General features: G+C 61.6%; 45 protein-coding genes and 1 pseudogene (1 of these 46 only partly in view). 9 read left to right on the top strand and 37 right to left on the bottom strand.

Annotated features, from left to right (window positions below):
* Positions 1-120 precede the first annotated feature (120 nt).
* The 10 genes and pseudogenes from ACLKMW_RS19680 to ACLKMW_RS19635 form a co-directional block, all read right to left on the bottom strand.
* Positions 121-907 (bottom strand): annotated as a pseudogene (locus ACLKMW_RS19680) (IS630 family transposase); the annotation flags it as partial.
* 197 nt (positions 908-1,104) lie between these two features.
* The gene (pqqE, locus tag ACLKMW_RS19675; protein ID WP_415726205.1) at positions 1,105-2,241 is read right to left on the bottom strand and encodes a pyrroloquinoline quinone biosynthesis protein PqqE; all 1,137 of its coding nucleotides are present in this window, start codon (positions 2,239-2,241) and stop codon (positions 1,105-1,107) included.
* Complete coding sequence (gene pqqD, locus ACLKMW_RS19670; RefSeq protein WP_415726204.1) at positions 2,238-2,534, bottom strand: pyrroloquinoline quinone biosynthesis peptide chaperone PqqD; 297 nt, start codon at positions 2,532-2,534, stop codon at positions 2,238-2,240. The genes pqqE and pqqD overlap by 4 nt, the downstream gene beginning before the upstream one ends.
* Positions 2,531-3,289, bottom strand: a complete 759-nt coding sequence (gene pqqC, locus ACLKMW_RS19665) for a pyrroloquinoline-quinone synthase PqqC (RefSeq protein WP_415726203.1) — start codon at positions 3,287-3,289, stop codon at positions 2,531-2,533. Before pqqC ends, pqqD begins: the two co-directional genes overlap by 4 nt.
* Positions 3,286-4,221: a pyrroloquinoline quinone biosynthesis protein PqqB gene (pqqB, locus tag ACLKMW_RS19660; RefSeq protein ID WP_415726202.1), complete on the bottom strand. Its 936-nt coding sequence runs from the start codon at positions 4,219-4,221 to the stop codon at positions 3,286-3,288. The genes pqqC and pqqB overlap by 4 nt, the downstream gene beginning before the upstream one ends.
* 232 nt (positions 4,222-4,453) lie before the next feature.
* Complete coding sequence (locus ACLKMW_RS19655; RefSeq protein WP_415726201.1) at positions 4,454-4,621, bottom strand: hypothetical protein; 168 nt, start codon at positions 4,619-4,621, stop codon at positions 4,454-4,456.
* Positions 4,622-4,731: 110 nt separating this feature from the next.
* Entirely contained in the window at positions 4,732-5,286 is a 555-nt protein-coding gene (locus tag ACLKMW_RS19650) for a PQQ-dependent catabolism-associated CXXCW motif protein (RefSeq protein ID WP_415726200.1), read from the bottom strand.
* Positions 5,287-5,337: 51 nt separating this feature from the next.
* A complete protein-coding gene (locus ACLKMW_RS19645) occupies positions 5,338-6,207 on the bottom strand; it encodes a substrate-binding domain-containing protein (RefSeq protein WP_415726199.1) in 870 nt (289 codons plus the stop codon).
* Positions 6,204-6,722 (bottom strand): c-type cytochrome, methanol metabolism-related, encoded by a 519-nt coding sequence (locus ACLKMW_RS19640; protein WP_415726198.1) that lies wholly within the window; start codon positions 6,720-6,722, stop codon positions 6,204-6,206. The genes ACLKMW_RS19645 and ACLKMW_RS19640 overlap by 4 nt, the downstream gene beginning before the upstream one ends.
* A gap of 174 nt (positions 6,723-6,896) precedes the next feature.
* Complete coding sequence (locus ACLKMW_RS19635; RefSeq protein ID WP_415726213.1) at positions 6,897-8,672, bottom strand: methanol/ethanol family PQQ-dependent dehydrogenase; 1,776 nt, start codon at positions 8,670-8,672, stop codon at positions 6,897-6,899.
* A gap of 808 nt (positions 8,673-9,480) precedes the next feature.
* On the opposite strand from ACLKMW_RS19635, the gene ACLKMW_RS19630 reads away from it, so the two are divergent.
* Positions 9,481-9,825 carry a hypothetical protein gene (locus ACLKMW_RS19630; RefSeq protein ID WP_415726197.1) on the top strand — a complete coding sequence of 115 codons (345 nt, stop codon included), beginning with the start codon at positions 9,481-9,483 and terminating at the stop codon, positions 9,823-9,825.
* 80 nt (positions 9,826-9,905) lie between these two features.
* Here the strand turns inward: ACLKMW_RS19630 and ACLKMW_RS19625 are convergent, their stop codons facing one another.
* The 5 genes from ACLKMW_RS19625 to ACLKMW_RS19605 form a co-directional block, all read right to left on the bottom strand.
* Positions 9,906-10,766, bottom strand: a complete 861-nt coding sequence (locus tag ACLKMW_RS19625; protein WP_415726196.1) for a quinoprotein dehydrogenase-associated SoxYZ-like carrier — start codon at positions 10,764-10,766, stop codon at positions 9,906-9,908.
* Positions 10,767-10,967: 201 nt separating this feature from the next.
* A complete protein-coding gene (locus tag ACLKMW_RS19620) occupies positions 10,968-11,942 on the bottom strand; it encodes a quinoprotein relay system zinc metallohydrolase 2 (RefSeq protein ID WP_415726195.1) in 975 nt (324 codons plus the stop codon).
* Positions 11,939-12,688, bottom strand: a complete 750-nt coding sequence (locus ACLKMW_RS19615; RefSeq protein ID WP_415726212.1) for an ABC transporter ATP-binding protein — start codon at positions 12,686-12,688, stop codon at positions 11,939-11,941. The genes ACLKMW_RS19620 and ACLKMW_RS19615 overlap by 4 nt, the downstream gene beginning before the upstream one ends.
* Positions 12,657-13,487 (bottom strand): ABC transporter permease, encoded by an 831-nt coding sequence (locus ACLKMW_RS19610; RefSeq protein WP_415726194.1) that lies wholly within the window; start codon positions 13,485-13,487, stop codon positions 12,657-12,659. Before ACLKMW_RS19610 ends, ACLKMW_RS19615 begins: the two co-directional genes overlap by 32 nt.
* Complete coding sequence (locus ACLKMW_RS19605; RefSeq protein WP_415726193.1) at positions 13,484-14,476, bottom strand: ABC transporter substrate-binding protein; 993 nt, start codon at positions 14,474-14,476, stop codon at positions 13,484-13,486. The genes ACLKMW_RS19610 and ACLKMW_RS19605 overlap by 4 nt, the downstream gene beginning before the upstream one ends.
* A 612-nt stretch (positions 14,477-15,088) precedes the next feature.
* Here ACLKMW_RS19605 and ACLKMW_RS19600 point away from each other — a divergent pair.
* A complete protein-coding gene (locus ACLKMW_RS19600; RefSeq protein ID WP_415726191.1) occupies positions 15,089-15,469 on the top strand; it encodes a c-type cytochrome in 381 nt (126 codons plus the stop codon).
* 77 nt (positions 15,470-15,546) lie between these two features.
* On the opposite strand, the gene gph is transcribed toward ACLKMW_RS19600, so the two are convergent.
* The 8 genes from gph to ACLKMW_RS19560 all read right to left on the bottom strand — a co-directional run bounded on the left by gph (position 15,547) and on the right by ACLKMW_RS19560 (position 22,721).
* A complete protein-coding gene (gene gph / locus ACLKMW_RS19595) occupies positions 15,547-16,248 on the bottom strand; it encodes a phosphoglycolate phosphatase (RefSeq protein ID WP_415726189.1) in 702 nt (233 codons plus the stop codon).
* Positions 16,245-16,802, bottom strand: a complete 558-nt coding sequence (locus ACLKMW_RS19590; protein WP_415726188.1) for a thioredoxin family protein — start codon at positions 16,800-16,802, stop codon at positions 16,245-16,247. Before ACLKMW_RS19590 ends, gph begins: the two co-directional genes overlap by 4 nt.
* Before the next feature lie 28 nt (positions 16,803-16,830).
* The gene (rpe, locus tag ACLKMW_RS19585) at positions 16,831-17,517 is read right to left on the bottom strand and encodes a ribulose-phosphate 3-epimerase (RefSeq protein ID WP_415726187.1); all 687 of its coding nucleotides are present in this window, start codon (positions 17,515-17,517) and stop codon (positions 16,831-16,833) included.
* Positions 17,514-18,437: a CbbX protein gene (cbbX, locus tag ACLKMW_RS19580; protein WP_415726186.1), complete on the bottom strand. Its 924-nt coding sequence runs from the start codon at positions 18,435-18,437 to the stop codon at positions 17,514-17,516. The genes rpe and cbbX overlap by 4 nt, the downstream gene beginning before the upstream one ends.
* 173 nt (positions 18,438-18,610) lie before the next feature.
* Positions 18,611-19,024, bottom strand: a complete 414-nt coding sequence (locus tag ACLKMW_RS19575; RefSeq protein WP_415726185.1) for a ribulose bisphosphate carboxylase small subunit — start codon at positions 19,022-19,024, stop codon at positions 18,611-18,613.
* A gap of 182 nt (positions 19,025-19,206) precedes the next feature.
* Positions 19,207-20,667: a form I ribulose bisphosphate carboxylase large subunit gene (locus tag ACLKMW_RS19570; RefSeq protein WP_415726184.1), complete on the bottom strand. Its 1,461-nt coding sequence runs from the start codon at positions 20,665-20,667 to the stop codon at positions 19,207-19,209.
* Positions 20,668-20,785: 118 nt separating this feature from the next.
* Positions 20,786-21,658 (bottom strand): phosphoribulokinase, encoded by an 873-nt coding sequence (locus ACLKMW_RS19565; RefSeq protein ID WP_415726183.1) that lies wholly within the window; start codon positions 21,656-21,658, stop codon positions 20,786-20,788.
* Between the two features lie 13 nt (positions 21,659-21,671).
* On the bottom strand, positions 21,672-22,721 hold the full coding sequence (locus ACLKMW_RS19560) for a class 1 fructose-bisphosphatase (RefSeq protein ID WP_415726182.1): 1,050 nt from the start codon (positions 22,719-22,721) through the stop codon (positions 21,672-21,674).
* A gap of 129 nt (positions 22,722-22,850) precedes the next feature.
* Between ACLKMW_RS19560 and ACLKMW_RS19555 the strand changes: the two genes are divergently transcribed.
* Positions 22,851-23,798 (top strand): LysR family transcriptional regulator, encoded by a 948-nt coding sequence (locus tag ACLKMW_RS19555; RefSeq protein WP_415726181.1) that lies wholly within the window; start codon positions 22,851-22,853, stop codon positions 23,796-23,798.
* Between the two features lie 4 nt (positions 23,799-23,802).
* Here ACLKMW_RS19555 and ACLKMW_RS19550 read toward each other — a convergent pair whose 3' ends face one another.
* The 6 genes from ACLKMW_RS19550 to ACLKMW_RS19525 are packed head-to-tail and all read right to left on the bottom strand — an operon-like array spanning position 23,803 to position 28,916.
* Complete coding sequence (locus tag ACLKMW_RS19550) at positions 23,803-24,450, bottom strand: hypothetical protein (protein ID WP_415726180.1); 648 nt, start codon at positions 24,448-24,450, stop codon at positions 23,803-23,805.
* Positions 24,447-25,319 carry an ABC transporter permease gene (locus tag ACLKMW_RS19545; protein ID WP_415726179.1) on the bottom strand — a complete coding sequence of 291 codons (873 nt, stop codon included), beginning with the start codon at positions 25,317-25,319 and terminating at the stop codon, positions 24,447-24,449. Before ACLKMW_RS19545 ends, ACLKMW_RS19550 begins: the two co-directional genes overlap by 4 nt.
* Positions 25,316-26,095: an ABC transporter ATP-binding protein gene (locus ACLKMW_RS19540; RefSeq protein ID WP_415726211.1), complete on the bottom strand. Its 780-nt coding sequence runs from the start codon at positions 26,093-26,095 to the stop codon at positions 25,316-25,318. The genes ACLKMW_RS19545 and ACLKMW_RS19540 overlap by 4 nt, the downstream gene beginning before the upstream one ends.
* Positions 26,096-26,143: 48 nt before the next feature.
* Positions 26,144-26,608 (bottom strand): cupredoxin domain-containing protein, encoded by a 465-nt coding sequence (locus ACLKMW_RS19535; protein ID WP_415726178.1) that lies wholly within the window; start codon positions 26,606-26,608, stop codon positions 26,144-26,146.
* Positions 26,609-26,650: 42 nt separating this feature from the next.
* Complete coding sequence (locus ACLKMW_RS19530) at positions 26,651-27,640, bottom strand: YVTN family beta-propeller repeat protein (protein WP_415726177.1); 990 nt, start codon at positions 27,638-27,640, stop codon at positions 26,651-26,653.
* A 40-nt stretch (positions 27,641-27,680) separates the two neighbouring features.
* Entirely contained in the window at positions 27,681-28,916 is a 1,236-nt protein-coding gene (locus tag ACLKMW_RS19525; RefSeq protein WP_415726176.1) for an ABC transporter substrate-binding protein, read from the bottom strand.
* A gap of 332 nt (positions 28,917-29,248) precedes the next feature.
* On the opposite strand from ACLKMW_RS19525, the gene ACLKMW_RS19520 reads away from it, so the two are divergent.
* Genes ACLKMW_RS19520 through ACLKMW_RS19500 form a run of 5 tightly spaced genes read left to right on the top strand, consistent with a single transcriptional unit; the run spans position 29,249 to position 33,602 of the window.
* Complete coding sequence (locus ACLKMW_RS19520) at positions 29,249-30,433, top strand: (5-formylfuran-3-yl)methyl phosphate synthase (RefSeq protein ID WP_415726175.1); 1,185 nt, start codon at positions 29,249-29,251, stop codon at positions 30,431-30,433.
* On the top strand, positions 30,430-31,068 hold the full coding sequence (locus ACLKMW_RS19515; protein ID WP_415726174.1) for an amino acid kinase family protein: 639 nt from the start codon (positions 30,430-30,432) through the stop codon (positions 31,066-31,068). The genes ACLKMW_RS19520 and ACLKMW_RS19515 overlap by 4 nt, the downstream gene beginning before the upstream one ends.
* A gap of 2 nt (positions 31,069-31,070) precedes the next feature.
* On the top strand, positions 31,071-31,622 hold the full coding sequence (locus ACLKMW_RS19510; RefSeq protein WP_415726173.1) for a flavoprotein: 552 nt from the start codon (positions 31,071-31,073) through the stop codon (positions 31,620-31,622).
* Complete coding sequence (locus ACLKMW_RS19505) at positions 31,615-33,012, top strand: DUF6513 domain-containing protein (RefSeq protein ID WP_415726172.1); 1,398 nt, start codon at positions 31,615-31,617, stop codon at positions 33,010-33,012. Before ACLKMW_RS19510 ends, ACLKMW_RS19505 begins: the two co-directional genes overlap by 8 nt.
* Positions 33,012-33,602: a DUF447 domain-containing protein gene (locus ACLKMW_RS19500; RefSeq protein ID WP_415726171.1), complete on the top strand. Its 591-nt coding sequence runs from the start codon at positions 33,012-33,014 to the stop codon at positions 33,600-33,602. Before ACLKMW_RS19505 ends, ACLKMW_RS19500 begins: the two co-directional genes overlap by 1 nt.
* 27 nt (positions 33,603-33,629) lie before the next feature.
* Here ACLKMW_RS19500 and ACLKMW_RS19495 read toward each other — a convergent pair whose 3' ends face one another.
* Positions 33,630-34,670: a hydantoinase/oxoprolinase family protein gene (locus ACLKMW_RS19495; protein ID WP_415726170.1), complete on the bottom strand. Its 1,041-nt coding sequence runs from the start codon at positions 34,668-34,670 to the stop codon at positions 33,630-33,632.
* A gap of 45 nt (positions 34,671-34,715) precedes the next feature.
* On the opposite strand from ACLKMW_RS19495, the gene ACLKMW_RS19490 reads away from it, so the two are divergent.
* Positions 34,716-35,414 carry a HisA/HisF-related TIM barrel protein gene (locus tag ACLKMW_RS19490; protein WP_415726169.1) on the top strand — a complete coding sequence of 233 codons (699 nt, stop codon included), beginning with the start codon at positions 34,716-34,718 and terminating at the stop codon, positions 35,412-35,414.
* A 193-nt stretch (positions 35,415-35,607) separates the two neighbouring features.
* On the opposite strand, the gene fae is transcribed toward ACLKMW_RS19490, so the two are convergent.
* From fae to ACLKMW_RS19455, 7 genes are all read right to left on the bottom strand, one after another.
* On the bottom strand, positions 35,608-36,114 hold the full coding sequence (gene fae / locus ACLKMW_RS19485) for a formaldehyde-activating enzyme (protein WP_415726168.1): 507 nt from the start codon (positions 36,112-36,114) through the stop codon (positions 35,608-35,610).
* A gap of 172 nt (positions 36,115-36,286) precedes the next feature.
* Positions 36,287-37,129, bottom strand: a complete 843-nt coding sequence (locus ACLKMW_RS19480) for a triphosphoribosyl-dephospho-CoA synthase (RefSeq protein ID WP_415726167.1) — start codon at positions 37,127-37,129, stop codon at positions 36,287-36,289.
* A gap of 4 nt (positions 37,130-37,133) precedes the next feature.
* Positions 37,134-38,090, bottom strand: coding sequence for an ATP-grasp domain-containing protein (locus ACLKMW_RS19475; RefSeq protein ID WP_415726166.1), 957 nt, complete (start codon positions 38,088-38,090; stop codon positions 37,134-37,136).
* Positions 38,091-38,180: 90 nt separating this feature from the next.
* Positions 38,181-39,137, bottom strand: a complete 957-nt coding sequence (mch, locus tag ACLKMW_RS19470; RefSeq protein WP_415726165.1) for a methenyltetrahydromethanopterin cyclohydrolase — start codon at positions 39,135-39,137, stop codon at positions 38,181-38,183.
* Positions 39,134-40,264, bottom strand: a complete 1,131-nt coding sequence (locus ACLKMW_RS19465) for an ATP-grasp domain-containing protein (RefSeq protein WP_415726164.1) — start codon at positions 40,262-40,264, stop codon at positions 39,134-39,136. The genes mch and ACLKMW_RS19465 overlap by 4 nt, the downstream gene beginning before the upstream one ends.
* Positions 40,242-41,138: an NAD(P)-dependent methylenetetrahydromethanopterin dehydrogenase gene (locus ACLKMW_RS19460; RefSeq protein WP_415726163.1), complete on the bottom strand. Its 897-nt coding sequence runs from the start codon at positions 41,136-41,138 to the stop codon at positions 40,242-40,244. Before ACLKMW_RS19460 ends, ACLKMW_RS19465 begins: the two co-directional genes overlap by 23 nt.
* A gap of 39 nt (positions 41,139-41,177) precedes the next feature.
* Positions 41,178-41,318, bottom strand: partial view of a beta-ribofuranosylaminobenzene 5'-phosphate synthase family protein gene (locus ACLKMW_RS19455; protein ID WP_415726162.1) — the 3' end only. The gene runs 828 nt beyond the window's last position; only the last 141 of its 969 coding nucleotides appear in the window; the start codon falls outside the window, past its right edge — the gene reads right to left on this strand; it ends in the stop codon at positions 41,178-41,180.

Below are 41,318 nucleotides of genomic sequence, written 5' to 3'. Positions count from 1 at the left end.
CGGATATTCATCAGGGCGCGCAACGACCTCGTTGCACATTCAGACGCCGTATACATGGCCGCAACCGACCGGTTCACCAAACCCGATCCGACACCTTGACCCGCAGGAGCCATCCATACACGGATTGAGATCGGGCGAGTAGGGCGGCAGGTACCAGAGCCTGGCGCCGGCGGCGCGGATCATCTGCCGGATGGCGGCCGATTTGTGCGAGCCGAGATTGTCCATCACGACGATGTCGCCGGGTTCCAGCACCGGCACGAGCTGCTGCTCGACATAGGCGCGGAAGCATGGGCCGTTGATCGGTCCGTCGAAGACGCAAGGCGCCGTCAGCCGGTCGTGGCGCAAAGCGCCGAGAAATGTCAGCGTGCGCCAATGGCCATGCGGGGCAAAGCCGCGCAGGCGCTTGCCTCGCGGCCCCCAGCCGTAGAGCGGCGCCATGTTGGTCTTGATCCAGGTCTCGTCGATGAACACCAGGCGTCTCGGATCGAGGCTGGACTGAAAGGAGCGCCAGCGTTGCCGTCGGCGGACAATGTCGGCGCGCGCCTGCTCAAGGGCGAACAGCGTTTTTTTTGAACCGCAGCCCCTCGCGCCGCAGGAACCGCCACACCGTATCGTGCGACACTTTCACCCCACGCGCCGCCAGCTCTTCCTTCAGCCGATGCAGCGACAGATGCGGCGTCTGGTTGATCCGTTCGGCGATGAACGCACGGTGCGGCCCCAATATGTGCTTGCGGTGGCCGCCCATCTTTCCGGGCGCAACAGATCCGCTCGAACGGTAACGCTGCGACCACTTCACCGCCGACGACACGGCAACACCGAAACGAGCCGCTACCGACCGGCAGCTCTCGCCAGCCTCAATCGCGCCAACAACACGCTCACGAAGATCATTCGAAAGAGGTCGCGTCATAGATGCTGGCCTCCTATCCAGCCAGCATCTTGAATCACAAAACAGCCAAAACCGGAATCCCCTCCGATTCAGTCAAGGCCTGAACCGCTCTAGAGCGCCGTGCGTCCAATCGGACGCACAAAGGACGCTCTAACACTTTGATTGAGCATCGGATGTTCCGAAAACCGGATTCCACTTTTCGGTCCGATGCTCTGAGATTACGGTACCGGCTCGGACACGGTTGTGATGCGGCGATAGACGAAGTCCGAGGCTTTCGCATCGGCATCTTCATCGGATCGGGCTGCCGCCAGCGCGTCTTCGATCAGCATGCCCATACGGGCGTGGATCGGCGATTTCACGCAGGCCGGATCGGTTGCAGCCGGATCGCCGGCAATCGCCATGGCCTGGCAGCGGCAGCCGCCCCAGTCGATTTCGCGGCGCTCGCAACTGCGGCAGGGTTCCTGCATCCAGTCTGTGCCGCGAAACGCGTTGAAGGCCGGCGAGTCGGTCCAGATTTCGGCCAGCGTTCTCTCCCCGAAGCGTTCGAATGTCAGCGAACGGATCGTATGCGCGGCATGGCAGGGCAGGACCGTGCCATCGGGCGCGACCATGAAGGCATCGCGCGCCCAGCCGCCCATGCAGGGCTTGGGATAGGTGGCGAAATAGTCCGGCGTGACGAAATCGATATTCATGACGCCGCGCAGCCGCTCGCGCGCCGCCTCGACGATTTCGATCTGCCGCTCGACGGATGCGCGATCCGGCATAAGCGCATCGCGATTGACCAACGCCCAGCCGGAATACTGGACATTGGCGATCTCCAGCCGCTCGGCGCCCAGCTCCAATGCAAGCTCAATGAATTCGGGCACCTCTTCCATATTGTGGCGGTGGATCGGCGCGTTGATGGTGAGTGGCAGGCCAGCGGCCTTGACGCGCCGCGCCGTATCGAGCTTCTTTTCGTGGCCGCCGCGATAGTGGCCGATACGGTCGGTGGTGGCGGCTCGTGCGCCCTGAATGCTTAGCTGCACATGGTCGAGACCGGCTTCGGCCAGCGCCCTTATGCGGCCCTCGGCGATGCCGACGCCGGCGGTGATCAGATTGGTATAGACACCACGCGAGGAGAGCCCGGCCACGAGTTCCTCGAGGTCGCGGCGCAGCGTCGGTTCGCCGCCCGAGAGGTGTACCTGGAGAACGCCGAGATCTGCTGCCTGGTGGAACAGATCGAGCCAGGTCTGCGTGTCGAGTTCACGGTTCGCCTTCAGAAGCTCGACCGGGTTGGAACAGTAGGGACATTGCAGCGGGCAGCGATGCGTCAGTTCGGCCAGCATGCCGATCGGAGGGAGCAGAACTTCGCTCATGATCTCACCAGCAGCTTGTCGGTCCACTCCTGCAGGAAGGTGACCACATCGGGCTCGATGTCTTCTTCCGGAGCGCCGTATTCCGCCGCGAGGGCAGTCACCATCGTGGCCACCGTCGTCTCGCCGTCGCAGCGTCGCAGTATGTCGAGGCTTACCTCGTTCGGCCAGAACACCTTTTCGGGCGACAGGACTGCCCACGCCTGGCGCACCGGATCGAACTGGATGCGGACATGGCGCGGCAAAGCCGGCGTGGACCGGCGCGTGATCGTTGTTCTCTGCCGAAGCGTGTTCATGAGCCTTCATCCGGTCGGAAGGCGCCGGGCGGGATATGGTCCGGCTCGCCATAGGCGTGCATCAGCGCGTCGAGCATAGCCCACAACACATTGCATTTGAACACCAGCGCATTGATAACGCTTTGCTGGCGCTCGGGCGTGTCGGCGTGTTCCAACACATAGGCGAGCGCGAAGTCGGCGTCGCGCGAGGCCTGTTGCGGGCGGGCCGCGAAATAAACCAGCGTGTCTTTGGTGACATAGTCATATTTGGCGAGCATCGCCGGCACGCGCTCGCTGATGATGACCGGCGAAAACAACTCGGTAAGCGAAGAGGCCACCGCCTCCAGCAGCGTGCGGTTGGTGCAGAAGGACAGATAAGCGCCGACGGCGAAGCGGGTTGCCGGCAGTGCCAGCCGCTCGCTGGTCACATCCTCCGCGGCAAGGCCGAGCCCCGTCGCCAGTTTCAGCCATTTGGCGATGCCGCCGCTCCAGCCGTCTTCGCCATCGTGGTCTTCGATACGCTTGCGCCAGGCGGCGCGGAAGGCCGGGTCTTCGGCGCGCGCCAGGATCATCGCGTCCTTGCGCGGAATGACCGCCTGGTAGCAGTAGCGGTTGAGCGCCCAGGCCTGCATCTGGCTTTTCGTCAGCGCGCCTTCGGTCATCTGGTGATGAAAGGGATGACGGTTGTGGTAGCGCTCGGCGCCGACCTGCCGCAGCACCGCCTCCAACTGGCTAGCGGTCAGGCCGTTCTTGGCGGCGTCATGAAAGCCACTCACAGCTCGATCTCCATCCCGTCATGGCCGACTTCCCAGCCGGCTTCCCTGACTGCTGCGTGTTCGGCCGAATTTTCGTCAAGAACCGGATTGGTGTTGTTGATGTGGACGAAGATTCGACGGCCGATATCCAGATCCGCCAGGCCGGCGATCGAGCCGTCCTCGCCCGACATGGCAAGATGGCCCATGCGCCCCCCTGTTTTCGCGCCAACGCCAGCCGTGATCATCTCGTCGTCGGTATAGACGGTTCCGTCGAACAGGACGCATGAAGCGCCGGAAAGACGCGCTCGCAAGCGGTCATCGATGCGCGCGCAGGCGGGAACATAAAACAGCGCGCGACCGGACCGGCCAGGCAAGCGCACCGCAATGGTGTCCCCTTCCTCGGAGCCGTAATTTGCATCGGGCAGGTTCGGATTTTCCAGAAAGAGCGCGACTTTCCCCGGCACGGCGAAAACCTCCATGCGCACGCCGGTGTCATTTCCATCCGCATCGCGGATGGCGAATTCACTGTTCTCCTGAAGGATGCGGCGTGGAACGATGGCCGGATCGAGAACCGAGAAGATGGAATTGGCATCGAGCGCCGCCAATACCTGTCTTGTCGCATAGATGGCGAAGGGCTGGCGCTCGCGCAGGCTGAGCAAGCCGGCGATATGATCGACATCGGCATTGGTCAGCACGACCGCGCGGATCGGCGTGGACCGCAAGGGGGCATCAGCCTGCGGTTGCAATTGTGGGTTTTCGGCAATCTGCTGGCGGATATCGGGTGAGGCGTTGATCAGCACCCAGCGCTCGCCATCGGCGGAAACCGCCAGGCTGGACTGCGTGCGGGCCTTGACGCCCGCCGCACCGGCTCTGGCGGCTCGGCTCAGCCGATAATTGCAGTTCCATTGCGGGAAGCCACCCCCGGCCGCCGATCCGACGATCTTCACGCGCATAGGACATCCATCTGAATTCATCGACATGCGCGGCTGAACGCGCCTGCCTTAAGCTGCGCTTGGAGGTGAGAGTAGCGCCTTTCGCCAAAGAGGGACTCGCTGCGGTCCACAACAGCCCTCTGCGCAGCACCGCCGTCCGATCAGGATCGGTGCTGCCTTGCAATGCCTCAGACGGTCACGCCCCCGCCGAACAGGTGCGTGTCTCCTTCACAGAGACACGCACCCTCGCGGCTTACTTCTTGGGAGTGATTTCAGCAGGCAGATAGCGTGAAATCTCCATGCCTGCCGCAACCTGGCACATGGTAGGTTTCGTCCAGCTTTTCTTCATTCTTTCCTCCTTTGCATCGGCCCCTGAGAAGCCGATTCCGGTTGCGGCCATTGCAGCGGCACCGTTGCGCAATGGCCCTGTCCATCGAGTCACGTACAAGTTACGCAAATGGACAAATGAGAGATCAGGTTCTGAAACTGGAGTTAAACAAATATAGTGTCTTGAATATGGAAATCGAGCCTTCAGGGCTCCACCAGCGGCCTCCTTTCCTCCAGCGGCAACCCGGCTTGCTCCCAGCCATCGACGCCAAGGGGATACCAGATCACCGATTCATATCCCCATTCGATGGCCCGCTTGGCGGCGTTCCATGACATCCAGCAATCGGTCATGCAGTAGAACAGGATAGGCGTCGCCTTACCGGAGGTGTTCGCGGCAAGCGCCTCACGGAAATATGCCGCCTGTTCGGGGGTCAGCGCGCCGTAACCGACATTGGCGAGCCAGATGCTCCCGGGAATGTCCTTTCTGACCTTGTCATGCCAAATCGTGCCGGCCGGCAGGCCCGCCGGCTTCGGTGTGTTCGGCATGACGTCGATGAACACCGCCTCCTTGTTGCGCCACAGGGTTTCAGCCTCCTGTGTGGTCACCACGCGCGCGCCCTTCAGCGTGTCGGGAACCGGAGCCCTGTACTCGTCCATGCGGTAGTCGGCGGGCTCGTTCACGCCCCCGGCCAAGACGGGAGAGTGCAGTGAACCAAGAAGGCCCGCCAGGAGCAGCACGATTATTTCCTTTCCCTTCATTGCCTTCGGCTTTCGCCAAATCCGCTAAGGCAGCCTGCTGCGCACACGGTTCTATTGCGTGATCGGTCTGTCCTGTTCGTCGAGCAGCGGCACGTTGTACTCAAGCAGGAGCTTGTTGATCTCGTCCTGGTTTTCCCTGATGAACTTGTTGAGCGTGCGCTTCCATTCCTGATCGGACGGACGCACCCCCATGGTGATGCGGTAGGACATTCGCGACCCGACCTTCTCCTTCACCAGCGGAACGATCGCCAGGTCGGCCTTGGCCTCTTTCACATAGTAGCCGGCCATCGGTCCCCACAGGACGGCCGCATCGATGAGGCCGCTTTGCATGTCCTTGATCATCAGTTCGGCCATCGATGGCGCAATCCGCGTGTCGACAGACAGCGGGTAGATCTTCGCATTACGCATGAGCTTGGCGGCCGCCATGTTCGCCGAGGGCGGGGTGCCGCCAACGACGCCGATCTTCTTGTCGGCCAGCTTCGGATCCTCGATCGTGTCGACTCCGTCGAGGTCGCCGCCCTTGGGATAGACCAAGACATAGGTCGAGCGGTAATAGGCGTTGGTGTTCTGCACCAGTTCGTCGCCCTGGGCATAGCCCATGATGATGTCGCAGCGATTGGCCCGCAGCGTGTTGCGCACGAAGCCCATCACCATCGGAAACCATGTGTAGGAAACCGATTTGCGGCCGAGCTTGGCCGCGACAAGTTCGGCCAGCTTGTTCTCGAAGCCTTGGCCGTTCTTGTCGGTGAAAGGCATGTTCGACGGATCGGCGCAAACGCGCAGCACCTCCGGATCGACGAGTTCGCCCGCGGCACCCAGGCCGGCGCCCTGTGCGAAGGCCGTGCCGGGCAGGGCGGCGGCCATCGCAATGGCCGCGATGGCCGGTTTGAAGCCGATGAGGTTGCGTCGGGCCATCGTCATCCACCCATGCAGGAAGCTTCGTGTTCCTTGGCGCCTTCGGGCTTGTCAGCCTTTTTGGGCGGGCGGCCACGCGGCAGGTCGCCCACCGCGCGTGCGCGCAAATAGACGTAGAGGTCATCCATGTAGCAATAGACGTTCTTGTTGTCGCCAAAGGCCGGCATGACGCTTTCCTTGCCGCCGCCGACATTCTTGCGGCCCTCCGCGACGATGGAAATGAAGGTTCCGTAGTCCATCGTCTTCAATGAGGTGGCCAGTGCCGGGGCATAGCTGGAGCCGACGCCGTCAGGCCCATGACAAACATGGCAATCCGAATGATAGCGGCGGTAGCCGCTGAATGTGTACCAGTCCACCTCGCCGTTCTCGAACTTGAAGGTCGGGTTGCCGTCGGCATCGAAATATTTCCCGCCCTCCTCGGAGGCGACCGCGGCAGCGGCCTTGTCGTCGGCCTGAGCAGGGCCAAGGCCGCCGGTGAGGAGAAGCAGAGCGAGAGCTGGAAATGCGATGCGGACTGACATTCAAAACCTCGTGTTTGTCACAGCATGTCGCAACGCCCGTAGTCTGAACGCTGCAGGGGGAGCATGTAGATATTCGGTGCGAACGCGAGCGCCCGGAAGCGAGTTCCGATGTTCCGGGCTCTCGTTTTCGACGCCTGCCTGCCTGGCAGGCGTTAGCCGGTCACTTCCGAAGCGTCAGTCCGGAAGACCGAAGACGGTCAGCTGGCCGCCGAGCGTCGTATAGTCGGCAAGCGCGGCATAACCGCCAACCGCGCCAAGGCCGGCCGTTCCAACGCTGGTCGCTTCGTCGGTCGGCGCGTTCTCACCGGAGACAGCAGTTTGCCAAGCCGCCGCGTTCTCAGGCGACAGAAGGCCGCCGGCGAGGCCGATGCCAGCCCAGCCGCCAACACCGGAGAGAACGGCGATGTACTGCTTGCCGCCATGCTCATAGGTGGTGATGTTGCCGATGATGCCCGACGGGGTCTTGAACTTGTAAAGCTCCTTGCCGTCGGTATCGACCGCCTTGATGTAGCCTTCCAGCGTGCCGTAGAAGACAACGTCGCCGTCGGTGGCAAGCGCGCCCGACCAGACCGAGAACTGCTCGGGGACAGACCAGACGATCTCACCCTTTGCCGCATCCCAGGCGATGAAGTTGCCCATGCCGCCATGGCTGTTCGGGGTCGGATACATGGAAACCGTCGCGCCGACATAGGGCTGTCCGGCGGTGTAGCTTACCCGATAAGGCTCATAGTCCATGCAGACATGGTTGGTCGGCACGTAGAACAGGCCGGTCTTCGGCGAATAGGCCGCCGGTTGCTGGTCCTTGGTGCCAAGTGCCGCCGGGCATACGCCGGTGGTGTTGGTGTCTTCACCGTTCTGCTGGGTCGAATATTTCGCCACGACCTGCGGGCGGCCATATTGGTCGCTGTTCTTGTCCATGACGACTTCGGTGGCCCAGTTCACCGTCGGATCGTACTTCTTGGCGACGAGAAGCTCGCCCGTGCCGCGATCCAGCGTGTAGGCGAAGCCGTTGCGGTCGAAGTGCACCAGAACGTCGTGCTTGGCGCCGTTGACCTCCATGTCGTCGACGAGAATGTTCTCGTTGATGCCGTCATAGTCCCACTCGTCGTGCGGCGTCATCTGGTAGAGCCATTTGGCCATGCCGGTGTCGGCATCGCGGGCCATGAGGGTCATCGACCAGCGATTGTCGCCGGGGCGCTGTACCGGGTTCCAGGTCGATGGATTGCCGGTTCCGTAATAGATCAGGTTCAGCTCCGGATCATAGGAGTACCAGCCCCAGGTCGTTCCGCCACCGGTCTTCCACTGCTCGCCTTCCCAGGTGTTCATGCCGGAATCCTTGCCGACAGGCTTGCCGAGATGCGTGGTTTTTTCCGGGTCGATGAGCGTCTCGGCGTCCGGCCCGGTGGAATAGGCCTTCCACGCCAGCGAGCCATCCTTCAGATTGTAGGCGGCGATCCAGCCGCGAACACCGAATTCGGCGCCTGATACGCCGATGATGACCTTATCCTTGACGACCATCGGCGCGGACGTGCCGGATTCGCCCTTGCTGCCGTCAATCTGGTCGCCGTTCTTGACCGACCAGGCGACTTTACCGGTCTTGGCATCGAGCGCCACGACCGTCGTGTCGGCCTGGTTCAGGATGATCTTGCCGTCGCCATAGGCGACACCGCGATTGACCGTATCGCAGCACATGATGGGGATAACGTTCGGGTCCTGCTTGGGCTCGTACTTCCACAGAATCTTGCCGTCATTGTTGAGGTCGAGCGCATAGACGATGTTCGGGAACGGCGTGTGCACATACATGACGTCGCCGATGATCAACGGTCCGCCTTCGTGCCCACGCAGCACGCCGGTTGAGAAAGTCCATTTGACCTGCAGGTCCTTCACATTCTCCTTGGTGATCTGGTTCAGCTTGGAAAAACGGGTATTCGCATAGTCGCCTGTCGGCATTGCCCAGTTCTTGGCATCGGCGGCCAGTTTGGCCAGGTCTTCATTTGCCAGTGCACCAGACGACGCGCCGCACGCCAGAAACGCCGCAGTCGTCAGAATGTAGGTAGCCTTGTTTAGTACACGCATCAAAGTCCTCCCGAGGTTCACAATGGCGAATCACTCACCTCGCCCACGAGGGCTTGCCCAAGCGATTCATGCGGGGGAAGTATTTCCGGCAGCGTGTCACGACCTAAGCCAGATGAGCGGAGGGCACCATTACCGCCCATCCCACTTGGCCTACGAAAGACTGTCGCCGCTCCCTAGTGACGGTGACGCCCTTTGAAGCCGGAAACAAGGAAAGGCTATGTCAGAAAGTTGACCATGGCAAGCACAAACGGGTAGGTTTATGCTGCAATGCGGTAGATATTATACTGCAACGCAATAATAATTGAATGTTCTTCTGATAAAAGATTCATTCTAGAATAACTATTATCAAAATTGGCCTTGATGGGCATGCATAGAAGTATGAATAATATTTATATGAGTGACGTTTTCGAAGCAGTTCTTCAACGCGCCTTGTTGTAGTCTGCGAAGGCGCTGCTTGGAGGCGATCGGGTGCCTCGCAAGCCGATATCGCTCGATAACATCTGCGCAAGCTGAATAGATCCGAATCCGCCGGACGGAAAATTCGGGAGCGAGCCGGGGTTGTCCGGTTTTCGCCAGCCTCTGCTCGGTCTTGAGGGCCATCCTCCTTTGGTCTTATATTGCCTGCTCATCCTCACGCGCATCATCTGCAACGCCTCATCCGAGCCTTGGGAGGAAGATCACCATGATTTCGCGATTGCGGATTCTGCTTGCGGCGAGCCTGGTTTTTGCCGGCGCCTGGCCGTCATATGCCGCCAACGACTATCCGACTGCAGCCCTTGCCGACTATGTCTTCGGCTGCATGAAATCCAACGGCGAAACCAACGAGATGCTCGAACGGTGCTCCTGCTCCATAGACGTGATCTCGTCGATCGTGCCGTATGAGGATTATGTGGCCGCTGAAACGTTCAAGCGAATGTCGCTTACCACCGGTGAGGCAGCCGGCCTGTTCCGCGAAAGCGCGCCGGCGAAGGCGAAAAGCACCGAATTGAAGCGGGCGCAGGCGGAAGCCGACATGCGCTGCTTCTGAGTTGCGTTGCTCTGCGACCGCCGGTTCCGTCGACCGCCGGGCATAAAGCCCGGCTGTCCAAGCTTGCATGAAGCCCTAAGTTAGAGGCCGGCCGCTTCCAGCGGCCACTTGTCGCCGAACACCTGGCCCTTGGTGTCTGTCGCCTCGACGCGGATTTCGCCTTTTCCATCCGACTTGTAGTCGAACCGGAAGTTTGGATCCTCCGAAATGGAGATTCCGCCTTCCATGCTGAAGATCGGCCGGTCACCTTGCGAAACGGTCAGTTGATGGATGAAGTGCGGCGGAATGAAATAGTGCGTCAGCGGGTCTTTCTGCAGACCGGAATTGTTGGGGTGACGGATCATCACCTGCAATTCCTGTGACGCACCATCGGCGGATTCCGCCTGGCTGAACTGACGCAGCTTCATCTGGCCCATGGTCTTCCTGGCTTCGGCCGCGTTCTTGACGGCCGGCGCGGAACATCCGCCGGATGCCTTGACGAAGGTTTCCGCCATATGGAGCTTGCCGTCCGGGGTCTCGGCGATCACCCGTATGAACGAATAGTCGTCAACGCGCAGCCGGGTTGCCAGATGCGTCACGCCGGCGTCGTTTCCGAACTTGAATGTCGCGGCGACGGGCGAGGGGTTCACGTCGACGATCAGGGTCAGCGCCTTCAAGCCTTCGGGCGCCTTCTTCGGATCGACGAAGATATCGACCGGAACGAGTGCTGCGTCTTGCGCACGCTTCGGTGCGTCGAGACGCACGATGCCGGTGTCGGTCTGGATGGCCTTGTCGCCGAACACGTCGGTCTTCAGCCCGTCCCAGATATTGCTCGACCGTATGTTGGCGCTCTCGGCGTGGGCTGTTCCGGGCAAACCCCCGCTCAATCCGGCTACTGCCAGTATAAGGGCTGCAATGCCTGAAACGATCGTCCGCCGGCGGCCATGTCGGAAATCTCGCATTTCATGCCTCCACGATACCCATTGCGCATTCGCCATCAACGGTTCCCCCGCACAAGCGAACACGCGCAATCAAAGCTTCAGCATATCGTCCGGACAGTCGTGACATGCTGGCCGTGGTGCCCAGCGCGCTGGAACAATAAGCCAGGATCGGCCGATTGGCAACGAACTGCCCTTACTCGTCACCACGACCGAAAGTGCAACTCATTCCCATTCGAGCTCGGCATAGGCGGCAGTGGCGTTGCGTTCATTGTATTCGTCGAACAACGACCAGTCATCGCGGGCACCCGATCCGGCGGTCTTGACCGCCTCCGCCAGGGGCTGGCCCTTGGAGATTGCCTTGCGAATATCGGCCGCCAGCGCCTCGAAATAGCGCGTCTGCGCTTCCAATGCGGCGGGCCAAGGGGCAGAGGCAGGGCCGTGACCGGGAACGACGCGGGCTGCCTCGATGGTCCGAAGCTCGGGGGTCTGGCGAAGCCATCCGAGAAGTGAGCCGTCAAGCGTCGGCAGATGTCCCATGAAGACCAGATCGCCGGCGAACAACGTGCGGCTCGCGGTGTCGAACACCGTCAGATCATTGTCCGTGTGAGCCGCTTCCCAGGCGCGCAGCTCGATGCGACGCCCGCCGAGGTCGAGTTCCAGCCGCTTGTCGACCGTTAGGGACGGAGGAACGATCTCGATGTCCCTCATCAGGGCCTCGCCAAGCTGTTCGCGATAGCTTTTCAGATAGAATGCGCCTCGCGCTTCGAGCGCACGCGGCAAGTTGTGGTGGCCCACCACCACGGCGCCGATGTCGCGGAACGCCGCGTTGCCGAACAGATGATCTGGGTGCATGTGGGTGTTGACAACATAACGCACCGGCTTGTCGGTGATCTTGCGGATCGCGGCGATGAACGACTTTGCCTCGGCGATGCTGCCGCCGCTGTCGATCACCGCCGCCGCTTCATTGCCGACGATCAGACCGAGATTGCAGATGGCGCCCTGGTTTTCTTCGGACACCAGTTCATAGGCACCGGAAAACGAATAGACGCCGTCGGCGATCTGCTCGAGCGTGAATTCACGCTCCTTGCCGGCAGCATTCGAACTGCTTCCAAGGCATGGAGCGATTGCCGCGCCGGCGCCGAACAAGGCCATGACCTTGAGGAGATTTCTGCGCAGCGGGTCGGGCGCCATGGTCATTGCCTTGCCAAAATTCCCGGAAATTTCTGTTCGAAGGACCGAGCCAGATCGTTCATGACCTGTATGTTTCGGTATTGACGCGGCAGACGGACGTCAAAAATGCCAACGACATGCCCCGGCCGCTGCGACAGGACGATGATGCGGTCCGAAAGCAGCAGCGCCTCGCGCACATTGTGGGTCACCATCAAGGCGGTCGTCGGCCGGGCGGACCAGACGTTTAGCAGCAGATTGCGCAGGCCCGCAGCCGTCTGCTCGTCCAGCGAGACGAAGGGCTCGTCGAGAAACAGCACGGTCGGCTCAGTGGCGAAGGCGCGCGCCAGCGCCACCCGGCGGGCAAGCCCCAGAGAGAGTTCGGAAGGGTAGAGCGAACGCATTCCGGAGAGTCCGAGCCGGTCGAAGAGCCCGTCCAGATCGGCGCCTCGAAGGCTCTTGGGCAGGGCCAGCCGGACATTCTGCTCCACCGTTCGCCATGGCAGCAGGGTCGGCTCCTGGAAGACGGCAGCGACGCGGCCATTGCGGTCCGCCGGCAGATGAAAAGAGCCCGAGAAATCGGTATCGAGGCCAAGCAGGATGCGCAGCGTCGTAGTCTTGCCGCAGCCGGAGGGGCCAAGCAGACAGGCGAATTCGCCCTCTCTTACCTCGAAGGACAAATCCTCGAGGGCTTTCACCGAAACGCCCTGCGCCGAACGGAAAATCTTCTCGGCGATGTCCACCTTAAGCGGGGCGGCCGCGCCAACGGGTTGCATATCGTTCAAAGGGCTGCACCAGAAGCATTTCGACGAGAAGCATGACGGCCACGAAAGCCAGCGTATAGGCGAGGATCGCCCCAACCTCGAACAGTTGGAAATGAAGGTAGATCTGGAAGCCGACGCCATTGGAGCGACCAAGCAGTTCGACGACGAGGACGATCTTCCAGATGAGCGAGATGCCGGAGCGCGAGGCGGCGGCCAGATAGGGCTGGAGTTGCGGCAGCAAGATGTGCCGGATGCGGTCGAGCGGACTGAAGCGATACACCGTCGCCATTTCAGCATAACGCGGGTCGAGCGCGCGGGCACCTTCCCGCATGGTGACGATCACATTGGGAATCTTGTTGACCGCCACCGCGCCGATTGCGGCGACCTCATTGAGGCCGAACCAGATATAGGCAAGCACGATGATGACAAGCGCCGGTATGTTGAGGAACAGGACCACCCAGGCGTTGAAGAACTGGTCGGCGCGGCGATGCATGCCGAGGAACACACCGATTACCGTGCCTATGCTCATGGCGAGCGCGAACGAAATGGCCACTCGGCCGAGCGTTACGCCGAGATGATAGGGCAGCTCGCCATTCGCCGTCTCGTTGACAAGCACGCGCCAGACCTCGGCAGGTGGCGGGAACGCGCGGCTTGGCCAGATCGTTGCCGTGAGATTCCACAGGACGAGCAGCACCAGCAGCGAGATTGCTACCGTCAGCGGAGGCGCAAGCGTCGGGAGAAGCCGTCTTGGACCCCGCGTCGTCGCGGCTGACCAGCCCTGTGCTTCGTTCGGCGCGCCTTGCCCGTTCATTGGGTCAGTTTCGGCCAGAATGTTCCGGGCGCCATTTCGCGCGCCTCGCCGACCAGCTTCTCGCCGCCGAGATCGGCGAGCACGCGATAGAGCTTTGCCGCGTCGGCTTCGTCCTCGGCGGGTCGTCGTGTCGGAATGCCTTCGCGATAGCGGGTACGCAGCGTCTCCAGTTCTCGGCCTTCGGCGCGCATCAGCGGCGCCAGCCGCTGCCATTCCGCATCCGATGTCGCCAGCAGTTGCTTGGCGGCGGCGGACGCCTTGACAAAGCCCATCGCGGCCACCGGGTTCTCATCTGCCCATTTGTCGTGAAAGACATAGCCCAGCGCCGACACCGGCCCGCTGGCCCCCAGAGCCTTGGCCGCCTCCTCGGCGCTGACCAGACGGCGAAAACCGTTTGCCTCGAGCCGTGCGCAGAAATGCCAGAAATTCAGAACCGCATCGAGTTCGCCCTGCATCGCCTTTTCCGAAAGCAGGGGCGGCGCCCCGAATACGACTTCGCTGCTCGACGGCAGATCCATGCCGTGGTCGCGTGCGGCCAGGCCCTGGATGAGCAGCCAGCTCTTGTCGAGCGACCCGCCGGCGACGCCGATCTTCTTGCCCTGCAAGTCGCCGATGGTTTTGATCGAGGAGTCTTCCTTGACCATGATCGCGCCGACGGCCGACGAATAGGGAACAAGCGTGAGATCGTCGCCCAGCGAGCGCTGGCGCGATACCCACAGCCAGTCGGAGACGATCACGTCGATTTCACCGGCAAGCAGTGCGACATTGGTGGCGTCTTCTCCGGCGAAATAGACGATTTCCGCTTCGATGCCGTTTGCAGCATCGAAGCGGTGATGCTTGAGCGTATCCAGCTCCCAACTCACCGTGCCGAATTTCAGCACGCCGATACGCACCTTGTCGGCGGCAAGCACCTTTGTGGGCTGCATGCCGAGGGTCGTGGTAGCGGCGAGCATGGTGAGCCGCAAAAGATCGCGCCTGGAGGCTAGCACATCGGATACTCCCAATGACGATTGGAGCGGCTGTCGATCAGATTGCCCGCCCGTGGTCCGGAAAGTTGCACTTCCAACGAACAACCTTGTGCTTTGGGTGCTGCTCGGTCCATTTCGCAATTTCAGGAGGGGCCAGGAGCATGCACTGGAACAGGGAGCCATGGCTCTCGAAATAGAGGTGCTCGACACGGCACTGACTAGGGTTGGCGGTCAGGCATACCGTCAGGACCAAGTCGACCATGTTCATTTCAGCGCCTCTCGCCGTTCCGGCGTTCGTCCGCGAACGACCGCTCCGAGCCACGGAACGATTTATCGCTCAAACTTCCCGAGGTGCCATCGGGAAAGGGCCAAGGCTACGCGTTCGCTCCAGAGGCGTCAACAAAGGATACCGGGGCCGCCGACGAGGGCAGCGAGGGCCAAAAGGTCGCGCTTTCTGGACATTCGTACGATTGACTTCCAGCCAACTCTATTTAGCTTTTGCAGGCGCACATGCCGTTATTTGCCAGAAAAGACAACAAACCCTGTCGCCGACATGAAAAAGCGCATGTTGTCGGAAATAACAACGGCCTTCGCAATTGCCCAGGGCACCCTGGAGATTCATGAGGAAACGCCATGCGTTCAATAGCACTTTTCGTAGCCATTTCTGCAGCCGGCCTGTTGGCCACGCAAGCCCAGGCGCAGGACGCCGCAGCCGGCGAAAAGGTATTCAACAGATGCAAGGCCTGCCACGTCGCCGACACGGATCAGAACAAGGTCGGTCCTTCGCTCAAGGGCGTGATCGGCAAGACGGCGGGTACGCATGAGGGTTTCAAATACTCTCCGGCCATGGTCAAGGCCGGCGAAGGGGGCCTGGTCTGGAACGATGAGACGCTGGCAGAATTTCTCCGCGCGCCGAAGACCATGGTCAAGGGCACCAAGATGGCGTTCGCCGGCCTGAAAAAGGACGACGAAATCGCCAATGTCATCGCCTATCTGAAGCAATTCTCCGAATAAGCCAAACAGGCCCTATAGGAAGCAACGGCCCGAAGATCGTCACGGATCTTCGGGCTGTTGCTTGTTCCGGCCATGCGCTACGCCGCTTTTCGCAGTTCGTTCAGAGCCGCGGGCAAATCTTTCAAGCTGTCGCAAATCAAATCGGCGCCGAGTTCCTCGACCGGGGCCTTGGTATAGCCGCCGCGTATGAGAACCACGGGTATGCCGGCTGCCCGCGCTGCCTCGACGTCGGTGATGCTGTCGCCGACCATCAGGGCCTGACTTGGCTCCACGCCCAACTGGTCGAGCGCCAGAAACAGCGCGTCGGGCGCAGGCTTCATGTGCGTGACCGCATCGCCGCCGACGATTGCGCCGAGCCGATCCGTCAGGCCGAAGTGAAGCAGGATTTCACGCGTCGCCACTTGCGGTTTGTTGGTAACGACGCCGAGCTTGACGCCATTGATGTGCAGATGCGCGATCGCCTCCTGGGCGCCGGGCAGGAGGCTGGTGAGACGGGTCAGTTGGCGACTGTAGATCTGCACCATCTCGCGGTTCGCTTCGTCGAGTTCAGCTTCCGTAAGTGGACTTGCCTGCGCGGCAAAGGCGCGCTGGACCAGCTTCCTGACACCATTGCCTATCATCGACCGGACCTCAGGCAACGAGAGCTCCGGCAGGCCCCGGCTTTCCAGCAGTTCGTTGACGGAGGCGGCAAGATCGGGAACCGAATCTATCAGGGTTCCGTCAAGGTCGAACAATATCGCTCGAGGAAAAGGCAGGGGATTGCGGGTTTCGGCGCTCATGCACTCTCCTTCCATTTGATGGAACAGCCAATCGAGGCGATCTGGTCGGTCGGGCCATTTCCAGTGCGGGCCACGTGCTTCATGGCTTCGTAGAGGTCGCGGCGCAGGCCAGGTGCGTCCGTCTCCTTGCGTGAAGCATCGAGCCTGCCGCGATATTGAAGAGTCAGTTCGCCGTTGAAGCCGAAGAAATCCGGCGTGCAGGCCGCGCCATAGGCGCGTGCTACCGACTGGTCCTCATCGTAGAGATAGGGAAAGGGGAATTGATGCTTGGTGGCAAACAGTTCCATGTTCTCGAAGGAGTCTTCCGGATAGGCCTCGGCATCGTTGGAACTGATCGCCACGAAGCCCACTCCTTGCGCCTTGAGGTCGGCCGCATCGCGAACGATGCGCTGGACGACCGATTTCACATAAGGGCAATGATTGCAGATGAAGGCGACGACGAGCCCATTCGGCCCGGCGAGGTCGAACAGGGAATGATTTTTCCCATCGATGCCGGGCAGGGTGGCGTCCACTGCCGGCCATCCGAAATCGCAGACTGGGGGTATTGCGGCCATGGTCAGAATTCCATGAAGAAGATATCGGTCAGGCGGCTTTCGAAACTGCGCCGTCGGCGGCTTGGCGAATGGCGGCGATGTTGCTGCGGTACGCCGCCTCGGTTCCACCCTTGAAAACCGCCGAACCGGCCACCAGCACGTTGGCACCGGCGGCGGTAACCAGCGGTGCGGTTTCGGGGGTTACGCCACCGTCGATCTCGATGTCGATCGGGCGGTCGCCGATCAGCGCCTTGACCCGCTTCACCTTCTCGATGACGGACGGAATGAAGGCCTGGCCGCCAAAGCCAGGATTGACTGTCATCAGCAGGACGAGGTCGAGCCGGTCGAGTACATATTCGATGACATTTTCGGGCGTCGAGGGGTTGAGCGAGACGCCGGCCTTCTTGCCGAGATTGCGGATCGCCTGCAGCGAGCGGTCGAGATGTGGACCAGCCTCGGCGTGAACCGTGATGATGTCGCATCCGGCATCGGCAAAGGCCGCCAGATAGGGATCGGCCGGCGCAATCATCAAATGGCAGTCGAACACCTTGTCGGTGCGGTCGCGGATCGCCTTGATGACCGGCGGGCCAAAAGTGATGTTCGGCACGAAATGGCCATCCATGACGTCGAGGTGAATCCAGTCGGCCCCCGCCCGCACGATCGTCTCGACCTCCTCGCCGAGCCGCGAGAAATCCGATGATAGCACGGAAGGGGCGATGATGGTTTTGTGCCTCATTTGGCGGCTCCTTGCGGGGGCTTGGATTGCATCGAGAATACGCGACTTGCCGTAATGTCCGCAGCCGAGATTGTCGACAGCGCATGGGCGTCGAGCGGCCCCTCAGCGGTTTCGAACAGCCGATTGGCCTGGCGCAGCCTGGCGCGATCCAGCGCGTTGCGGATCGAGCGTGCATTGGCGAAATGCGGCTGAGCCCGCCGGCGCGCGATATAGTCGGTGAGGGCGGTCACCGCGCTCGCGTCAAGCTTGTAGTTCTGCTGGTCGAGCATTCTGGTCGCGATCTGAAGGAGTTCGTCGTCTGCGTAGTCGGGGAAGTCTATATGATGGGCGATGCGCGAACGAAAGCCCGGATTGCTTTCGAAGAAGCGGTCCATGCGCTGCGTATAGCCGGCGAGGATGACGACGAGGTCGTCGCGCTGGTTTTCCATGACCTGAAGCAGGATCTCGATTGCCTCCTGGCCGTAGTCTCGCTCGTTCTCCGGCCGATAGAGATAGTAGGCCTCGTCGATGAACAGCACGCCGCCCATCGCCCGTTTCAGGATCTCCTTCGTCTTCGGGGCAGTGTGTCCGATATATTGCCCGACAAGATCGTCGCGGGTGACCGAGACGAGATGACCCTTGCGGATGTAGCCCAGCCGATGCAGCAGATCGGCCATGCGCATCGCCACCGTTGTCTTGCCGGTGCCCGGGTTGCCGGTGAAGCTCATATGGAGCGTCGGCGTTTCATGGGCGAGCCCCATGCTCTTGCGGGCGCGCTCGACAAGCAGCAGCGCCGCGGTCTCGCGGATGCGCTTCTTGACAGGGGCAAGTCCGACCAGGTCGCGGTCGAGTTCGGCAAGAACATCCTTGACCCCGGAGCTTTCAAACTCCTTGCGCAGATCGATGGCCGTGGGGATTTCGGCTTCTGCTGTTAAGGACATTGGAATACCTGTTCAGTGCATTTGTATTCGGAGCATCCTCTCATCCGGCCGCCTTCTCACCGGTGGGAAAAGAGGGGACCGTGGTGCCGTTTCTCCTCTCCCCAGCGGGGAGAGGGTGGCTTGCGAAGCAGACCGGGCGAGGGGGTGATTTACTGTCCCGCTGGACCTCACGCCTATCTGCTTCCCACCGGCCGATCGGCCGAGTAGGGCTTCGTCGTATAGCGTATCATACGCCCGGCCCCATCCTGGCGCTCGAGCCGGAAGCCGGGCTCGTCGGCGGGCCGGTTGACGATGAAGGACAGCTTCACCGACTCCCAGCCATGCGAGGAATCGAAGGCGACCACGCGAATGTAACGGTCGCCATAAGCTTTCCGGCACTCGTTCAACTCCAGCATGAGGGCCGCCGCATCCGGATTGTCGAACATCGGATGGCCCCACATGTCCCAATAAGTGTTGCGCGGGTGCGGGTCGTCGGTGAATTCGAGGCTTACCGCCCAGCCATTGTCGATGCAGTACTGTACCTGCGCCCTGATCTGGTCGTCGGTGAGGTCGGGCAGGAAGGAGAAGGCTCCTTGAGTGATGCGCATTGTGAAAATCCTCTGATCTCGGGGAAAAATGCCCCCTCATCCGGCCCTTCGGGCCACCTTCTCCCCGTCGGGGAGAAGAGGTGGGCGCCGACGTCTCTGATCTCCTCTCCCTGGCGGGGAGAGGGTGGCCGAGCGAAGCGGAGGTCGGGTGAGGGGGAGTGTCATCTGATGACCTACAGCCGTTATTCCGCAGCCGTCGCAACCGGAACGAAGTCGGGCGAGTCGGTCGAGGCGTAGTTGAAGGTGACGTCCTTCCAGGTTTCGAGGGCCTGCTTCAGCGGCAGACAGAACTTGGCGGCGTTTTCGAGGATTTCGGGACCTTCATTGAGATAGTCGCGGCCCTCGTTGCGGGCCAGAACCATCGCTTCAAGTGCCACGCGATTTGCGGTGGCGCCGGCCGCTATCCCCATCGGATGGCCGATGGTGCCGCCGCCGAACTGCAGCACGACATCCTCGCCGAGAAGGTGAAGAAGCTGGTGCATCTGGCCGGCATGGATGCCGCCCGAGGCGACCGGCATCAGCTTGTTGAGCGAGGCCCAATGCTGGTCGAAGAAAATGCCGTTCTCAAGCTGGGTGGGATTAAAATCCTCCCGGCAGATGTCGTAATACCCTTTCGTTGTAGCCGGATCGCCTTCCAGCTTGCCGACAACGGTGCCGGCATGGATGTGATCGACCCCGGCAAGCCGCATCCATTTGGCGATGACACGAAACGAGACGCCGTGGTTCTTCTGGCGCGTATAGGTCGAGTGGCCGGCGCGATGCAGGTGCAGGATCATGTCGTTCCTGCGCGCCCATTTGGCCATGGACTGGATCGCGGTGTAGCCGATGACGAGGTCGATCATGACGATGTTGGAGCCGAGTTCCCTGGCGAAATCCGCGCGCTCGTACATGTCTTCCATGGTGGCGGCGGTGACGTTGAGATAGGTGCCCTTGATCTCGCCTGTCTCGGCCTGCGCCTTGTTGACCGCTTCCATGCAGTAGAGAAAGCGTTCGCGCCAATGCATGAAAGGCTGCGAGTTGATGTTTTCGTCGTCCTTGGTGAAGTCGAGGCCGCCCTTCAGCGCCTCGTAGACGACACGGCCGTAGTTGCGGCCGGACAGTCCGAGCTTCGGCTTGACGGTGGCGCCAAGCAGCGGGCGGCCGAACTTGTCGAGGCGTTCGCGCTCCACCACGATGCCGGTCGCCGGCCCCTGGAAAGTCTTCACATAGGCGACGGGCAGCCGCATGTCCTCGAGCCGCAGCGCCTTCAGCGGCTTGAAGCCGAACACGTTGCCGATGATGGAGGCGGTGAGATTGGCGATCGAGCCCGGCTCGAACAGGTCGAGATCGTAGGCGATATAGGCGAAATGCTGGTCGGGCGCGTTGGGCACCGGGTCGACGCGATAGGCTTTGGCGCGGTATTTCTCCTTCGCCGTAAGCCGGTCGGTCCAGACCACGGTCCAGGTCGCGGTCGAGGATTCGCCTGCCACGGCAGCCGCCGCCTCGATCGGGTCCACACCCTCCTGCGGAGTGATGCGAAACACCGCGATGAGGTCTGTATCCTTCGGCTCGTAGTCGGGCTCCCAATAGCCCATTTTCCGGTATTCCATGACGCCGGATCTGTAGCGATCCGCTCCGGTGACGGTCTGGGACTTGCTGGCCATGGCATTGATCCTTTCGGTTTCGGGTCGTCCGTTCGTCAGGCGGCTCTGGCGGTTGCAATCTTCAGCGTCGAGCTATCGGCAAAGGGCAAATGCGGCCATCTGCGGGCCTCCCTGATTCTCACGACACGCGGTTCTGGCGCTCGATCAATTGCAGGATCAGCGGGGTCAAGATCAACTGCATGGCAAGATCGAGCTTGTTTCCCGGTACGACGATGGAGTTCGCACGCGACATGAAGCTGTCGTGGATCATCGACAGCAGATAGGGAAAATCGATGCCGCGCGGTTTGGCGAAACGGATGACCAGCATCGATTCGTCCGGCGTCGGTATCCAGCGCGCCATGAACGGGTTCGAAGTATCGACGATCGGCACGCGCTGGAAATTGATATCGGTCAGCGCGAATTGCGGCGTGATGTGGCGGACATAGTCGGGCATGCGGCGCAGGATCGAATCCATCACCGCCTCGTCCGAATAACCGCGCGTCGCCTTGTCGCGATGGATCTTCTGAATCCATTCCAGGTTGATGACCGGCACCACGCCGATCTTCAAATCGGCGAATTTCGGCAGGTCGACGGTTTCGGTCTGGGCGCAGCCATGAAGCCCCTCGTAGAACAGGAGCTGGCTTGGGGGAAATTCGCGCCATGCGGTGAAGGTTCCGGCCGGCTGCCCGTAGAACTCGGCTTCCTCTTCATCATGGATGTAGGTACGGGTCTTGCCGGTGCCCTTGCGGCCATATTCCTCGAAAACCGACTGCAGGATTTCCAGTTCGTTGGCCTCGGCGTTGAAGTGGGTGAAGTTGGGATTGCCCTTGCGCTCTTCCTCGGCGACCTTTTCCTTCATCGCGGCGCGGTCGTAGCGGTGGAACGCATCACCCTCGATGAAGGCGGCCTCGATATCCTCGCGTCGGAAAATCTGCTCGAATATCCGCTTGACGGATGTCGTGCCTGCTCCGGAAGAGCCGGTAATCGAAATAATGGGGTGCCTGGCAGACATTCTGCTTGCTCCGTCAGGCGCGGAACAGGCCGCGATTGCCGAATAGCGGCGACCGTTCGCCGATACGGCTCGGGGCCAGGTGATAGCGTGCGATGCGCGCCACTTCTCTTTTCGAGCCGAACACCAGCGGCGTGCGCTGATGCAGGCTTTGCGGCTCGATATCCAGAATGCGGCTGATCGTGTCGGTTGCCATTCCGCCCGCCTGCTCGATCAGATAGGCGATCGGGTTGGCTTCATAGACGAGGCGAAGCCGGCCCTGGGCATAGCCGCGCCGTTTGTCGCCCGGGTAGAGGAATACGCCGCCACGCATCAGGATGCGGTAGCAGTCGGCAACCAGCGAGGCGATCCAGCGCATGTTGAAATCGCGTTCGCGTGGTCCCTCGCTGCCTTTCATGCAGTCGTCGACATAGAGCCTCACCGCCTCGTCCCAATGGCGATAATTTGCGGCGTTGATGGCAAACTCATGCGCGCGGTCGGGAATGATCCGGCTTTCATACGCCTGGATGAAGGTCCCTAATCGCGCCGATTGGACGAAGACATGCGTGCCGCTGCCAAGCGACAGGACAAGGGCCAGTTGCGGTCCGTAGATGAAGTAGCCCGCGCCGATCTGGTTGCTTCCCGGCTGCAAAAAAATGGCGGCCGGATTTTGGTCCGGCGCGCCAGTTGCAGGGAGAAGTGAAAAGATGGTCCCGATCGAGACGTTGGTGTCGATATTGGACGATCCGTCGAGCGGATCGATGGCGATTGCCAGCGGCGCATCGCTGTCGAGGAGGACCGGCTGTTCCAGTTCTTCGGAGGCATAGAATGCGACTGGTGCCTGCCGCATCGCATCGAGGAAAATGTCGTCGGCGAAGACATCCAGATCCTTCTGAAGATCGCCATCGCTGTTTGCGCTGTTACGCGCCCCGGCAAATGCTCTGCCGAGCGCACCCTGGTTGATGACATTGCGGATTTTCGTGGCGGCCTGTGCGAGCTGGTGGACGGTTGTCGCCACGGCTTCACGAAGCGGGTCGCCCTTTCCGACATAGGAGTTCAAAACGGCATCGAGCGTTGCGGTGGTCATCGGTGTCTCCCCAGCCTGTCGCCACCCTCCTCAGGGCAGATCAGGCTTGGGGTAAATGAGATCAAAGCCATCCACCTAAGTAAATTTTAATAAGTTTACTTTCTTACTAAAAAAGATTTAGCATAAACCATGCGCAACCTCACTCTCAGGCAGTTCCGTGCCGTGCAGGCGATCACGGACACAGGGAAAATAGTCAATGCCGCCAAGATGTTGGGGCTTTCGCCTCCGGCAGTCACCATTCAGTTGCGGCAGGTCGAGGAAGAGCTGGGGATCGCCCTTTTCGATCGCACGGCGGGCGGTATGCGTCCGACTGCCGCAGGGTTAGCCTTCGTCGAAACGGCTCAGTTGCTGGATGAGAGGCTAAGGCTGCTCAGGGACCAGATCGACTCCATCAAGGGCCTGCGCATCGGCAGTCTCAAGCTGGGCGTCGTTTCGACCGCCAAATATTTTGCTCCGCGCATGATGGCGGCTTTCATGAAGGAGCATCCCGACATCGACATGCGGCTGACGATAGGCAACCGCTCCGAGATCATCGCCAATCTGAAGAGCCACGATGTCGATATCGCGTTGATGGGCCGGCCGCCGCGCGACATTCCGGTTCGGGCTTCGGCCTTCGGCGACCATCCGCTGGTCATCATCGCGCCGCCCGACCATCCGCTGGTCGATGTCCGCGACATATCGAAGGAACGGATCGCACAGGAGCATTTCCTCATCCGCGAACCAGGCTCGGGCACGCGCATTTCGCTTGAGATATTCCTGGGCGAATTACCCGGCCGTCTTGACGATCTCGGCATCGAAATTGGGTCGAACGAAACCATCAAGCAGGCGGTGATGGCAGGGCTCGGCGTCGCCTTCATTTCGGCGCACACCATTGCATCCGAGGTTGAGGCGGGGCGCCTGGTCATTCTGGATGTCGTCGGAATGCCGATCAGGCGGCAATGGTTTGCCGTTTCGCGCGCCGACCGAGCGGCTTCACCGGCGATGGCGACGTTTCACGATTTCCTGATGCGCAAGGGCGCCATGTATCTGCCGCTGTTCGGCAAGCTCTATCCCGATACGCCCCCACATCCGCCATGAGCCGCTATTTTTCGGCAAGCGCGTCCGAAACGGTCTTGGATAGTTGATAGAGCCGCTGTTCGATCAGCGTTGGCACCTCGCAGACCGCTGTCAGCGAATGGACGCGTTCGTCGAAAAGCCGGGTCTCCCATGTCAATTGGTCGGTGCGGCGCTCGATCTCGTCGGGATCGGCATCGGGTTTGGCCCGCAATGCATCGAGTTCCGAGCCTTCTTTTCTCAGCCATGCGGCCAGGTCGAGCTGTCTGTGCGCATAACGTGCGATCCCGGAAATGACGTGCGAACGCTCGGCATTGAGATGGTCGAACAGGCCGCGCGCCAGCATCATCAGTTGCGGCTCGCGCTTGTCGGCGGGCAAGGAATCGGCGAACGCTCTTATTTCCTTTTGCGCCTCGGCAATGGGCGTGCGCCGGGCGGCAACCGTCTTGACCAGATCGGAGATGCGGGAATCTTTCGCCCAGTCGCCTGCTGTTTCGGGTAATTCGGGTCCGTTCCACACCTGGCCGAGCGAGAGCTCCGGCACTTTGCGCTGGATGCAGGGCCAGTCCGGATCGTTGTTGGAGGCGGCCATTGCCGGGAGCGTCGTCGACGACAGCAACAGCGCAGCGCCCCAATGGAGGCTCCAACGACAGATTGTTTTCAGATGTCGCTTCATCCGTTTCCTCCGGCGTCCTGTTTCCGGTTCATCAATCCGCGCGAGGGATCGTAGGCGATGATGGCACCGGTGAGAAAGATCAGCGTGCAGCCGACGACCACGGCCAACGAAAACAGCTCGACCTGGCCGTAGAAGGCAAAGCGGATCAGTTCGACCGCATAGGTGAAGGGGTTGGCCACGCAGATCTGGTAGAGAAGGGGGCTCGATTCCTGGATGCGCCACAGCGGATAAAGAGCCGGGGAGGCGAAATAGGCCGGAAAGATCACGAAATTCATGATTCCGGCGAAATTTTCGAGCTGCCGGATCATCGACGACAACAGCATGCCGAGCGCGCAGAGCATCATCCCCGAGAGGAACAGCGCCGGCAGCACCATGACATAGCCGATCGGCGGCGCCTTGACGCCCCAGAACCAGGCGACGAGCAGGAATGCGTAGACCTGGGCAATCGCCACCGCCACGCCTGCCAGAAGTTTGGAAACCAGCAGGAACCAGCGCGGAAAGGGGCTGACCAGCAGAATGCGCATATTGCCCATCTCGCGGTCGTAGACCATGGACAGCGACGATTGCATGCCGGCAAAAAGCAGGATCATGCCGCACAGGCCCGGCGTGATGTAGACCTCGTAAAGAACATAGGTCTTGTAGGGCGGGATGATCGAGACGCCCAGCACCTGGCGGAAACCCGCCGCAAAAATGAACAGCCATAGCAGCGGCCGCACCAGCGACGAGACAAAGCGTTCGCGCTGGTTCAGGAAGCGCAGTCCTTCGCGAAGCAGGATGCCCTTCAGGCACACCAGATAGTGACGAAGGGCGAAAGGTTTCGCCCTGACGGGAGCCACCCCGGCCGGTTTGGCGAGCGGTTGAGCGCTCATGGCGCCAGTCCTTCCGATTGCTGCGCATCCAGGCCGCTCAATTGCGAAAAGGCTTCCCGGATGGTGTTCATGCCGGTGGAAAGGATAACCTCTTTCACATTGCCCTTTGCAACGAGATTGCCTTCACGCAGCACCACCACATGGTCGTTTTCTTCGACCTCGTCGATCAAGTGCGTTGCCCAAAGAACGCCGATCCCGTCGGTCGCGACGAGCTTGCGAATGGTGGCCAGGATGCCGGCCCGCGACTGGATGTCGAGCCCGACTGTCGCTTCGTCGAGCAGAAGCAGCGAGGGACGATGCAGCAGCGCGCGAGCGATCTCGATGCGGCGCATCTGCCCGCCGGACAGGCTGCGGGCCTTGTCATGGCGCCTGTCGGCCATATCGACCGAGGCGAGCAGGGCATCGATGCGCCGCCGTGCCTCGCGCGCGCCGATACCATGCAGCGAGGCATGGTAGGAGAGATTCTGATATACGCTGAGATCAAGGTCGAGCGTGCGCGCCTGGAACACGATCCCCAGCCTTCGCAGCGCCTCGCCGGGGGCGCGACTGATATCGTTGCCGAAAATGCGAATTGAGCCGTGGCGAGTGTCGTAGAGATGGCTGATCAGTGAGAACAGCGTGGTCTTGCCGGCGCCGTTGAGGCCAAGCAGCACGGTGAAATTTCCCGGCGTGATCGAGAACGAAACATCGTTCAGCGCTCGTTTCGATCCATAGGAGTGGCTGACGGCCGAAACCTCCAGGGCCGTCACGCCATTTGCGTCGCCATTTGGCTTCATGTGCTGCAAATTGTTGCCTTTTCTTTGCCGCCGCCGCGGCGCGCTGGCCTATTTGATCGTAATCGTGCCCTTCATGCCTTTTTCGGCAAGGTCGGGCACCGACCATGTATAGATACCAGGACGGACGGTGGTGAACTGCACCTGCATCGTGCCCTCGGAATCGAATTCGAGCCAGGCCGGTGCGCCGTTCATGTGGACTTCCAGATCGTTGATGACGATCTGGTTCATCCAGACATTGCGGAACAGGTCGGTGTGGAACTTGTATTCGAGACCGGCCGCAGAGGTGATCTTCCAGCGGTAGCCCTGGCCGGCAATCAGCTCGAAATCCTTCTGGTTGACGGTGAAGCTGTCATCGGCCGAGCCGAGGATCAGCTCGGGCACATCCTGGCTGGCACGGGTGACCTTCGGGCCCTCGTCATCGTCGTCGTCATCATTGTCTTGCGCCCAGCCATGGGATGCCGTCAGCGCCGCACCGATCAATGTGGCGAAAGCAATTGCCCGGTATTTCCTCATTGTCTTCTCCCTTTCATTGCCTGAATTTTGTCTCGATCACCGTCAATTCGGCGACACGACCACGCCCCACGGCAGGGCGCCGACGGTAACCGACTGGATCGGCTCGTCGCTGGCGACGTCGATGAAAGTGATGTCATTCGAGACACCGTTGGTGCTGATGATCATCTTCTGGTCGGGGGTGAACGCCAGCTGCCAGACGCGCTGGCCGACAAGCACGTATTTCTCGACCTCGTAGGTCTCGGCGTTGACGACGGCGACGCGGTTGGCCGGGCCGAGCGCCACGTAAGCCTTCTTGCCGTCGGCCGAAATGCGCACGCCGACCGGCTGGATCGATTCGGAACGCAGGCCGGGAATCTCGAAGGTGATCTTGTGCTTCACTTCGCGGGTTGCATTGTCGATCACCGAGACCGTGCCGCCGATCTCGGAGCTAACCCAGACCTCGGAGCCGTCCGGCTTGAACTCGGCGAAACGCGGCCTGGAATCAACCAGCACATTGTCGGTGATCTCATGGCTGGTGGTGTCGATGAAATGCGCCATGTTGGTTGTCTCGGAGGTGTTGACCATGACCGAACCGTCCGGGCTGACGCCCATGCCCTCCGGCTCGACACCGACGGGAACCTCCGCCAGCACTTTCTTGGTTTCCAGGTCGATCACCGTGACAAGGTTGTCGTCCTCATTGGCCACGTAGAGCCGCTTGCCGTCCGGCGAGAGCACGAACAGCTCCGGATCGGGGCCGGACGGCAATGAGCCGACGATTTCCAGTGTGGCCGTGTCGATGATTTCGATGGTGTCGTCGTCGCTGGCGCACAGATAGATGAACTTGCCGTCATGGGAGATGGTGATGCCGCGCGGCCGTTGGCCGACTGGAATGGTCTTGACCACCTCCATGGTCGCGGAATCGACGACGCTGATCGTGTTGTCCTTTTCGTTGGAGACATAGACCATGTAGGCGGATGCCGGGGTGGTCATCAGGCCGGTCGTCAACAAGCCGGTGGCAATGGCGGCTGCCTTGAAAGTCAGTCGTCTTGTCATCAGTAACTCCTCCCAGAGTGGATTTTGAGCGTCGCCCGCCTCACTTCAGCACGCATTTCGTCTCCGGCTGGTCGACCCCCAGCGTGTCGAGTTCCGACACCTGGTGCAGGAAGCCTTCCTGCGGCGAGGTCGAAATGACGGAACGGCCGTCGCCAAGGAAAATCGGTTGGCGCAATTGCCAGTTCCAGTCGCGGAAGGTCAGTTTCTGGCCCTTGAACGCAGCAATGGAAAAGTCGGGCGAGCGGATGAATGCGGCGATCTTCTCAGGGTCGCCGCTTTGCGTGCGGGTAGCGGCATCGCCGATGATGCGTATCGCCGTCCAGGCAGACATGTCTTTCGACAGCATGCGCCGGCCGCTCGCCTTGGCGAAACGGTTCTGGATCTGGGTGCCGCCCCATTGTTCGCTCGCGGGGTGCCAGGCCGAGGGAATGAGGCCGGCGGTGCCGGCCACCGGCCGCGGAATCCAGGTGCGGAACGGAACATAGGTGCCGAAGACCTCGCTCTCATCGGCGACCAGAAGAACATCATGTTCGGGCAGATCCTGCGTGAACACCGGCATCTGCTTCTGGATCTGGACGACGCCGGAGTCGGTGCGACGCGCCGTGCCGGTGTCCTTGAATTCCTTCTCGGCGATGATTTCGCCGCCAAAGCGTGTGGCGGCGCGGCGCAGCGCCTCGGCAAAAAGCTGGTCGCGTTCATGCGACCCATAGACCAGCACCCATCTGCGCCATTGCTTCCAGATCAGATATTGCGCCAGCCCATCGGCCAGCATGGTGCGCGTCGGCGCGGTGTGGAAGATGTTGATACGGCAGTTTTCCTCGCGAAGGCTGTCGTCGGTAGCGCCGACATTGAACAGCAGGATGCCCTTGTCGCGGGCGATGTCGGCGACCGACAGCAGCTGCTTCGCCGAAAGATCGGTCAGCACATAGCGATCGCCCTTCGCGGCCATCTCGTTGAAGATCGCCACGACATCGGCGTCGGGCTCGACCTCGGTTACGTCGAGGCTGAATTTCTGGCCGAGAAAGGCGCCGGTGGTGTTGTTGTCGCCGATCGCCACGTTAGCGCCCGCCACTCCCTCGTCGCGGGGCGGTACATCGAGAACCGAAAGTGCAAGCTGCGGCGCATAGGCCCGTAGATAGCCGATCTTGATTTCGGCAATCTCTTTTGCCGGTTTTGCAGTCGTCGGCGTCGGCGAGGCGTCCTGGGCAAAGGCCGCCGGAACATTGACGCTCGCCAGAAAAAGAATGATGAAGACCCAAAGAGTGTTCGGCACCATATGTTGTTACCTGTCGTACATAGATTGCCGCCCGACTGAGGTCAGGAGGATATGTATTCCGGTGCCGAAACGACCTTAACCGACGACATTCTTTTGGCAACCCCCGGCGATCTGGTTTAGACGGAGCTTAAGCACGGCTCGAAGAGCCCGGATTTCGCGGCTGGAGGCGTGCCTCGGTGTGCTGTCCGATTTTCGGATTGATCCTAAGTATGAATTGTCTATGTGCGTGGGAGCGTCACATTGCGCGTGGCGCCAGAAACCGCCAAACCTTGGCTTCCCGGCAGGGACCACCCATATCGAAGCGTTCTGGCAGCGCCTGAGGAAACTGATCAATGACAAAAATGCTGGCGAGCGTGAACGGGATCGAAGAAGCCGAGATCGCCATGGAAGGCGGTGCCGACATCATCGACCTGAAGGACCCGAAAGCCGGCGCCCTGGGGGCTGTTTCAACTGAGATCGTACGGCAGACGGTGAACGCGATAGCCGGTCGCAGGGCAGTGAGCGCCGTATGCGGCGACTTGCCGATGGAGCCCGGCGTGATCGTGGCCAAGGTCGAGGAGGTCGCGGCAACGGGCGTAGACTATGTGAAGATTGGGTTCTTCCCGTCCGAAAATGCGGCCGCCTGTGCCGAGGCGCTCGCGCCCCTGGCGAAGAACACCAAACTCATCGCGGTGCTGTTTGCCGATCTGGGGCCGAATCTTGAATTGCTGCAGGTGCTGGCCAAGCACGGATTCCACGGTGCGATGGTCGACACCGCCAACAAGGCCGGCGGTCGGCTCTTCGACCATATGCCGCCCGAACGGGCGCTGGATTTCGTCAGCCGTTGCAAGACGCTCGGCCTGACGATCGGTCTCGCCGGATCGCTCGAAGCGCCGGACATTCCTCGACTGCTGCCGTTCGGGCCCAGTTTTCTCGGCTTCCGTGGGGCCTTGTGCGGCGAGGGGCATCGCACCCATGCAATCGATGCGGCCGCCGTCCGGCAGATTCGCTCGCTCATTCCCGAGGAACGCAAGGTAGGCCGCACGTCGAGCGTCGATTATCGGCTTCTGGCGGCGCGCGGCTATTCACCGGGTGCCGCCGATGCCGCACTTGGAACCGACAAGATCTTCGTGCGCGATTTCGTGCTTCCGGTTCAGATCGGCGCCTACAGCTTCGAGCACGGACACACCCAGAAGGTGCGCTTCGACGTCACGGCGGACGTGCTGCGTGTGACGGATGCGCCCGAGGACATGCGCCATGTCTTTTCCTATGACGTGATCATGGACGGCATCAAGACCATCGTTGCGCGCGGCCATGTGCAGTTGAGCGAGTCGCTTGCCGAGCAGGTGGCAGCCCTGGTGCTGGAGGAACCGCGTGTCATGCGTGTCACCGTTCGGGTGGAAAAACTCGAGCTTGGAGCCGGTGGGGTGGGGGTCGAGATCGAGCGCAAGCGGGTGAAGGCGCAGCCGAAAACCTCGCATCGCGAGCTTCGTCCCGTCGCCGATGCCGTTGGCTCGCCGGGGCGCGGCTCGAAGTGAGACGCGTCGTCGTCAAGCTTGGCGGCAGCACGGCCTTTTCCCCCGAAATGAGGGAATGGATAGACGCGCTGGCGGCATCGACCGTTCCGCTGGTACTGGTGCCCGGCGGCGGTCCGTTCGCCGATGCGGTCCGTCAGGCCCAGTCGCAAATGGCTTATTCGGATCGCGCAGCCCATTTCATGGCAATCCTGGCGATGGAGCAGATGGCGCTCGCCCTGCTCGAGACAAGCGCCCGCCTCGCGCCCGCGCGAGCTATCGGCGATATGGAAGTCCTGTTGGAGCAGGGCCGCATCCCGGTATGGCTGCCATCTCAGATGTGTCTTGCGGCAACCGCAATTCCCCAGTCGTGGGAGGCGACTTCCGATTCGCTTGCCGCATGGCTTGCGGCCGAGATCGACGCCGAAACCCTGCTGCTGATCAAGCAGACAAACGCCTTCGATCCGCGCGCGTCGGTCGAAGATCTCGTCCGGGCAGGCATCGTCGATACTATGCTGCCGCAGATGCTTGCGGCCGATGTCAGTTTGCATCTCGCCGGTCCTAGCGCGCTTGCTTCAGCTCGGGCGAAGCTCGTCGCCGGCCAGCTCCCCGGCGTTGAGATTGTTTCGCGTGGAAACGCGGTACGGGGAGCAGCATAACAATGGCCGTGCTGCACACGCCGCGTTGGGCCTGGGTGCTGACTGGCTCGGGCCATTTTTTCACCGAAAGCTTCGCGATGATCCGCGAGCTGGAGCATTGCGATATATTCGTCACGCGCGCGGCAAATGAAGTGCTGCGCATGTACAAGCTTGAGCTCGATTTCCCCGATACGATGCGCGTGCTGCATGACAAGACGGCGAGTGCGGTGCCGGTCGGCGCCTTCTATCACGGCGTCTACCACACGGTCGTCATTGCGCCGGCTTCATCCAACACGGTCGCGAAATGCGTGCTCGGCATTTCCGACACCATCGCCACCAATGTGTTTGCACAGGCCGGCAAATGCCGCGTGCCTTCGATCGTATTTGCCTGCGATACCGCACCTGAACTCGAGACGATGGCGCCTGACGGCATGGTCAAGGTCTATCCGCGCAAGATCGACCTGCAACATACCGAAACGCTGAAGGGCTTCGAGCGCACCAGGGTGGTCGAGTCGCTCGCCGATCTCACCGCGGCGGTGCGCGCCCGCCAAGCCGAACTCGCAAGCCATGGCTGAGCGTTTCGTTTTCCTCACTGGTCACCTGGCCAGGGTCCGCCTGGAAAAGCAACTGACCACTCTCGGGCAGACGGATTTCGAATGGTCGGTCATCGATATAGGTGTGAAGGTGGCCGCGCTGATGACGGAGGAGATCATCAAGCGGCGGCTGACGCTGCCGGACGGTGCTAGCCGCGTCATTCTTCCTGGCCGCTACCGAGGCGACCTTGAGCGGTTGTCGTCACACTTCGACGTGCATTTCGTTCGCGGTCCCGACGAAATAGCCGATCTGCCGGCGTTTCTCGGCAGAGCCGGGGAACTGCCGGACCTAACCCGCCACGACATGCGCATCTTTGCCGAAATCGTCGACGCGCCGATGTTGTCGGTCGCCGGGCTGGTGGCGAGGGCGCAGGTTCTGACCGCCGCCGGGGCCGATGTGATCGACCTTGGCTGCCTCCCCGAAACGCCGTTCCCGCTCCTGGAGGAAGCGGTGCGAACGCTCAAAGGCGAAGGGTTCTCCGTCAGTGTCGATTCCGCCAATCTGGACGAGTTGAAGACCGGCGCGCGTGCCGGCGCGGACTACCTGCTCAGCCTCAACGAGGAAACGCTGCCGCTGGCCTTTGATCATCCGGCAGTGCCGGTGCTGATCCCTTCGGTTCCAGGCGACCTCGACTCGCTCGGCCGTGCCATAGAGGCCGCGCAGAAGGCCGGCATTTCCTTCATCGCCGACGCGGTGCTCGACCCGATCCATTTCGGCTTTGCGCAATCGGTAGGACGGTTCATCGAGGCGCGCCGGCGTTGGCCCGACATCGAGCTTTTGATGGGCACCGGCAACCTGACCGAACTCACTGACGCCGATACTTCGGGCATTACCGCGGTGCTTGCCGGGCTCTGCTCGGAGCTTGCCATTCGCAATGTGCTGGTCGTGCATGTCAGCCCGCATACGGTACGGACCGTGGAGGAGCATGATATTGCGCGGCGTGTCTTGTTCGCCGCACGCCAGGATGGCTCGTTGCCGCGCGGCTATCATCCCGGTCTCCTCCAGGTGCATGACCGCAAACCCTTCGTTGCGACGGGAGAGGACATCGACGCGCTCGCAGACGTTGTCCGCGACGCCAATTTCCGCATCATGACCGCGGAAGACGGCATCCATATCTTCAACAGCAAGGGCCATGTGCTGGCCACGGACGCGTTTGAGCTGTTTCCCGGCTTGGGCGTGGAGGCAGACGGCGCCCATGCATTCTATCTCGGCGCCGAACTGATGAAAGCCGAGATCGCCTGGCGGCTCGGCAAGCGCTATGTACAGGACGAGCCGCTCACATGGGGCGTAGCTGCGCCCGCGCCGGAGGTGGATCGCATGCGCCTGGCGGAGGCTGGCCATACATTGCGGGCGAAGAAGGAAGGTAAGTGATGCCTTACATTCGCGAGTCGATCATCACCACCGTGGACAAGGCGGGCCGGGTCCATATCGCGCCGATCGGCATCATCGCCAAGGACGACGGCTGGATCATTGCGCCGTTTCGCCCTTCGGCCACGCTCGACAATCTTTCGCAGGTGCCGTTCGCCGTTGCCAACTACACCGATGATGCGCGCATCTTCGCCGGCTGTCTGACCGGCCGGAAGGACTGGCCGACCGTACCGCTTGACGGCTTCGCGGTGCCGCGGCTCGAAGCGACGCTGGCGCATTCGGTGCTCGAAGTCGTCAGCATCGACGACGATGCCGTGCGGCCGCGTCATTTCTGCCGCGTGGTGGCCGAAGAGACGCATGCGCCTTTCACCGGCTTCAATCGCGCCAAGGCGGCGGTGCTGGAACTGGCGATCCTGGTCAGCCGCCTCGGCATGCTGCCGCCGGAAAAAATCGACGCCGAAATCGCCTATCTCACCATCGCCATCGATAAGACCGCCGGCCCGCACGAGCAGGAAGCGTGGGACTGGCTGATGGAGCGCGTGACGGATCACCTTGCCAACGCAGCCGCCCCCGGCACCGAAGTGCGCCCCTGAGCTTAGCGCAAAAGTCCGCTCCTGAACTTAGCTCAACTCCGAGGCAAGCAGCGCGACGGCGGCCGCGGGAGCAGCGCTGCTCGCCTCCTTGCGCGCAGTTTCGTCAGCGGGGATGATATCGGCGAAATCCATGTAGCGGCGGTCCATGCGCGTCGCCAGCCGGCTGATCTGCCAGCGCCCGATCCCGGCGCCGACGACAGGCGCATCGTCCGCCAGCCGATGGGTTCCTGCCGCCAGAAATGTTCCGTCGTGAACGAGGCGAAGCTGCTGTTCGCTGAACCATGCCGCCAGATCGCGCCATTCGGACGCCGAGAGGTCGGCGGCATCGCGTCCGACCATGCGTGCCATGCGTGCCGTCGATCCTTCGACCGTCTTTGCCTGCCGGTCGGCCGACGGCTGTTTATCGTCGCTCTCGTCGAGCACGCCGAGAATGCGGTGCACATCGGCAATCGAGGCGAAATATTCGTTCATCAACGGCGTTGGTCGACCCTGAACCGGTGCCGATGGCGTGATGCCATGCAGGGCGCTGCGAACAAAACCGGTGTAAACCAGTTCGCCGGTCAGCAGTCTTTCGGCATCGGTATAGCCCTGGTTGGCAACCTTGCCGTCGCGAGCGACGATGATATCCGTCGTGGTCGAACCCATGTCGACGAACAGCGCATCGCCCAAAATCCTGGCCACCAGGGCGGCACTCGCATGCCAGTTGGCGGAGGCAACGTCGCCACCAAGCTTCACCGCCTGCGCGGGTTTTACGAAGCCGGAGCGCCCCGCGTAGATCGCCGGCTCGCCGGAGAAATGCCTGGCTATTTGCTCGAGCAGGCCCGAAATGCCTGCCTCGCGCGACGCAAAGATGTCGGATAGCTCGCCGGTCATGGTGAAGGCATTGAGATCGCTGCCGGCAAACAGCGGCGATGCTTCCTTGATCGCTTTCGTCAACTGATCGAGGCCCAGCCACAGCGGCGTTGCCAGCGTCAGCGCCTCCACGATGCGGCCGTTCTCGGCGCGCGCAATCTTGAAATGCGCTCCGCCGATATCGCAGCCGACCACCACCTTATGTTCTTTTGTCATGCTTCCAGGCTTTCATGTGTAGGAGGACCGAGCTACAGCCGGGAAATGCAGCTTATCCCGGTTCTCGATCTGAAGGGCGGCCAAGTCGTGCGTGCCCAACAGGGCAGGCGCGACCGTTACCAGCCGATTGTTACGCCGCTCGCCGGCAGTGCCGATCCCGTTCGGGTCGCGGAAGGGCTGCGTGGCCTTCATCCGTTTTCCATCTTCTACGTGGCCGATCTCGACGCGATCGAGGGGCGCGGTTCGAATGCGAGCGCGATTGCACGACTGTCGGAAATGCCGGGCAGGCCGCAGCTCCTAGTGGATGCGGGTTATTGCGACGGCGAGGCATTGGCAAGGGCGTTGGCCGTTCCGGGCCTTCACCCGGTGCTTGGCTCCGAATCGCAGAAAGACGAAACCTTGCTCAAGCGGTTTCGCGATCATCCGAATCTCGTCCTGTCCCTCGATTTCTTCGCAGATGGCTTTCGGGGGCCGCGTGCGCTGCTCGAAAGCCCGGAGTTCTGGCCGCAGCGGCTGATCGTGATGACGCTGGCGAAGGTCGGTTCGGCCACGGGGCCGAATCTTTCCACGCTGGCGGCAATCCAGGCAAAAGCAGGCAATCGCTCGGTAATTGCCGCCGGCGGTGTGCGCAACGAAGCCGATCTTAGCCAATTGTCATCGCTCGGCATCGCTGCGGCGCTGGTTGCGACATCGCTTCACGATGGCACGCTCACTCCCGCGCAAATCGCAGCGTTTGCAAGATGAGGCCGTTCGCAAGGCGCTCGCATTTAGCAACCATCCGGCCAAGGCCGGATGGCTGACTTCGATCCGTAGTACAAAGCCGAAAGACCATCAGGTCTGTCGGCAGCCCATTTCAGAGTCCCAAGAAACGTCTCAACCGGCGCATCAGACCATCCGGCTCAGCAGAGGGGTTCTCCTGTGCGGGGTTGTTTCTTGTCTAAGCTCCGAACGGATGCTTCACGGAATCGCGCTGAGCGGTTGCCTCGGCAGCGGTCGGCTTGCCTTCCACTGCGCGCTGGATGGCTTCCTTCGTCGCCTGATAATTGTACTTCTGGATCTTCGAGTCGTCGTCGGCCTCCCAGTGGATGAACACGCCCACGCAGATGAAGATGTCGTCCGCCTCGTCGGCGGGAATGATGCCTTCGGCAACGCTGTCCTGCACCGCCTTGGCCACCGCGAACTGCGCCGGACCAAACATCTGCACAGCCTGCTTTGCACCCTTGATCGTGACCTTGTTGAACATCACGGTATTGGGCTTGCAGGGCAGGTTGGGGGCGATCACCGCCAGGAGCGAGGTGAAGCCGTCCTTGTTGTTGGTGAGCGCGTTGCAGAATGCCGCTTCGACCGGGCTTCCGCGCGGACCGATGAGAAGATCGATGTGTGCAACCTCGTTGCCGTCTCCGACAAGCGATTCACCGACCATTACTTTTGAGATTTTTGCCATGCCAATTCTCCTCCAAGACACATTGGTGGTGCCCAATTATGCCGCTCACGAGCGGGCGCCCGATCGACAGCTATCCTTGTTGGCAGCGCCCGGAAAAACTCCGGGCCGGTTGGCTGGATAGCCTGCGAAAGCAACAGCCTTCGCCAAGCGGACTCAACCATCATACGCTACCTTATGCAAGGTGGCCGCTGAGGCTGTGGACTAAAAGACAAGCGACCGTCAGGTCGGCGGATGTGCCCGGATTGACGCCCCGGACCTTCAGCTTTTCGTCGAACGCCTTGAGGATGGCGATGCGCTCTGTTTCATCACCGGCCTCATCCAGAAGTGCCTGCACGGCGATGGCCTCCTCGCACAGTTCGCCGGCGATTACTGCGCCGTGCTTGCGCAGCACATGACTATCGGGAAGTGTGGTCAGAAAGCTCAGATAGGCGCGAATCGTCGGCCACATGCCGGTCTCGCCACGTGAGAGCGCGGCATCGAGCGCTGGCAGGCCGACTTCGAAGATGTCGGCAAAACCCGTGACATATTGGCGTGCAATCATGTCGCGATCGCGCGCCTCGCCCATCGCATCGAGCAGGTGAACCTTAGGTTTTTCGCGCACCTCGTGTTTGGACGCCGACCCGAGCCCGCCGGGCGACGCGAGCACGATTGCCTCGAAGACGGCCGCCGTGTCGTCGAGGTCCATGGCGTCCAGAACTGTTTGCAAACTCGCCCTGAGGTCTTTTCCCGGCATCTCGGCGGCGCGGGCGAGCGGTGCGCAAAGCAGAATGATGCCGAGATTTGTGTTGGTTGCGACCGCATCCTGTGTGGCGCGCACCGCCTCCCGGATTCGCGTGCCGACAGACAATGACGGGTCGGTAAGCGGGCCGGACGAGACACTGGCGCTGGTCAGGAACTGGTCGGCCGACATGCGATGCCCGTCGGCGAACAGATGGACGTTTCCGGGCTTCAGCGCCTCGATTTCCCGCCGGCATGCGAGTTCGTAAGCGGCGCGAATGACGCTTTGCGGCAGCATCGGGTTACGGCTCGGCCGTAGCCATGGCCGGCTGCGCGGCATGCGCGAACGCGCGGCGCGTCACGGCGCGCTGGTGCACGAAAGCCAGCAGGGCCTCGGCGATCGCGTCGGCGATGTTGACCCGGACCACCGATTGCAGGCCGGACCAGGCCGGCATGCTGTTGACCTCCAGCACGGATAGGCCGCCCTCGCTGTCCGGTACGATGTCGACGCCGGCGAAATCCGCACCAATCGCAGCCGCTGCGGCAAGCGCCAGTGATTCGAGCCGGCTTTCCATGCTGCGCGACACCTGTTCGGCCGTCGCCCCCTGGTTGATGTTGGTGATCCAGCCTTCGCCCTTGCGCGCCATCATCGCCAGAACCTTGCCGGCGCAGACGAAGACACGGTAGTCGCGAAAAGGCGGCCCGGCGCGACGCACATAATGCTGGAGGTAATAGACGTCGTCGATTTCCTCAGGCGGCGGCAGGTCCTCCGGCGAACGAATCAGACGGATGCCGCGTCCTTGAGCGCCAAACAGCGGTTTCAGCACCAGCGGGGTCGAAGACATGTGCCGCTTCACGATCGCTTCCGCTGCAACTCGTCCTTCAACCGCATAGGTCGGCGGTGTCGGCAGGCCAGCTTGCTGGATCAGGAACGTCGTCATCGACTTGTCGACACAGCGCTCGATCGCCTGAGCCGAATTCCACACGGGCACGCCGAGCCTGCCCAGGGCATGAAGAATGCCGAGACGGCGAGTGATCGCTTCGAACGAACCGGCCGAGATCGAGCGGACGATGACGGCATCGGGGAGTTCGCCGGGCTCGATGCCTGGAAACACAAGGCCACAGGAACTGGTCGTGTCGAAGGTGATGCTGGCCAGGCAGTCGGTGATGGTTTCACCACCGCGCCTCCGCAGCGCTACCGAAAGGCTTCTCGATTGCGCGCCCGAAGCATCGTTGACGACGAATATTCTTGGTTTCACCAGTTCACCCCGTTGCATGTTCCGAAAATCGGAATCGATTCTCGGAAACGATGCCGCAAATTCAAAGTGTTCGCGCCTGCCGCGGACCCGCTAGCCCAGGCTTTTTTCCAGCATCGGAAGGTCGGCGCCGCCATTGCGGAATGTATCGCCCGTCTCGATGGCCGTCACCAGCACCTCGGCCGGGCTGAACAGCAGCGGGTCGATGGCGTAGAAGTCGCCTTTGAAATGCTTGAATATCTCGGCGAACGGACGGCCATAATCGCGCGACGTGCGGCTCGGCAATTTATCGGCAAGTTCCTTTGCCTGATCGGCCGGGCCACGCACGAAAAGCTGCACGACGCCGCCATAGATGATGGCGTCGTTGGTGCGGCCCATCGCGGTCAGGAAATCGGGATGTGGTGCCGGAACAGGTGCGGCGCCTATTCCCTCCACGATGTTTTCAAGCGGAAACTTCAGATCGTTGGCCTTGTGCAAGGCAACTTCCAGAACGCGACAGACGATCTGGACCGCTCCGGCAACGCTTTGCGTCGGCGCGTAGATGAAAGTCAGATTTTCCGGAGCGATGCCGGTTGCCTTGGCGACTTTTTCCACGACGGGCGGCGGCGGCGGCTTGGCCGTCTCCAGAAGCACGACCGAGGCCGTTGCCTTCTCGCGGTAGGAGAGTGTGGAAAACAACGGCTCGACACGGGCCAGGGCTCGCACCGGCCCCGAACCCATCGCGAAATAGTCGCCGCCCGAAAGGTTCCAGCCGGCATATTGGCTAGCCAGGCAGGCAAGCACCGGCTGCGAAGAGCGGACCTCCACCTGAAACGGCCATTTGCCCGAGGCGCGGTCCATGACAGTCGAGATGGTGCCGAGACCACCCATCGTCGCTTCGGCCATGCGCAGGCCCGCTTCGATGCTGCCGGCCGCATCGGCGCCGGCATCGATCAGCCGTTCGCCGAGCGTGCCCGTCGAAACCTTGAGGCGGAGCCGTTCGGCATCGCGGACCATGCCGTCGGCGATGCGTTGTGCATTTTCGTTGAGAAACGCGGAGCCATCGTTCATGGCCGAACTCCTTCCCAATGGGACTTCAGATGCCGGAAATTCTTATCCAGTTTTTGTCGGGTCGCGGCGGCATTGGGTCCGCGGGCGAAAATGGTGCAGACCGGATCGCCAGCATCGAGCCTTGTGCCCGCGGACTGGCGATCGGCAGTCCATTCGGGCCAGGCGATAGCAGGAAATTGATCGACCGGTCGCGTCGTATAGGCGATCATCGATGCCATGTTGTCCTTGAAACGCGGCAGGGCAATGGGGGCGCCCTTCGATGCATTGAGGTGCGATTCGATCAGCGGAGCCTCGTCGCTGTCGAAAATGTCGAGCGTGGCGCCCGGCCGCGGATTGATCTCCAGAAGCTGATAGCCGTCGCTGTTGCGAATGAGGTCGGCGCTGCAAAGACCGACAAGACCGATCCGCCGGGTGAGGCCGGACAACCAGCCGCCGATCATCGCGGCATGCCGCCGATCGAATCTTTGCAGGCGAAGCGCTCCGCCATATCGATAGGGCGCATTGGGCCGGGGCGACACGAACTGCCGGCTAAAGCCGACGATGCGCGCGCTGTTGCCGTCGCCGATGAAGAGCGCCGACACATTGTCGCCATGGACAAGACGCTGGAAGTAGCGGCCGGGATCCGCCGCCATGCCCCTGGCGGACTGAACATGGGTGCCGCCGGCAGCTCCTGCCGTCTTGGCAAGCCAGTTCTCCGGGTCAGGCGGTGGCTGCCGCTGCACCTGCGGATGCGGTATGCCGAGTGCCGCGCAGTCGGCGGCGAATAGTTCCGGCGATTTGACCCTCCGAATTGCCTCGCCACGATTGCCCGCAAGGGGAAAGCGCTGCGCGATGGCATCGATGATCTCAGGTCTTCGCTCGAAGCCGGAACCGCAGACGACCGCCAGCGGCTCGTCGCCAGACGCCAGTTCCTCCAGCGTATCGATCAGGCGTTCGCCATCGATGCCGCGGTGAAAATCGCCGGGTATCTTGGCGGTGCGGTCGGCAAGCGCCACCGTGTCCATGTCGCAGAACATGTCGGCGACCAGCACGCGATAACCCGCGCGCCGTGCCGCCGCAGCCAGCGCCCGGCCCGAAATCGCCGCGATAAGCACGGCTTTCGAATTATTTCGCGATCTCGCGTGCAAGGGAAAATGCGTCCTGAAAGTCGAATGCGACCGGTTTTTTCGAGCCGATCATCTTCTGAAAGAGTCCGAATTCGGTCTTGTACTTGACATTGCCGATGGCAAGCGCGCCGATGCCAACGCCGTTCATTCCTTCGAGTGCGGCACTGTCGGCATTGACGGCCAGCCCCTCTATACCGGCAGGCGGAACAGCGTTCACGTCGGCCGCAACCAGCAGATTTCCGGCATCTTTCAACTCAGCCTTTGAAAGAACCTGGATTCCCGCCTTGGCGGCCGACAGGACAACGTCGCTCGCCTGAACGAGAACCGCCTTCTTGTCTGCGGTCGATCCGTCGGCCGGACTGACATCGACCTGGAAACGGCTGGCGATTTCGGCCGCGATTTTGCCGACGCGCTCGGCGCCGTCATGCCCGGCGAGGGTGACCTTGGCGCCTTCCTTGGCGGCAATGACCGCCGTGCAGAAGCCGACGACGCCGGTCGCGCCGAAGACGACGATGCGGGCATCCTTCAAGCCGCGGCTGAATTTCTTCTCGAGCGCCTTTTCCACCTTGGCGACCATTGCCGCGGCCGTCGTGAACGAGCCGGCCGGATCGGCAAACACGGAAATCTCGAAAGGCGGCACCATTGCCTTCTTCGCCGCGTCGAACATGTCGAGTGCGAGCGAGACGTCCTTGCCGGCAATGAAGATGCCGGTGTTGACGCCGGCGTCCGGCGGCCGCGAGAATATCGCATCCTGCACGAGCCCGGTCACCTCGCCAAGAGTGACGCCGACATAGGGAACGACGGCGTCGAAGCCGGCGTCAAGCGCCATGTTGACGTCGAACGGGCTCATCTGTTTGAGCGGCGTGAGCATATGCAGAATATGTTTGCGGGCCATGGGCATGTCTTTCGGGTTTTGGGGAGGAACTGTTAGAGCTCAACTTCCGACGAGGTCGAGCCCTGACGAAATGATATCGGCGCCGGAGTTCCTTCCCCGGACGATCCTGACCTGCATTCCGTCCTTGATCGTTGGAGCGGCAGCGCGCACGAACTCTGCTGCGGCGTCCTGCGACGGTGC

This window comes from Borborobacter xinjiangensis (genome assembly GCF_047739745.1).
Classification (GTDB): Bacteria; Pseudomonadota; Alphaproteobacteria; order Rhizobiales; family Rhizobiaceae; genus Pseudaminobacter.
The sequence above is the reverse complement of the archived record's forward strand: the minus strand, read 5'-3'. Positions and strand labels throughout refer to the sequence as shown.

What these genes read in the sequence shown, in the direction of transcription:
- fae (WP_415726168.1), bottom strand. Translation starts at nt 36,114, where the DNA reads ATGGCAAAAATCTCAAAAGTAATGGTCGGTGAATCGCTTGTCGGAGAC.
- ACLKMW_RS19480 (WP_415726167.1), bottom strand. Translation starts at nt 37,129, where the DNA reads ATGCTGCCGCAAAGCGTCATTCGCGCCGCTTACGAACTCGCATGCCGG.
- ACLKMW_RS19650 (WP_415726200.1), bottom strand. Translation starts at nt 5,286, where the DNA reads ATGAAGGGAAAGGAAATAATCGTGCTGCTCCTGGCGGGCCTTCTTGGT.
- rpe (WP_415726187.1), bottom strand. Translation starts at nt 17,517, where the DNA reads ATGAGGCACAAAACCATCATCGCCCCTTCCGTGCTATCATCGGATTTC.
- ACLKMW_RS19565 (WP_415726183.1), bottom strand. Translation starts at nt 21,658, where the DNA reads ATGTCTGCCAGGCACCCCATTATTTCGATTACCGGCTCTTCCGGAGCA.
- gph (WP_415726189.1), bottom strand. Translation starts at nt 16,248, where the DNA reads ATGAGCGCCGAAACCCGCAATCCCCTGCCTTTTCCTCGAGCGATATTG.
- ACLKMW_RS19560 (WP_415726182.1), bottom strand. Translation starts at nt 22,721, where the DNA reads ATGACCACCGCAACGCTCGATGCCGTTTTGAACTCCTATGTCGGAAAG.
- ACLKMW_RS19550 (WP_415726180.1), bottom strand. Translation starts at nt 24,450, where the DNA reads ATGAAGCGACATCTGAAAACAATCTGTCGTTGGAGCCTCCATTGGGGC.
- ACLKMW_RS19570 (WP_415726184.1), bottom strand. Translation starts at nt 20,667, where the DNA reads ATGGCCAGCAAGTCCCAGACCGTCACCGGAGCGGATCGCTACAGATCC.
- ACLKMW_RS19635 (WP_415726213.1), bottom strand. Translation starts at nt 8,672, where the DNA reads ATGCCGACAGGCGACTATGCGAATACCCGTTTTTCCAAGCTGAACCAG.
- ACLKMW_RS19600 (WP_415726191.1), top strand. Translation starts at nt 15,089, where the DNA reads ATGCGTTCAATAGCACTTTTCGTAGCCATTTCTGCAGCCGGCCTGTTG.
- ACLKMW_RS19530 (WP_415726177.1), bottom strand. Translation starts at nt 27,640, where the DNA reads ATGACAAGACGACTGACTTTCAAGGCAGCCGCCATTGCCACCGGCTTG.
- ACLKMW_RS19620 (WP_415726195.1), bottom strand. Translation starts at nt 11,942, where the DNA reads ATGACCATGGCGCCCGACCCGCTGCGCAGAAATCTCCTCAAGGTCATG.
- ACLKMW_RS19555 (WP_415726181.1), top strand. Translation starts at nt 22,851, where the DNA reads ATGCGCAACCTCACTCTCAGGCAGTTCCGTGCCGTGCAGGCGATCACG.
- ACLKMW_RS19610 (WP_415726194.1), bottom strand. Translation starts at nt 13,487, where the DNA reads ATGAACGGGCAAGGCGCGCCGAACGAAGCACAGGGCTGGTCAGCCGCG.
- cbbX (WP_415726186.1), bottom strand. Translation starts at nt 18,437, where the DNA reads ATGTCCTTAACAGCAGAAGCCGAAATCCCCACGGCCATCGATCTGCGC.
- ACLKMW_RS19505 (WP_415726172.1), top strand. Translation starts at nt 31,615, where the DNA reads ATGGCTGAGCGTTTCGTTTTCCTCACTGGTCACCTGGCCAGGGTCCGC.
- ACLKMW_RS19630 (WP_415726197.1), top strand. Translation starts at nt 9,481, where the DNA reads ATGATTTCGCGATTGCGGATTCTGCTTGCGGCGAGCCTGGTTTTTGCC.
- ACLKMW_RS19645 (WP_415726199.1), bottom strand. Translation starts at nt 6,207, where the DNA reads ATGACGATGGCCCGACGCAACCTCATCGGCTTCAAACCGGCCATCGCG.
- mch (WP_415726165.1), bottom strand. Translation starts at nt 39,137, where the DNA reads ATGAACGATGGCTCCGCGTTTCTCAACGAAAATGCACAACGCATCGCC.
- ACLKMW_RS19625 (WP_415726196.1), bottom strand. Translation starts at nt 10,766, where the DNA reads ATGCGAGATTTCCGACATGGCCGCCGGCGGACGATCGTTTCAGGCATT.
- pqqD (WP_415726204.1), bottom strand. Translation starts at nt 2,534, where the DNA reads ATGAACACGCTTCGGCAGAGAACAACGATCACGCGCCGGTCCACGCCG.
- pqqB (WP_415726202.1), bottom strand. Translation starts at nt 4,221, where the DNA reads ATGCGCGTGAAGATCGTCGGATCGGCGGCCGGGGGTGGCTTCCCGCAA.
- ACLKMW_RS19495 (WP_415726170.1), bottom strand. Translation starts at nt 34,670, where the DNA reads ATGACAAAAGAACATAAGGTGGTGGTCGGCTGCGATATCGGCGGAGCG.
- ACLKMW_RS19590 (WP_415726188.1), bottom strand. Translation starts at nt 16,802, where the DNA reads ATGGCCGCAATACCCCCAGTCTGCGATTTCGGATGGCCGGCAGTGGAC.
- ACLKMW_RS19575 (WP_415726185.1), bottom strand. Translation starts at nt 19,024, where the DNA reads ATGCGCATCACTCAAGGAGCCTTCTCCTTCCTGCCCGACCTCACCGAC.
- ACLKMW_RS19615 (WP_415726212.1), bottom strand. Translation starts at nt 12,688, where the DNA reads ATGCAACCCGTTGGCGCGGCCGCCCCGCTTAAGGTGGACATCGCCGAG.
- ACLKMW_RS19525 (WP_415726176.1), bottom strand. Translation starts at nt 28,916, where the DNA reads ATGGTGCCGAACACTCTTTGGGTCTTCATCATTCTTTTTCTGGCGAGC.
- ACLKMW_RS19640 (WP_415726198.1), bottom strand. Translation starts at nt 6,722, where the DNA reads ATGTCAGTCCGCATCGCATTTCCAGCTCTCGCTCTGCTTCTCCTCACC.
- ACLKMW_RS19545 (WP_415726179.1), bottom strand. Translation starts at nt 25,319, where the DNA reads ATGAGCGCTCAACCGCTCGCCAAACCGGCCGGGGTGGCTCCCGTCAGG.
- ACLKMW_RS19540 (WP_415726211.1), bottom strand. Translation starts at nt 26,095, where the DNA reads ATGAAGCCAAATGGCGACGCAAATGGCGTGACGGCCCTGGAGGTTTCG.
- pqqE (WP_415726205.1), bottom strand. Translation starts at nt 2,241, where the DNA reads ATGAGCGAAGTTCTGCTCCCTCCGATCGGCATGCTGGCCGAACTGACG.
- ACLKMW_RS19520 (WP_415726175.1), top strand. Translation starts at nt 29,249, where the DNA reads ATGACAAAAATGCTGGCGAGCGTGAACGGGATCGAAGAAGCCGAGATC.
- ACLKMW_RS19460 (WP_415726163.1), bottom strand. Translation starts at nt 41,138, where the DNA reads ATGGCCCGCAAACATATTCTGCATATGCTCACGCCGCTCAAACAGATG.
- ACLKMW_RS19535 (WP_415726178.1), bottom strand. Translation starts at nt 26,608, where the DNA reads ATGAGGAAATACCGGGCAATTGCTTTCGCCACATTGATCGGTGCGGCG.
- ACLKMW_RS19510 (WP_415726173.1), top strand. Translation starts at nt 31,071, where the DNA reads ATGGCCGTGCTGCACACGCCGCGTTGGGCCTGGGTGCTGACTGGCTCG.
- ACLKMW_RS19500 (WP_415726171.1), top strand. Translation starts at nt 33,012, where the DNA reads ATGCCTTACATTCGCGAGTCGATCATCACCACCGTGGACAAGGCGGGC.
- ACLKMW_RS19490 (WP_415726169.1), top strand. Translation starts at nt 34,716, where the DNA reads ATGCAGCTTATCCCGGTTCTCGATCTGAAGGGCGGCCAAGTCGTGCGT.